Here is a 57,671-nt window from a genome sequence, read left to right as displayed (position 1 = left end):
CGATCAATTTAGCTCAACATCAACAACTCCGTCAGGATTTAATGAATCAAAAACAAATTTTAGAAAATGCTAAAACTGCATGGCAGCTCTTAGAGGAACAATATCAAGCACATTTAAAGCGACAACCCGAGCATGAATTTGAGCTCATTGAGCAAAAGCTGAGTGACATCCATCTTGAAAAAACCACTCAACAAGATGCCTTTAATGAGCTTGATGCCAAACTGCGGATAAATGCCAGTAATCAAGCCACTTATGCGAAATATCAAACTCAAATTGAACAAGTTAAAGCTGAGGAATACCGTTGGGGTCGGATCTATGACTTGATTGGGCATAAAGAAGGCACTAAATTCCAAAAAATCGCGCAAGAGCATCATTTGGATATTCTGGTGGAATATGCCAACCAACAACTACAACCACTTGCACCACGTTATCAATTGCACCGTATTCCGAACAGTTTAAGCTTAGCCATTATTGACCTCGATATGAACAGCGAAATCCGTCCTGTCCTGTCACTCTCAGGCGGTGAAACTTTCCTTGTTTCTTTGGCTTTAGCACTGGCGATTGCCAATATGGCATCGGGTTCAATGAAGCTTGAATCGCTGTTTATTGATGAAGGCTTCGGCACACTCGACCCTGCATCCTTGCATATGGTCATGAATGCACTAGATCATTTGCAAAGCCAAGGGCGTAAAGTCGTGCTCATTTCACATGTTCAAGAAATGCATGAACGGATTCCGGTACAGATTCAGGTCAAGCCTGTAGGTGCAGGTGCAAGTACCATCGAGGTAATAGGTTAAGCTCAAATGGCACATTCCCTCCTTTAATAAAGGAGGGCTAGGGAGGATTTATCTTCTTACTTTGGTGAATAATCTCTTGCCCCAAACAACGCTGTTCCTACACGCACCATGGTTGAGCCTGCGGCAATCGCTGCATCCATATCGCCTGACATCCCCATGCTCAAGGTATCCCAATCTTCAGGATTTTTATGTTGAACTTTCACAGCATCAAATAGTGCTTTGGCATCTTTGAAGGCTTCTGTGTTATTGGGTGCAGGAATCACCATTAATCCGCGTAATTTTAAATTTGGCAGTTGGCTGATTTGCGCAACCAATTCGGCTACTTCCGCTGGCTGGCAACCATCTTTTGTATCTTGCTCATCAATATTCACTTGTAAGCAAATATTGAGTGGCGCTTGTGATGCATCCCTTTGAGTCGATAAACGCTCAGCAATAATCAAACGATCAACTCCATGCACCCATGAAAACTTTTCAGCCAAGTGCTTGGTTTTATTACGCTGTACGTGACCAATAAAATGCCATTCAATCTGTAAATCTTTTAGTTTTTCAATCTTATCTAAGGCTTCTTGCAGGTAGTTTTCTCCAAATGCACGTTGCCCAGTTTGATACATTTCCGACAAAACGTCACTCGGATGAGTTTTAGATACGGCCAAAAGTTGCACCCTGTTTTTATCGCGCTGTGCTTGCTCGCAAGCAGCGTGAATTTGCGCTAAAACTTGATTTCGTGATTGCTGCAACATATTCATTGACGGGGTTCTCATTTCGTTGATCTTTTTTTCCCTTGCCCATCAACAAAGTGTTGGTTAAGCTGTGGGAAAGCCTTATTATTCTATCAAAATAAATAACATTTAAATGATCTCGGGGACTTTATGGATATTACAGAATTATTAGCCTTTTCTGCTAAAAACGGCGCATCAGACTTACATTTATCTGCGGGTATGCCACCGATGATTCGGGTCGATGGTGAAGTTCGTCGTATTAATCTACCGGTATTAGAACACAAAGAAGTCCATAAGCTTGTTTATGACATCATGAATGATAAACAGCGTCGTGACTTCGAAGAACACTTAGAAACTGACTTTTCATTTGAAGTTCCGGGTGTGGCTCGTTTCCGTGTGAACGCATTTAACCAAAATCGTGGCGCAGGTGCTGTATTTCGTACTATTCCATCAAAAGTACTCACCATTGAAGATTTAGGTTTAGGTCAAATCTTTAAAGATATCTGTGAATTCCCGCGTGGCTTAGTTTTAGTGACCGGTCCAACTGGTTCAGGTAAATCAACCACACTGGCGGCTTTGATTGATTACATTAATGACAACCGTTATGACCATATTTTAACGGTCGAAGATCCAATCGAGTTTGTACACCAATCAAAAAAATGTTTGGTCAACCAACGTGAAGTACACCGTGATACGCATGGCTTTAACGAAGCACTGCGTTCAGCACTACGTGAAGACCCTGATATTATTCTTGTCGGTGAGATGCGTGACTTAGAAACCATTCGTTTGGCGCTAACAGCTGCGGAAACGGGTCACTTGGTCTTCGGTACACTACATACCACTTCTGCCGCAAAAACTATTGACCGTGTGATTGACGTGTTCCCTGCTGAAGAAAAAGACATGGTTCGTGCCATGTTGTCTGAATCACTACAAGCCGTCATTTCACAAACCCTGCTCAAGAAAAATGGCGGTGGTCGTGTGGCAGCCCATGAAATCATGATTGGTATTCCTGCAATTCGTAACCTCATCCGTGAAAACAAAGTTGCTCAGATGTATTCTGCAATTCAAACGGGTGCCAACTATGGTATGACCACCCTTGACCAAAGCTTAAAAACCTTGGTGTCTAAGGGCATGATTAGCCCACAAGTGGCACGTACTGCGGCAAAACAGCCAGAATCATTCCTGTAAGCATAAGCGTAGATTTGGGGTCATCACATGGATTTTAATGGCTTACTTGATTATATGATCGAGAAGAAAGCATCGGATTTGTTTGTTACCGCCGATGTTGAACCTTCTATTAAAATTAATGGTCAAATTCATCCAATTGGATCGGTCAAACTTCCGGGTTCTGCGGTAGCACAATTGGTTCATTCAATTATGTCCGATAAGCAGCGCCGTGAATTTGCAGAAACACGCGAGTGTAACTTTGCCATTAGCAATGCCAGTCAAACCGCACGTTTTCGTGTGAGTGCATTTCAGCAACGTGATCAACCGGGCATGGTGTTACGTCGTATTGAAACCACTATTCCGACGATGGATGAACTGAAGTTACCGCCTGTTCTGAAAGAATTGGCGATGACCAAGCGCGGTATTATTATTTTTGTAGGTGCAACGGGTACAGGTAAATCAACCTCATTGGCATCGCTCATTGGCTATCGTAATGAAAATTCCAAAGGTCATATCATTACCATTGAAGATCCAATCGAGTTTGTACACCAACATAAAGGCTGTATTATCACCCAGCGTGAAGTAGGTATAGATACAGATTCATTTGAAATTGCGTTAAAAAATACTTTGCGTCAGGCACCTGATGTGATTTTGATTGGTGAGATTCGTTCACGCGAAACGATGGATTATGCGATTGCCTTTGCAGAAACAGGTCACTTGGTATTTGCAACCCTGCATGCCAACAATGCCAACCAAGCGATTGATCGTATTATTCACTTCTTTGAAGCCGATCGTCATAGCCAGTTGTTTATGGATTTATCCTTAAACTTAAAAGCAATGGTGGCGCAGCAACTGATTCCAACACCAGATGGTACAGGTCGCCGTGCAGCGATTGAAGTGTTGATCAATTCACCTTTAATTTCAGACTTGATCCGTAAAGGTGACGTGCATGAAATTAAAGAAATTATGAAACGTTCACGCGAACTCGGGATGCAAACCTTTGACCAAGCTTTATATGATCTCTATAAAGCCAAGCAAATCACGTACAAAGATGCATTGAAACATGCTGACTCGCCAAACGATTTACGTCTGCAAATCAAACTGTCCGAAGAAGGTGGCACTCATCTCATGAATGCCAATTCAAATATCACCTTTGATGGTCAATCTTAAGAAAAACCCTAAACGTTAAACATAAAAAAAGGCTTCGTTAGAAGCCTTTTTTCATCAGTCTAGCTAGCACTGCATTATTTTTTACGGAATGCTTCTTGGCATTCAGGCGCATCGCAGTAACCATACAAATTTAGTGAGTGACCTGTTAATTCAAAACCAAAGCTTTTAGCAACTGTATGCTGCTCTTGCTCGATTAAATCATTATGGAATTCAACCACTTTGTTGCAGTTTTGACAAACCAAATGATCGTGATGATCATCTTGCATAATTTCAAAAACAGAATGATTATTTTCAAAATGATGACGTTGAATAATACCTGCCGCTTCAAATTGTGTTAACACACGATACACAGTCGCTAAACCGACATCTTCGCCTTGATCGAGTAAGGTCTTGTAAATGTCTTCAGCGCTAAGGTGATGCTGTCTAGAGTTTTCTAATAGTTCTAATATTTTAATTCGAGGTAGTGTAACTTTCAGTCCAGCTTTGCGTAAATCTTGGTTTGAAATTGGCATGTACAAAGGTCTCTCAACAAAATTAAAGTTGGAATATGCAACAAAGTTTAGATGCAGTATGATCTATCCTTGGATCAAATGCATCATAATTAATTTGGGATAGTGTAGCAAAATGCAAAAAATCATGCTGACGTTATTCGTCACTTCATTGCTCACCGGTTGTTCGACCTTGGGCGTATATAAAGTGGATATTCCACAAGGAACACCATTAACTCAAGCACAGGCTGCTAAAATCCAAGTCGGAATGAGCCATCAACAAGTTCGCTTCTTATTGGGTAGTCCAACTGTGACCGATCCAATGAATCCGCTACGTTGGGATTACATCTACAATTATACCCCAGGAACCTACGCTAAAAAAGTCAAGATTCCAGCAGCATCGGGTCAACATTTAAAAGTATTCTTTGATGCAACAGGTACGGTAGAACGTATTGAAGGTTTAGACACTATTCCTGCATCACAACCCGGCCTTCCCGGTTCAAAAGAAGCTATTTTAAATGCGCCACCACTATAAACTTTTTTCCAATAAAAAACCCCTTCAATTCAAGGGGTTTTTTATTATTCGGCATAGATTGATTGAAGCATGCTTAAAATAACGACATGACTTAGTTTTTATCCATGCGTCCTTGCAGGTTCTTGGCACGATTACTCTTACCAAAACGCCCGACAGGATTTTTTTGAGCACGATTACGGCGAATATCGAGTGGATTAATGGTTAATGCCCGATAAATTTCTACACGATCACCCACTGTTAACACCTGGCTCAGCTCCGCACGTACGCCAAAAATGCCCACATTGAGCGGCTCAGGTAAATTAACCTTGGTGGTCAATTCACTTTGCTGAATCGCATCTAAAACAGTCATGCCTTCCACATACGGCACTGCAATATGAAACTGGTGTTCAGGGGTCGCATAAGCAACCCAAATGACAGCAGAACTCGACATTAGATCAATTGTCCCAATACCGCAATGATTGCCACAATAATCGACAGCGGTAATACCACGCGCACTGCAACACGCCATAAGTTATAAAACACTTCTGAACTGAAATTCATCGATTTACGTAAATGGCTGATTTTCATAATCCAACCGGCAAAGACCGCATAAATCAAACTGATAATCAAACCCCATAACAATAATAGTGGATTGAAAACAGTTGCGATATTTGGCACAGCCCACACTAAGGTCGCAATCACGACAATGGCCCATTGAATAACGGTATGCAGCTGACGTTGTTGCAATTGCTCACGCGCCATATTGAACATCAAAGCTGCTGCCGCAACCATTGCAACCACTAAAGCCAATGCAGAAACTTGCGCTTTCACTGCAAAGAAACCGAAGGCAATAACGGCAATAAACTGCGCAATCCAAATTGGTAAAGCAGATTTTGTCGCTTGATCTTGCTGTTGCACTGCTGCAAGGCTTGATTGCCAATACAAGCCCATCCCTAAGCCACTTGCGACTAAAGCAAGCACAGTCGCACTGCCCCACTCAGAGAATTCAATGGCGGTTACGTGCCATGCTGGTAATGCAGTTCCCATCACATTCGCCAATAGCAATGAGGAAATCACCCCCACTGCAGCGATTAACACGAGAATTTGACGTGGAATGAGAGATAAGGCTAATGCCACAACTGCCAATACAACAAATAAAAGATGGGTTGCAATATCAGGTGTCGCGACTGCAAGGACATTGCTGGCATAATTCAGCATTGCACCTGCCAGGAATGGAATAAACACCACGCCCATCCAACCGACAATACGCCATTTTTGTGACGCATCGGCATCACGAGTAAGCATAGACAACGCCTGTACAGCTGTTGTTTTTGAACGTTTCGCAAGCGCAATTTCTAAATAACAAATGGGCAGTGCTAAGATAAACATGGTCACTAACCAGAGGATCCAAAAATCAAGCTGACGGTCGATTTGAATACCTGTTATTGGTGCGAGCGTCGCAATAATAAGAAAGGATAAACAAAATGCCATCAGCGGCGATAACCATTTTGACATAGCTTTGTCCTGCATGATGCGGTCCTATAATAATCTAGCGCTATTTTGCCTTGCGAAGCCCTGAAAATCAAAAATAAAAAAGCAAATCACTGGACCGGTGATTTGCTGCGCAAATTTTCTTGGAGCTTTCGTTATTTTTATGTCTTTGAGTTATGATTATGAGAAGAAACGGGCAAACCAATTTTTTCCTTTTTTGGTTTCTTTTTCTTTAATAATGCCCATCATATTTTCTTTCACAGCACCGACATAATCGGCATCATCGTGTTGAATATGATTAATCAGCCATTTGGACAAGACTTCATGTAACTCCGATTCAATCGACTGCCCCAACTCAAAACGGTCACGATACGATTCAATTTTTTTAATAAAAATATCATGCACACGTTTATGGGGAACACGGTATTTATACCCGGCTTCTTCTTGTAGTGATTCCTCAAAGGTGAAATGCGACTGGGTATAATCAATAATATTTTCAAGGATTTGTTTCACTCGAGCACGATCGGTATGCATATTCACACCTTCGATTTCATTAATATAATCAAGGATGCGTTTATGTTGATCGTCAATCACATCAATACCAGTGTTGTATTCTGGAATCCACTTCATTTTCACTACAACCCCTATAAATTTTAATGATTTATCACATAAAAATAAGCATATAGGGTATTGATGGAAATAAAAATGAAGTAAATTAGTCAACTTTAGATAATTTTCAGCATTAATTTCATAACCAATTGTTATCTATAATAAATAAAATTAAAGCCGACCAAAAACATCAATTATTAATTAACCAAAATTGAATTTTAATCGCGTATTTTTATAAAAGTTTTTAGCGCATTTCAAGCATAAAAAAGCGAGCTAGGCTCGCTTTATATGGGCTTAGTATTGATCTGCTTTAGTCACTCGTTTAAGCGAAGGATCTAAACGTTCACGTTCTAAACGCGCGACATGCGTCATCTCAGCACGGATATTTTGCCCATGTTGGAACAAAATCATCTCGCCGGGTCGAAATGCCGTCCATACTTCATTTTGTGTTAAAGGCTCAGTGGTGATGACCGCCACGCGATCGTCAGGTGTCGTCAGCTCACTAAAATCGACTTCAACATCTAAGTCAATCAATTGGGCGGGCTTAAATGGGTATTCACGAACCAACCAATTCAGTTTGGTAATCGCATAGCTAAACAACGCTTGACCATTGGATAAACAAAAATTAAACGTGCCATGTTCAGCAATAGATGGTGAAATTTCTAATAACAAATCGAAGATTTGATTGAGATTGGGTTCAACATAGCCAAAGCGCTTTACCAATTGTTCCAAGATAAAACAAAACGCCAATTCGCTGTCCGTGTTGCCGACTGGGGTAAAACGCCCTGCTAACTGGGGATTAAAATCATGTAAATCGCCATTGTGCGCAAAAATCCATTGGCGCCCCCACAGCTCACGACTAAAAGGATGCGAATTTTCTAAATTGATTTTGCCTTGAGTCGCTTTACGAATATGCGCAATCACATTGCGAGATTTAATCGGATAGTTACGAACCAGTTCTGCAATCGGGGATTCAACCGCGGATTGATTATCGACAAATAGACGGCAGGCTTTATCTTCAAAAAATGCAATGCCGAAACCATCACAGTGGTCTGAAGTGACTCCTGCGCGTTGCGAAAAACCACGAAATGAAAAGGTAATGTCCGTCGGTGTTGCACAATTCATTCCAAGCAGTTGGCACATAATCTCGATCAAATACAAAAAGGATGCGTGCGTTTATTTTGCATGACTCGAAGGCTACTTTGCAAACAACTCTCTTCAATTTAACGGTTTTTTCGAGACTATTCTATCGTTTAACACTTTCATTCAAAAAATAAGCCCTTTGAATGGCGTAGGTCACATCTAAATGAAGTGATCTTGGCTTTTTATTCTATACACAATAAGATTCAAGCAAACATAAAAAAAGAGCCTCTGATGAGACTCTTATCAATCATAATCACAAATAAATATTATTTTTGATTTGGATTCACACGGTTGGTAATTAACGTTCCCACACCATGATCGGTGAAGATTTCAAGCAAGCTTGCATGCGGTACACGACCATCGACAATATGCGCGCTCACGACCCCACCTTTGACAGCATCGAGTGCACAACCGACTTTAGGAATCATGCCACCATAAATCACACCTGTTTCGATCAAGCGATCGACATCTTGCGTGGTTAAGCCTGTGAGCAGTTGCTTGTTCTCATCAAGCACGCCTGAGATATTAGTGAGTAAGATGAGTTTTTCTGCGCCCAATGCTTCTGCGACTTTACCTGCCACCAAATCTGCATTGATGTTATAGGTATTACCCTCTTCATCAACACCAAGTGGCGCAATAACGGGAATAAAATCGCTATTGGTAAACATCTCTAATACGTCAGTTTTAACACCGACCACTTCACCGACTAAACCTAAATCAATTTTTTGAATTGACCCATCTTCCGCGGTTTTTTCCATGAGCAATTTTTGCGCACGAATGAGGTTGCCATCTTTACCCGTTAAACCAATCGCACGACCACCGTGTTTATTAATCAGATTCACGATAGATTTATTCACGCTACCGCCCAAGACCATTTCCACAATTTCCATGGTCGCAGGATCGGTCACGCGCATACCATCAATACGATCTGACTCACGACCCAATTGTTTCAACATTGCATCGACTTGAGGACCGCCACCGTGGACCACAATCGGATTTAAACCAACGGTTTTGAGCAAAACGATGTCACGTGCAAATGAACTTTCAAGCTCAGGATCCGTCATGGCATTGCCGCCGTATTTCACTACGAGGGTTTTACCCGCAAAGCGTTGAATATACGGCAAAGCTTCTGTCAAAATTTGTGCTTTGTCGATGCCTGTTTGTTGATTTGGCATTCGCCTCTCCTTATTGAGCATCTAAAATATCGCGTGCAATCAGCGGATATTGATCTTGCAACATTGAAACAAACACATGTCGGATTTCATTTAAACGTTCAGCACTATCTGCATCGAAACGTAACGTGAAATACTCGCCTGTATTGGATGCTCGAATAATGCCAAAACCATCATCAAAATCAAGACGTATTCCATCAATTTCACTGATTTGTGCATTTAAATGTTGAGATTGAGATTTCACCCAAGCCAATAATTCATTTGGCAGCGTATGATGAGTTGAAATATAAAGATCTTCGGTACCAAAACGATTGGGATAAACAGACAAAACCTGTTCTAAGTTTTTTTCAATCGAAGATAAATATTCCATAATACGCAGTGCAGCATAAAGACCGTCATCATAACCACCACCGCGCTGATCATTAAAAACGTAATGCCCTGCATATTCACCACCAAAAATGGCATGATGATTCGATTGCGATAAGTAGGTTCGTAAGAATGAACTTCCTGTACGAATCATGACCGGTGTGCCGCCCAAATGGCGTACCGTATTGCGAACTAAGGTCGAACATTTCACATCAAAGACAAATTCATGATTCGGCTGGTCTGATAAGCACATTTCTGCAAATAAACATAACAACTGATCGGCACGAATGATGCGTCCTTTGCCATCAACCATCACCAAACGATCTCCATCACCATCAAGGGCAATGCCTAAATCCGCTTGTTTTTCGACTACGGTTCGACTCAGTAATTGTAAATGTGCATCGACCGAAGGATCAGGTGCATGATCGGGGAACTCCCCATTCGGAGAACAACGCAATTCATCAACTGTACAGCCAGATTTTTTTAATATTCGAGCAGCAATATAGCCAGCCGAACCGTGTAAACCATCAATCACCACATGAAAAGGTTGTTTTAACTGGATGTCATCACAGAGCGCTTGTTCATATAATGCAGCATAGTCATTGTGATATTGATGAGAATCTCGATTATGAATACAAGTTTTGGGATTATACTGAATCGCATTTAAACCAACCTGCTGAATCATCTCAGGGCATGGCGGTAAATCTTGAATAATCCACTTAACACCATTGTCATCTTTAGGATTGTGGCTTGCGGTGACCATGACGCCATTACCGTCAAATGCCTTTGCAATGAAATACAACATTGGACTTGAACAGCAACCAATGATCGTTGCATCTAAAGCATAGGACTGGAAAACATTATGAATCGTGTGTGCATAATCAGGACTGCTTAATCGCGCATCATAACCAATCGCCACACGTGTTTGTCCCGCAGCCAAATATTGCTGTGCAAGTGCATGCGCAATCGAAGTGATCACATTCGGATTTAAAACGGAGACTTTACCGCGAATATCATATGCACGAAAAATATGCATGGGGAAAGCTTGATTCATTACGCCCATCATGTGTTCAGTAAATGTTTATTTGGAATAAATTTTAGACAATTCAATATAATCGTCATGACTTGAAACATGTATTATTGTTTTAAGACCCGCTATATCTATCTGATTTAAAAATAATAATCAATAAACATTAAGTAAAATTATTAAATATCAAAAACTTAAATGAATATAAAGTTGTATAAAAAATAGCAGGCTATTTAAAGTGCCAGAAAAATGAAAAGAGAAAGATTCATTATTTTAAAATATAAGCTGCAACATAAAAACGTGTTTTCTATGCTCATAAAAAAGGCCTATGCATTGCACATAAGCCTTTTGTATGACTTAGTTTGTGCCTGTATGACCAAAACCACCTGCACCACGTTCGGTTGCTTCAAACTCATTCACAATGTCAAATTGTGCTTGCATCACAGGAACAAGTACATATTGTGCGAGACGCTCACCTGGCTCGAGGCTAAACGCTGTTTGGCTACGGTTCCATACCGATACCATCAATTCACCTTGATAATCTGAGTCAATTAAACCAACCAAGTTACCGAGTACGATGCCATATTTATGACCCAGACCTGAACGTGGCAAGATCAAACCGGCAAATGCTGGATCTTCGATGTAAATTGCTAAACCTGTTTTTACAAGTAAAGTTTGACCCGGTTCAATTACAGTTGTTTCTGCGACACATGCACGAAGGTCTAAACCTGCAGAACCTGTGGTGGCATACGTTGGCATTGGCCATTCACCACCAAGACGCGTGTCTAAAACTTTAACTTGGACTTTCATCAATTCATTCCTGTCGAATATATAAACTAAAAATATCTAAAATTAGCGCTTAATTAAGGCACGTAAATTATCTAAATAATGCTGTGCTTGTTGTTTCGGATCGATATTACCGGCAAGCTTTTTCTTACGACCCAGCCATTCGAGTTCATCTTCAGGCAGTTCATCTAAGAAACGGCTTGGGGTCATTTGTTTCATTTGACCACCTGCTTTACGCTGCTCAGCTAAGGTAATGGTCAAACCCTGACGCGCACGCGTAATGCCCACATACATCAGACGGCGTTCTTCCTCAACGGTATCCGCTGCAATCGAGTTTTTATGCGGCAGAATTTCTTCTTCCAAACCAATTAAGTACACATACGGGAACTCAAGCCCTTTTGAAGCATGTAGGGTCAATAAGTTGACTTTATCGGTGTCTTCTTCTTCCTGTTGCTGTTCAAGCATATCGAGCAGTACCATTTTGCGAATGACACTTTCAATATTCTTTTCATCGACATCTTCAGCACGATTAATCAAACTTTGAATACTGCTATACAAGATCTCAATATTGTCGAGCTTGGTTTTTTCCTGTGCCGGTGTCGCTGCTGATTCTTTGATGTAATCGATATAACCCGCTTCTAGCATCATCTGACGAATAATTGGAACAGGTTCATCATCTTCAAGCAAACGACGGGTAAAGTTTTCGATAAAATCAAAAAACTCTGCCAGTTGCGAAGTCGCTTTTTTAGGAATGACCATCGTCAGACGCTGATCGCCTGCTGCCGCGAGCAACGATAAATTATTTTCTTGTGCAAATAAACCCAGTTTCTCTAAGGTGACAGGTCCAATGGCACGTTTTGGCGTATTGATAATCCGCAAGAATGCGCTGTCATCTTCAGGGTTAATGATCAGACGTAAATAACCCATCATGTCTTTAATTTCAGCACGTGCGAAGAAGGACTGACCACCAGAGAGCTTGTACGGAATCTGCATTTGACGCAGTTGGGTTTCCAAAATACGTGCTTGGAAATTACCGCGATATAAAATGGCGTAATCTTTCCAACTCTTACCGTTCATCAGCTTATGCGTAATCAAATCTTTGACCACGCGTTCTGCTTCATCGTCATCGTTTCGGCAGGTAATCACGCGAATAACTTCACCATGCCCTTTGTCTGACCATAATTTTTTTTCAAATAAATGTGGATTATTACCAATAACAGTATTCGCTGCTTTCAAAATACGGCTGGTTGAACGATAGTTTTGTTCAAGTTTAATGACTTTTAAATTACGGAAATCTTCCTGTAATAAGCCCATATTTTCAGGTTTTGCACCACGCCATGCATAAATAGATTGGTCATCATCACCTACTGCCGTGAACTGCCCCATCACACCAACAAGCAGTTTCACTAAAATATACTGTGCGGTATTGGTGTCTTGATACTCATCGACCAATAAATAACGCACACGGTTCTGCCATTTATCGCGGACTTCTGCATTTTCTTGTAAAAGACGCGTTGGCATGACAATCAAGTCATCAAAATCTACCGCGTTATAGGCACGTAAATTACGCTCATATAACTGATACAAATGCGCAAACTGAACGTCTTCGGCAGTTTCACAGGTGGTATGCGCTTGTTCCGGTGGAATCAAATCATTTTTCCAGTCCGAAATCATGCGCATGGCTTTGGCGATGAGTTCTTTGCTTTCTGCACCCGATAAATTATCGCGATGCATTAAATCCATTAAAATACGTTTGCAATCGTCAGCGTCTAGAATCGAGAAATTATTTTTAAGCGGTGTATGTTTCAGCTCTAATCGTAATAAATTTAAGCCAAAGTTATGGAAAGTCGAGACTGATAGCCCTTTTGCTTCTTCACGCGTCATCAGTTTCGTCACACGCTCTTTCATCTCTCGTGCGGCTTTATTGGTGAAGGTCATCGCGGTAATACGATGCGCAGGAATACCACAATGCTTGACTAAGTATGCGATTTTTCTTGTAATTACTGAAGTCTTACCTGAACCCGCGCCTGCAAGTACTAACAAGGGTCCTTGAGTATATTTCATGGCTTCAAGTTGCTTGTCGTTTAATTGACTTGCGAGTGACATAGTGCTTCCTCTTCTAGATTCGGCTGTGATTATAGTCATCTCACGCCCACTTGCCTAATCCAAATTCAGATTTCCTTGTATCATTGTTCAGATACAAAAAAACCACCCGAAGGTGGTCTTTTTAGATATCAAATTCAGGAATTATTGAACTTGGTATACTGAAATTTCAACACGACGGTTTTGTTCTTTGCCCGCAGCAGTTGTGTTATCTGCGATTGGGTTTGCTGAACCAAGACCTTGTGCATTAATACGTGTACGTGCAACACCTTGACCTGCAAGGTAGTTTGCTACTGATTGAGCACGCGCTTGAGACAATGGTAAGTTGATTGAATCATTACCAGTACTGTCAGTGTAACCTGATACCAAGATACCGCTTTGGCTATCTTCAGTCAGTACTTGAGCAACTTTGTTCAATGTTGCATAGAAGTTTGGTTTGATGTTTGATTGGTTTGTATCAAATGTGATCGCACCTGGCATAACAAGGTTGATCGAACCATCTGGATTACGGTTAACGTCTACACCAGTACCCGCTGTTGCTGCGCGTAATTTTTTCTCTTTATTGTCAAGGTAAACGCCAGTCGCGCCACCAAGTACAGCACCGATTGCAGCTGCACGGTTATTTTGACGGCTTGAGTTTGCATTACCTTTAGAAACGCCGTAACCCGCTGCTGCACCAATTAAAGTACCTAAAGCCGCTTTATCATACTCAACACCACCGATGTTGTTGCCTGTTGATTGACAACCAGTGAGTGCTACAGCCCCTGCCGCAATTGCTGAAATTACTAGTGCACGCATCGCATGCCTCCTTAACTTGTGATTGTTGTATGTCAGAATAATGGTCGATAATTCAATGGATAACCATATACGATTTGTTAATAATAAATCTTTTAGTAACATTTTGTAATGTTTATGTGTAACCAAAAGGGTTAACTTCATCACAATTTCTTCATAGTTTAAACTCAGCGCTTTAATATTTGCCAAACAGCTACTATATTGATAAGTCTATAACTAAATTTAGTCGACTGATTGTTTAGGACCATTTTCATTATGTCATCTGAAAGTAAAAAACAGCCTGCTTTAAAAAAAATTACACGCGGACTTGCCGTAACCTCGGTGATGACAGGTAGTACCTTTTTCCATGGTCCACCAGTATTGGCTTTAGGACTCACCAAACTCTTTAAAAAATCAGCCAAAGTGGATCAAACCAATATCAAAATTGCTAACAATTGGCTTACCGTCAATAATTGGTTGATTGACAATGTCTTAAAAAACACCCAATGGGATATTAGTGTTGACGATACGTTGGACTTAAATATGCAAGGTCGTTACTTAATGACCTGTAATCATCAAAGTTGGGTCGATACCACAGTTAATCAATATTTTGGTTTAACTCGTATGCCACTGACCCGTTTCTTTACCAAATGGGAACTAATCTTTATTCCATTCGTGGGACAAGCCTTTAAAATTTTGGGCTTCCCAATGATGAAACGACACAGCAAGGAACAGATTGCCAAGAATCCTGCACTGAAAGATCGTGACATGGAAGAAGCGCGTAAATCTTGCGAACAGCTGCTCAGTCAGCCTTTTACCCTACTCAATTATTTGGAAGGCACGCGCTTTACCCCAGAAAAGCATGCCCAACAAAAGTCTCCGTTTCAGCATTTACTGAAACCTAAAGCAGGTGGACTTGCCTTAGCACTGAATATTTTGGGCGATAAAATTGATGCGTTAGTCGACATGACCATTGTTTATCCAGATGGTGTGCCAGGTTATAGTGAATTTTGGTTGGGTGAGGTACCACGTATTGCGGTAAATTTAAGAAAAATCGAGATTCCAGCATGGGTATTGGGCGGAAATTATGAAGATGACGCAGAATATCGTGGCAAATTCCAAAAATGGGTCGATGAACTGTGGACTGAAAAAGATCAACTCATTGAGCAAATGAAACAAAAGCTCAACGCCCCATCTAAAGCTTAGAGCCTTGATCATGAAAGAAAATAACCCAAGCAGCAGCTCAAGCACCGCTAAGTTTTTTGAAAAAGGCTCTTGGGGCTGGAAAGTCGCTTTGATCTACGACATTTTGATGATGGTGCTGATCATCATCAATTTGGTGTGCTTAAGTGCCAACGGCATTTTACTCAGCGATTTTGGGCATTGGTTATTTGATTTCACCCGTTTACCTGAAGTTTTAGAGTTTTATAAAACAGAACTCCGCCCTTGGGTCATTAAAACTGAGGGCTGGTTTACCACATTTTTAATTATTGAATTATTTGTGCGTTGGATCATTGCGATCAGTATCAAACAACATCAACGCTGGTGGTTCTTCCCTTTTATTCATTGGTATGAAGTGCTTTCCATTTTACCGCAATTGCGTTTCTTGCGTCTGTTACGCGCTGTGGCGATTGGTTACAACCTGCATACGCATGGTTATCAAGTCATTCCCAAAGCTTGGTATGCGCGCGCAGCGTTCTATTACAACTTGGTCATGGAAGAACTCACCAGTCGTATCGTACTCACCGTTTTAGATGGCATTAAACGTGAGATTTCTACCAGTACAACGCATAAACAACTGATTGATGAATTGGTGGAAAGCCATCGTCAATTATTAGCTGTGGCATTGGCGGATATTTTGCAAGAATCCTTAGGCAAAGAATTACAAGCACAGCGTTTTATGATTGCGAAAAATGTAGGTCAAGTGGTGAATCAAGCCATTGAAGATACGCCTGAACTGACCCAACTGTTACGTCTTATTCCTATTGTCGGCAGTCGCATCGAGCAACAGATTCAGAGCATTGGACAACGTTTAGGCGAAAACATTACCCAAGGCTTAATTGATCCATTTACTCAAACCACTTCATCAAAAGAAAACCCGACATTTGCCATGATTTCAGATAAAATCAGCCAAATACAAATTGAACATAATCCACATATTGATAAATTAGTAGAATCGGCTGTTTTTGATACAATTGAAGCGATCCGAAAACAAGTCAAAGTCAAACAGTGGAAACAATTTTTAGAAGAACATGAGCAAAATCAGCGTTCAACAGACTAAGGATTTCTTGGTTTTGAATAGATTCATATTTTTAGCTTCTATTCGCATAAAAAAATAACGACGATCGCTAGAGAATTAACTGAATTTGCTCTAGGATTTGCACTATTTACAACATTGCTTCGACATGAAAATCAATTAGGTCAGAAGTATTTAAGGAAGAACTATGGCTGAAATACGGATTAAAGGCAGAATGGTCAATGCAATTCGCATTAGCCTTGATACAAATGATCATGATGTCATCCGCCAACAGCTTGCACCAAAATTATCAACAGCATTTCCACCCGGCACGCTGGTGGTCATTGAAAGTAGCGTTGAACAAGAACTGATTGCGCTGATTCAACTGTTAATTAGCCTAGACGTTCAACCGATGGCAGTAACAGAAGGTTTGCTCGGCGACCAAGCGCGTTCGATTCAATTCCCGGTGTTACCACCTGATCGTCAGCTGCAAGAAATTAAAGCCACTAAAGAACAAGTGGTTGAGCTGAAAGTCGAACCGAAAGTACAAGCCAATGTTGAGGCGGTTGCAGCCCCTGTCATTGCACATGTGACCTCTTATCACGATGAAATTTTGCGTACTGGTCAATGCATCGTGCAAAACCAAGGTGACATTATTATCAGTGCCGGTATTAATAGCGGTTCAGAAGTCATTGCATCAGGCAATATTCATATTTACGGTAGTGCACGTGGGCGTGTGATTGCAGGTGCAGGTGGCAATACGGCTGCACGTATCTTCTGTCATGCTTTAGAAGCTGAACTGGTCTCTATTTCAGGAACCTATTGTGTTGCAGATGATATTCCGCAAGATGTAGTGAAGAAACCCGTACATATTTATTTGAATGATCAACAAGAGCTTGTATTTGAAGCTCTACAATTTTAATGTATAAATAAACACCAAAAGCCCTATTTAAATCAGGGAATTTGAAACCATAACAGGAGTGGATTCGGTGGCGAAAATTGTTGTCGTAACATCAGGCAAAGGTGGCGTAGGTAAAACTACAACAAGTGCATCTTTTGCAACAGGTTTAGCCCTACGTGGTCACAAAACTGTTGTGATCGACTTTGATGTAGGTTTACGTAACCTTGATTTGATCATGGGTTGTGAACGTCGCGTTGTCTATGATTTTGTAAATGTACTCAACAATGAAGCACGTCTACAACAAGCATTAATCCGTGATAAAGATATTGAAAATCTTTATGTATTACCTGCATCACAAACGCGTGATAAAGATGCCTTAACTGACGAAGGCGTTGCACGTGTGATGGATGAATTATCGCAAGAATTTGACTACATCATCTGTGACTCACCTGCGGGCATTGAACGCGGTGCAATCATGGCGATGTACCATGCAGATGAAGCGATCATTGTGACCAATCCTGAAATTTCTTCAGTACGTGACTCGGATCGTATTATTGGTATGCTCGACAGCAAAACCAAAAAAGTCGAACAAAATGAAGGTCGCATCCGTAAACATTTATGTATCACACGTTTCAACCCTGAACGTGCGGACAAACAAGAAATGTTAACGGTTGACGATATTTCTAAAGATATTTTACGCGTGCCAACTTTGGGCGTGATTCCTGAATGTCCAAGCGTATTACAAGCATCGAACGAAGGTAAGCCAGTGATTAATTTCACTGAAACTGCAGCAGGTCAAGCTTATGATGACCTTGTTGCTCGTTTCCTAGGTGAAGAGCGCCCTTATCGTCATTTAGACGTTAAACCTAAGGGTTGGTTAGCACGACTATTTGGAGCGTAAATCATGGCTGGATTCTGGAGTAAGCTTTTTAGTAACGAAGATAAACCTTCGAGTGCGCAAACAGCGAAAGACCGTCTAAAGGTGATTGTCGCTTCTGAACAAGGTTTAGGTCGTCGTTTAAGCCAAGAAAAAATCGACCAAATGAAAACTGAAATCATGCAAGTGGTCAATCGTTATGTTCGTGGTGTCGATGAACAACACATTCAAATGCAAGTGCGTTCTGAAGCGAACATCGAAATGCTTGAAATGAATATCAATTTACCTGAAGAACGATAATCTGATTTTTGATTGGTCAAGGATCATGATTCAAGGCAAAATATGAGACCAGATCAGCGAAGCACTGCTTCGCCTGGTCGCAAGACGAGAAGCTATGCTTCGAGTGGAGTGGATTAAAGTATGATTTATCCAAGCTCAAAACGGGAAGCTCTGCTTCACGTCAGTTGGATTATATTTCGATCTATCCATAAAACGAAAAGCCTTGCTTTTTAGGCCACGTTTTTTTAAACGTCGTCCCTTGCGTACTCATATTTTGCCTTTTTCATATCTAAAATTATATCAAGGAGATTGCGATGGCATTGTCTCAACCTGCAACGTTTAACGAAGAATGGTCAGATGAGCGTGTATTTGCCTACCTGACTCAGCTTCCTCCTGCCGATGTGAATGCAGATTTCCATGTGTTGTACCATGCGTATAAACACATGCGTCCATTCGATTATGAACGTCTGCTCACTCAATTCGTTGCTGATGGTCGCGATGTCAATGCTACAAATCCGGAAGGTCAGCGTATTCATGATGTGATTGCAACATTCCCACGTCATAGCGCGGAATTTTTAGCAGTTTTAGCCAAATTTGCATAAGTTTTTCAAATAAAAAAGCCTGCATATTGCAGGCTTTTTTATGACTAAAATTTGGCAGTGTTACACTAAAATTTCGCGTTTACCATTGGCACCCATACTGCTCACAATGCCATTTTCTTCCATTTGGTCAATAATTCGTGCAGCACGGTTATAACCCAAACTGAACTTACGCTGTAACGACGACGTCGATGCTTTACGGGTTTCAAGCACGAAAGATACACATTGATCATACAGTGCATCACGGTCAGAGCTGCCATCTCCATCCTCAAAACCACGACTTGTGGGTTCCTCATCGAATGGGGTTAGAATTTCATCGACATAGTTTGGTGCACCACGTTCACGCCATGCGTCACAAATGCGGTTGACTTCATCATCGGCAATAAATGCACCATGGACACGCTCAGGCTCAATTTTACCCGGGCCGAGGAATAACATATCACCATGACCGAGTAAGTCTTCTGCACCTCCTGCATCCAAAATCGTCCGTGAGTCAATTTTAGAGTTAACACGAAGTGCCACACGCGTTGGAATATTGGCTTTAATCAAACCGGTGATGACATCGACCGATGGACGCTGTGTTGCAAGTAACAGATGAATACCAGCCGCACGTGATTTTTGTGCCAAACGGGTAATCATTTCTTCGGCTTTTTTTCCCACTTGCATGATCATGTCGGCAAATTCATCCGCCACAATTACAATGGATGGCAATGATGTTAAGCGCGGTGCACGTTCACCCACCACGGAATCACTCGCCTTCCACGTCGGATCAATCAGGTCTTCACCGTTGGCAATCGCTTCTTCAACTTTACGGTTGTAATCGCTGAGTTTACGAATTTTTAAGAAGGACATGAGTTTATAACGGCGTTCCATTTCATTAACACACCAGTTCAATGCATTGACTGCATCTTTCATGTCGGTCACAACAGGCGTTAACAAATGTGGAATATCGTTATAGTTTGCCAATTCCAATTGTTTTGGATCAATCAGAATTAAACGCAATTCATCAGGGGTGTATTTCAATAACATCGACAGAATCATCGAGTTTACGGCAACCGATTTACCTGAACCTGTGGTACCTGCGACCAACATATGTGGTGCTTTACCTAAGTCTGCAATCACGGGATTACCCGAAATATCTTTACCCATCGCCATCGATAAAATGCTATTTGGATCGGTAAAGGCAGGAATGGTGAGTAGCTCAATCAAACGTACCATCTCACGGGTACTGTTTGGCACTTCAATGCCGATATAAGGTTTACCCGGAATCACTTCGACCACACGTACCGATGCCATCGACATAGAACGAGCAAGGTCACGTGAAATATTAGTCACTTTAGACGCTTTGACACCCGGTGCTAGATCAAGTTCAAAACGTGTCACCACAGGACCCGGCTGCGCCTCGATCACTTTGGCTTTCACATTAAATTCTTGCAATTTAATTTCAAGCAACTCAGATAAGCGTGACAGCTGTTCTTCGGTAAAGTTGACCTTTTTATTCGGATCGACTTTATCGAGCAAATCTAAACCCGGTAAAGGCGATAAATCTTTACGGCGTTCTGCCACTTGCATTGCGCGTGACATTGGTCGACCTGAGGCATCCGTTAAAGGTGCATCGAAGTCAAAATCATCTTCGTCTTTTGGCGCACCTGCGGTTTCATGCCATGCTTCAATAAACGCTTCTTTAGACAATGGTATTTTGCTTTCCGGTTGATTCAAAGATGGCGTAGCTGTAGCCGTATGTTCAGTCGCTTGAGGCTGAATAGGTGTTTTTGATTCAAAATTTTGATGATGAATTGGTGCTTGGACGAAAGCCGAGGATTGTGCATAACTGGATGTCTGAACAGGTTTAATATCTTCCGCTTCCTCAATGAGTAAATCATCAAGATCTTCAAAAGCGCTCTCTAACCCGCTGTTTTTTGGCGACATCGGCTGAGATGTCGCTGCTAAAGGTGCAATCACGGAAGCAGTAGCGGCAACTTGAGGTAAGTCTTCTACAATTCTAAGTGTAGGTTCAGCATTTGCGCCATGATTAAATGGAGTGTGTACATCCGTTGCTGTCTTGCCTTGAGGTACTGCTGCCAATAATTCATCGAAGATTTCATCATCATCCCAGTCGACTGTGGATTTTTTTGTACTTTCAATAGACACAACAGGTGTTTCTTGAACAGGAATCTGAGCATTTGATACGCTGTGTGTATGATTTTGATGCTGTTCTTCTTCAGCAGCTGCAAGCAAAGCATCGATATCTTGTTTATGGCGTAAATCTTCATCTGAATGCAATGCACGCCATACTTCACCCGTCGGCACAACACGATCTGGATTTTGAATCACTTGATGCGCCTTAGCGATCACTTCTTCAATTTCAGCTTCATGTTTAGCATATTCTGCATCTATGTCATCACGTTGTTGTGCTTGATATTCTTTGTCCGCGATATCATCAAATAAACGCTCTGCGACCTGATCACGCACTGATGCATCCACTTCAACAGGAATATGCTCATCTACAGGCGTAATGGTCGCAATTGTTTTTTTAACAGGAATTAAAGGTTCTTTTTTGGGAGCGGCAGCAGTACGATCAAAATCAGATTCACCTTCAGGGATATTGCGATAGAACAAATCTTGCAGATAGGAAGGCGTTGCCTTCATGCTGCTCCAAGTTTTGTTCCATTTCACCCCAAAAGCCAGAGTAAATAACATCACCCACAGCACAACAAGAAATAAAACAGCACCATACACCGTGATTAAAGACTCTAAACTTTGCCCTAGTTCGTAACCAATAATCCCGCCCGATGAGTTATCGAGGGTATCCGCCGGCACTTGCCAGAATAAAAACAATAATGCTGACGTGGTCAACAGCAAGAAGAATTGCGCAGCATAACGGAATGGTCGGTTCAAGAAACTACGCGGCCACCACACCTGAATTGCTTCTAAGAACAAATACACAGGAATGAGTAAGCTTGCCCAGCCTAAAAAGCCAAACAGCAAATCTGCAAGCCACGCCCCTGCCACACCACTGGCATTTGACACAGTTTGCGTATCACTTGAGATATGCATCCAACCCGGGTCAAAAGGTGTATAAGTGACTGTCGCTAGAAACAAATAAATCCCAAATGAGACTAAAAATAATGTCATTACTAAGCGCTGTGCGTAAGCACTCGACACCGTTGTCATATACTGTCCTGTAACCAATTCTTCATGAATGTTCTTTTGTTTTTTGCTGCAAAAAAACGTCGCAATAAAGTGCATATTATGCACGTGTTCCGTGAAAAAAGATGCACTATTGTGTATGCGACATGCCCTGTTATTCTATATAGCTCAAATCGATTTGCTTGATCAATAATATCGTCTTGAATCTCACACAACTGTTATACAGTTTCACGTATAATTCAATAAATTTCTAAATAAAAAAAGGATACGACCGATGAGCGCTCGTCACTCACGATTGATTATTTTAGGTTCTGGCCCTGCAGGTTATAGCGCAGCGGTTTATGCGGCACGTGCAAACTTAAAACCAACGCTGATTGCAGGTTTACAATTGGGTGGTCAATTGACTACGACCACTGAAGTCGACAACTGGCCCGGTGATGCTGAAGGTTTAACAGGTCCTGCATTGATGGAACGTATGCAAGCGCATGCGGAACGTTTTGGTACAGAAATCGTGTATGACCATATCAATGAGGTGGATTTAAGCCAACGTCCATTTGTGCTCAAAGGCGATATGGATGAGTTTACCTGTGATGCACTCATCGTGTGTACAGGTGCCAATGCGCAATACTTAGGTCTTGAATCAGAAGCTGCATTTATGGGTCAAGGCGTGAGTGCATGTGCGACTTGTGATGGTTTCTTCTATAAAAACCAAAAAGTGATGGTTGTAGGTGGTGGTAATACTGCGGTTGAAGAAGCGCTTTATCTATCAAACATTGCATCACATGTGACTTTGGTACACCGTCGTGATTCACTTCGTTCTGAAAAGATCCTTCAAGATCATCTTTTTGCGAAAGAAAAAGAAGGCAAAATCAGTATTATTTGGAATCACCAAGTCGAAGAAGTGTTGGGCGATAACACTGGCGTAACAGCGGTTCGCATTAAGTCAACTCAAGATGGCTCAACTCAAGATGTTGATGTAACAGGCATGTTCGTTGCGATTGGTCACAAACCAAACAGTGCGATGTTCGAAGGTCAACTGAACCTACGTGATGGTTATATCCAAGTCCAAAGCGGTACCGCAGGTAATGCAACAGCAACATCTGTTCCCGGTGTATTCGCTGCCGGTGATATCGCGGATAGTATTTATCGTCAAGCAATCACTTCAGCAGGTTCAGGCTGTATGGCTGCTCTAGACGCTGAGAAATACTTAGATGCATTAGGCGAATAATTTTCATCTGCTTCAACAAAACCGTCCTTAGGGGCGGTTTTTTTATGACTATAAGTCGACCCTTTTTTTCATTATGATAAGACCATTGCCTAGTCGACTCGATGTATATGCAAAATCTGCCACCTTCTCAATTTTTATTTCCCGACCCGATTGAATTTGACCCTGAAGGTGAAGGTCTGATTTGTATTGGGGCTGACCTCTCCCCTGCTACTTTGTATGAAGCCTACAGCAATGGATTATTCCCGTGGTTCAATGAAGGTGAACCGATTTGTTGGTGGAGTCCTGAACCGCGCTGCATTATTCGACCAGCGGAATATCATCCCAGTAAGTCGTTACTGCGTAATATGAAAAAGCGCGATTTAAGAATCACCATCAATCATGAATTTGAAAAAGTCATTCGTTCGTGTTCTCTGCCGCGCAGTTATGCCGATGAAACGTGGATTTCAGAAGATATTATTCAAGGCTATTGTGCGCTATTCAAAGCAGGTTATGCCTATAGCATTGAAGTTTGGGATGAAGATGATGTCGTCGGTGGACTGTATGGTGTAACCATCGGCAAAGGTTGTTTTGGCGAATCGATGTTTAGCACCCAAACCGATGTGTCAAAAATGGCGTTTTATACTTTAATGCTACTGGGACAAGAAAATAATTTGCCATGGATTGACTGTCAATTGGTCAATGAGCACTTACTTAGCCTTGGCGCCTGCACAGTTTCTCGCCAAGAATATCTTAATTCGTTACAAGATGTGATAAAACAACCATCTATCAATTGGCAAAGTTACAAAGAGCGTGTATTTTCAAGTAAAACAATAGCGTTAATCTCGCAATTATGTGAATGAAAATAATAGAGGGAATTTGCCATGAATTCTTATCACCCCAAATCCCTGTTGAATGATTTACAGTATTACATTACGCCACCGCATGATTGCAGCTATTTGCCCAATAAATCTGCACGTATGGTATTTCTTGATCCAGCACACCGTATTGACGTTTTAACTATTTCCGAACTTTCGCGCTCAGGTTTTCGTCGTAGTGGCGATTTTGTCTATCGTCCCGAATGTCATTTATGTCGCCAATGCTTATCTTCACGCGTGCCTGTACGCGAATATGAAATGAATAGCGCACAAAAAAAAGCATGGAAACGCAATCAAGATTTACAAGTTCGGATCAGCAGCCCGCAGCAAGCAGGTGATGTACACTATGATTTGTATGAACGCTATATTAACGAACGACATATTGATGGCGATATGTATCCGCCAAGTCACGATCAATTTGAAAAGTTTTTATTACAAAGTTGTGCGGAAAGTTTCTTTTTAGAATTATGGCAAGATGATAAATTACTGAGTGTATCGACCTGTGATTTACTCGATGATGGTTTATCGGCGGTATATACCTTCTTTGATCCAAGCGAAAAACGTCGTTCACTGGGTGTATTTGCCATTCTCAAGCAAATTGAACATATTCAAAAATTGGGTCTGCAATATATATACTTAGGCTATTGGGTGCCGCATTCGAAAAAAATGAATTATAAATCGCAATATTTACCGCTTGAACTCCTGATTGATGGTCAATGGCGCAGACTCAACCGCACCCTAAACAGCGTAGAAATTCAGCACCTAGGCGAATCCCTCATGACGACATTACCTTCAGGTTGGAATAATCCAATTATTAAATAATATCGCCATGCGTTTCGATCGCGCTTATTTAAACAGCTCGGCAAAATCATCGGTGCAGGTTTTTACCATAATAATGGCATGCTCTTTAGTTCCATTCGGATTTGGATAGTAATTTTTACGCAAATCAATTTGATGGAAACCCGATTTTTGATATAGATTAATCGCGGCAATATTGCTTTCGCGTACTTCTAAAAAAATTTGAATCGGATTGTTTTTTAGCATATTTAGAGATGCGTCTAGAATTTGATAACCCAAACCTTTACCTTGTTGAGTCGGATCAATCGCCATTAACAATAAGTTGGCTTCATCGAGCACGGGCTGCAATATACAAAATCCGACCACTTGACCATTTTGTTCAATGACCGTGCTTTGGTAGCTGCTGACTGCCTCCTCAAACTGCTTTACGCTCCAAGGATGACTTTGTACCAATCTTTCAATCTTTGCCACAACTGACACATCGGAAGCTTGCATCAAACGAATCATCTTCGTTCATCTTATATAGAATTAACTTTGGCATTATAAAAACTTTGCAGCAAAAATCGAGTAAAAAAAAGAGCGATTAACATCGCTCTTTTCTCATATTCAATTTTATAAACCTAATTTTGCTTTCCATTTTTCAAGCAAACTGTTTGTATCTAAATCATTTGGGTGGAATCCAGGTTTGAAATACATCAGCATTTCTTTACCCATGCCAGTAATCACACCTTTTGAAGGACTGTACGCGTAGGTGTAAATTGATTTGAGCGAGTCGAGATTCAACTGATTATCTTGTTTAAGCAAACGTGCAAGGAAATAACTTTGCACAATAAGTAAAGTTACCATCGCAATAACAAGTGATGAAGTGCGCAGCGCATAAGATTTTAAGCCTTTGCCAAACACCCCTTCAAATACATCATAAGCTACGGCTTTATGTTCATTTTCTTCAATCGCATGCCACATCCACATATTTTTCATGGTTTCATCAGTCATAAGTTCTTGAATGTGGGTATTGGTCAAGAGTTGCGAAGCAATCGTTGCGGTAAAGTGCTCAAGTGCTGTGGTTGCCGTTAGATCAACCATTTCCTGAGTAATACCCACAGGCTTACCCAAAATTGCCATAAATTTGCGCGTGCCTTGAATGACTTTATCTGTGTAACAATCTAAAGTATCAACATCGTGACCGTACTTTTGTGCAGATGCATTGAAACCGACATGCTCTTGAGTATGCATCGCTTCTTGCCCAATGAAAGCAGAAATTTCTTTTTGTAATGCTTCATCATTTGCAATAGCAGGATGCTTACGTACCGCACGGACACTATCAATAAAGAATTTTTCACCTGCTGGGAAAAGTGCAGATAAAGCCGTCATAAAATGGGTTAAGCCTGCATCACCTTTCATCCAGTATTCAGGTACTGCATCAAAATCAAAATTCATACGACGCACTGGAAAGCTTGCACCAGCACGATTGGTAATATTCACTTTAGCGTTCATGCGATTACTCCTTACAAGTCAATCCTGACCCGAATGTAATATTTATATTCTGTTAGTTATATTACCGAGTTATCAAATTGACATAATCGCAGTTAAGGTCAGTGAAATATCAGTTAAGGACAGCTTTTAAAATAATTGTCTGACAATTTCTGTTTATTGAGATCAAAAAAAAGCGCCCCAAAGGAGCGCTTTTTTTTCACACAATTAATACTTATGCAGTAACTTTAGCTACAACACCAGCACCAACAGTACGACCACCTTCACGGATTGCGAAGCGTAAGCCTGCGTCCATTGCGATTGGGTGGATTAATTCTACTGACATTTCTACGTTGTCACCAGGCATAACCATTTCAACGCCTTCTTGAAGAGCGATTGCACCAGTTACGTCAGTTGTACGGAAGTAGAACTGTGGACGGTAGCCGTTAAGGAACGGAGTATGACGACCACCTTCTTCTTTAGAAAGTACGTATACTTCTGCATCGAATTTAGTATGCGGTTTGATCGCACCTGGTTTAGTCAATACTTGACCACGTTGAACGTCTTCACGTTTAGTACCACGTAGAAGAACACCACAGTTCTCGCCTGCACGACCTTCGTCAAGCAATTTACGGAACATTTCAACGCCAGTTACAGTTGTTTTAACTGTATCTTTAATACCAACGATTTCTACTTCTTCGCCTACTTTAACGATACCTGATTCAACACGACCAGTTACCACAGTACCACGACCAGAGATCGAGAATACATCTTCGATTGGCATCAAGAATGCTTTATCGATTGCACGTTCTGGTTCTGGAATGTAAGAGTCAAGCGCTTCAACTAGAGCAACTACTGCTGGCTCGCCGTATTGACCTTGGTCACCGTTAAGTGCAGCTAGAGCTGAACCACGGATGATTGGAGTGTCATCACCTGGGAAGTCATAAGTAGAAAGAAGTTCACGAACTTCCATTTCAACTAGTTCAAGAAGCTCTTCGTCGTCTACAAGGTCGCATTTGTTTAAGAATACAACGATGTAAGGTACACCTACCTGACGAGAAAGAAGGATGTGTTCACGAGTCTGTGGCATAGGACCATCAGTCGCAGCACATACAAGGATCGCGCCGTCCATTTGAGCAGCACCAGTAATCATGTTTTTAACATAATCGGCGTGACCCGGGCAGTCTACGTGTGCGTAGTGACGAATAACTGAGTCATACTCAACGTGTGAAGTATTAATTGTAATACCACGTGCTTTTTCTTCAGGTGCAGAGTCAATTGCAGCGTAGTCTTTCGCTTCGCCACCAAAAGTTTTTGCACATACAGTTGCAATTGCAGCTGTTAAAGTTGTTTTACCATGGTCGACGTGACCAATTGTGCCCACGTTAACGTGTGGCTTATTACGTTCAAACTTAGCCTTAGCCATGAGATCTTCCTTTTTAAACTGCTTATGGAGGAAAAACTCCATAAGCGATTTTGGTTTTTAACTATGAATTAGTTTGGCGCTTATAGTAATCGAAAGATTACTCGTCGTCACCTTTTTTACCGCCAGACTGGAACTTAGAAATGATGCCTTCAGCCACGTTACGTGGAGTTTCAGCATATTTAGCAAATTCCATAGAATAAGTCGCACGACCTTGAGACATAGAACGCATTTGAGTCGCGTAACCAAACATCTCAGCAAGTGGAACTTCAGCTTTAATTGCTTTAGTACCGCCAGGAAGATCGTCCATACCTTGAACCATACCACGACGACGGTTTAAGTCACCCATGATATCGCCCATGTAGTCTTCTGGAGTTTCTACTTCAACTTTCATGATTGGTTCAAGAAGGATAGGATCCGCTTTCATGAAACCATCACGGAAGGCATAAGAACCCGCCATTTTGAACGATAATTCGTCAGAATCGACATCATGGTAAGAACCATCAAATAGTGTCGCTTTGATACCCACAACAGGGTAACCAGCCAATACACCATTCTTCATACGTTCTTGAATACCTTTGTCAACTGCGCCGAAGAATTCTTTCGGTACAACACCACCGACAACTTCTTCAACGAATTCGTATTCTTTACCTGATTCGTCAACATCCATAGGTTCTAAACGAACATATACGTGACCGAATTTACCTTTACCACCTGTTTGACGTACGAATTTACCTTCTTGCTCAACAGTCTTTTTGATTGTTTCGCGGTAAGCAACCATTGGTTTACCAATGTTCGCTTCAACGTTAAATTCACGTTTCATACGGTCAACAAGAATGTCAAGGTGAAGCTCACCCATACCTGCAATAATTGTTTGACCAGATTCTTCGTCTGTGCGAACACGGAACGATGGATCTTCTTTTGCCAAACGACCAAGCGCGATAGACATTTTTTCTTGGTCAGCTTTTGTCTTAGGCTCTACAGCTAAAGAAATTACTGGCTCAGGGAATTCCATACGCTCAAGTGTAATGATGTTTTTCTCATCACAAAGTGTATCACCAGTGGTAACGTCTTTAAGACCTACACATGCAGCGATATCACCAGCGCGGATTTCTTCAACGTCTTGACGTTCGTTCGCATGCATTTGCACGATACGGCCGATACGTTCACGTTTAGATTTCACTGGATTGTATACTGGGTCGCCTTGTTTAAGCACACCAGAATAAACACGTACGAATGTTAAGTTACCTACGAATTTATCGTTCATGATTTTGAACGCTAACGCAGAGAACGGAGCTTCGTCAGATGCTTCACGAGTCGCTTTAGTTTCAGCTTTGTCATCAAGGATACCCTCGATCGCTTTAACTTCAGTCGGTGATGGTAGGAAGTCAATCACAGCATCCAACATACGTTGAACACCTTTGTTCTTGAACGCCGAACCACAAAGCATAGGTTGAATTTCACAAGCCAAAGTTTGAGCACGAAGACCAGCAACGATTTGTTCTTTTGTCAAATCGCCATTGTTTAGGTATTCATCCATCAACTCTTCAGATGCTTCAGCCGCAGCTTCAACCATGTTAGTACGCCATTCTTCAGCAGTAGCAACAAGGTCAGCAGGGATATCGCCATATTCGAATTGCATACCTTGAGACGCTTCGTCCCAAATGATTGCTTTCATTTCGATAAGGTCAACAACACCTTGGAAGTTATCTTCAGCACCAACTGGGATAACAACTGGTACAGGGTGAGCACCTAGACGAGTACGCATTTGTTCAACAACGCGGAAGAAGTTTGCACCTGTACGGTCCATCTTGTTCACGAATGCTAAACGAGGCACTTGGTATTTGTTTGCTTGACGCCATACAGTTTCAGACTGAGGTTGAACACCACCTACAGCACAGTAAACCATACATGCACCATCAAGAACACGCATAGAACGTTCAACTTCAATTGTGAAGTCTACGTGTCCCGGGGTATCAATTACGTTGATACGGTGTTCTGGGTACTGTTTAGCCATACCAGACCAGAAACAAGTTGTAGCAGCTGAAGTGATTGTAATACCACGTTCTTGCTCTTGTTCCATCCAGTCCATGGTTGCTGCGCCGTCATGTACTTCACCAAGTTTGTGAGATACACCTGTGTAGAACAGGATACGTTCTGAAGTGGTTGTTTTACCAGCATCAATGTGCGCAGAAATACCAATGTTACGATAACGAGAAATTGGGGTTTGACGAGCCATGATTTCTTGCATTCCTAAATTTTGTTGTTTAAAACAGGACGCTTTAAGTTGCTAGCAACTTAAAGCGCTTTGATGACAGTTGAGTGAAACCCAAACCATCACTGTCCTGATAAGGGCCTGTTTTATTTGCTTAGAAACGGTAGTGAGAGAAGGCTTTGTTGGCTTCAGCCATACGGTGCACATCTTCACGTTTTTTAACCGCTGCGCCTTTACCTTCAGCTGCATCAAGCAACTCGCCAGCAAGACGTAAAGCCATAGTTTTTTCAGAACGCTTAGCAGCAGCATCTACTAACCAACGCATAGCCAAGGCAGTACGACGGGATGGGCGTACTTCCATAGGTACTTGGTATGTAGCACCACCAACACGGCGTGCTTTAACTTCGACCATAGGACGAACTTTTTCAAGAGTAGTCTCGAAGAATTCAACTGGGTCTACTTTAGATTTTTCTTGAACGCGGTCTAAAGCACCGTAAACGATACTTTCAGCAATAGATTTTTTACCATCTTGCATTACGTGGTTCATGAATTTAGCGATTGTTTGGCTACTGAATTTAGGATCCGGAAGGATTTCACGAGCAGCGACTACGCGACGTCTTGGCATTTTAAACTACCTATAAATATGACACTTCAGGTTTATCCAGCATGAGTACAAAGTGTCATGTACCTTTAGCTGGCCTTACTACACGTCGCTTGAATTTCACAAAATTAAATGCAGAAATCAGACAAGCGAGACGATAAAGGATTGCGGTTCTAGACCTTAAAAATAATTCTTAACGAATTATTTCTTAGGACGTTTAGTACCGTATTTAGAACGAGACTGGTTACGATCTTTAACACCAGCGCAGTCTAAAGAACCACGAACGGTATGGTAACGCACACCTGGTAAATCTTTAACACGACCACCACGGATAAGAACAACACTGTGCTCTTGTAGGTTATGGCCTTCACCACCGATGTAGCTAGACACTTCAAAACCTGAAGTTAAGCGAACACGGCAAACTTTACGCATTGCAGAGTTAGGTTTTTTAGGTGTAGTCGTGTAAACACGTGTACAAACACCACGACGTTGTGGACAAGCCTTCAACGCAGGAACTTTAGATTTTTCAACTAAAGTCGTACGACCCTTGCGGATCAACTGATTTGTTGTTGCCATTTGGCAATTCTCCCGTTAATAAAAAGCCCCAAAAAACTACTACTTTTTGAGGGCATGCAATTGTAAGTCAAGATGTAAAATTGGTCAACATGCTCAGGCACGTGAAGTCGCATTAATACTGAAGCCTAAGACCTTGATTCAAATCAAGGTCAGCATATTGTTCAAGTTTTATCACTTATCTTTTGTAACATCTTGATCCTGTTTATTTAAGCTTTTCTTAGAAGAAGACCCATCAAGATCATTTTCAGTATCAGCCTGTGCTTCAGAATCAGTTAGTTCTTGTTCATTTTGAATTTCAGCCTCATCTTCAAGGTCAAAACTTTCGCTTGCAGTTGAGGCAGAAAGTGCAGGTTGTTGAGTTTGCTTATCTGCAACAGGCTCAACCAATTTTTCTGCAAGCGCATCTAAACCTTTCCCGACACTTTTTTCTTTTTCAACATCAGCATCAGTATTTTCATTCACTTCCGCGACAGACTTCTTCACCAATTTGACTTGACTCATGTTGCTATTGCCAGCCATTGGAATATCTTGGTCGAGAATGAGCTCATGAGTTTCATTCGGAGCAGACTGATCCGATGCTTTTTCAGAAGTCTCTAAAAGTTGAGGCGCTGCTTGTTTAAGTAATGAGATCGATTTTTCGTAAGCTGCTAATATAGAAATGCCATCATCACCGTGCTGTAACACATACTGACGCGCATTCGAGAAAATCTCTTGTGCTTTTGCGTTTACATCTTCAACAAAACGACGACTATAGACCACACCTACGCCTGCACTCGCAATTGGCGTGAGTTTGGTCAATTGTTCCAAGATCGAAATCTTAGGAATGCTATTCAGCCACTGCCATTTTTCTTGGAGATCTTCACGACCAAAGAATTTCTTTAATAATTCCGCATCATTACTCGACCCCAAAAGTGACTGCAACTGTGAAATATCATGGGTTTTAACCGTATTGCTGAGCGCCTTTAACCCTAAAATCAAAGCTTGTTTTTCCGCAATTAAGCCCAAATCAATTTGTTTAAAAATATGCTGCACGATGTCTTGATCTTCCTGCTTGGTCAAATCAAAACCATATGATCGTCCCACTTGATAGATCGTTCGTAACGCAAGTATCAATGAAGCAGGAATATCAACTGCTGTACCGACAAGACCCGTCGCACCGCTCACCGCACCTTGAATGGAAGCAATCCATTTATTTTGTTCACCCAATGCCTGTGCGATACGCTGCGAACGATCAACATCTTTCGTGAGCTCTTCTAAGTCACGCACCCCTGCCTCATCTAACACTGCATCAACAGAACTCATGTCGTTACTGAATTGATTGAGATGATCAAAGAAATAGTCTGAAATTTTGTCACTCAATTGAGGTGAGACAAAATGCGCCACATTATTCACTTTATTGTAATGACGACCTAAAAGTTGACGTGTGACACTCGGCAGATGCTCTTTCAACATTTGTTGTGGATCATTGTACTGTTTTGCTGAAAAAGGAGTCTTGGTCTGTGCAGCGCCTTCAATCGCTTCATTGACATTTAACGCACTATTAATTTTGCTCACAGAGTCTGGTGCAACGTGACTCAGCAAGTCCAGACCCGTCGTGCTGAACTTTTTCGCCACTCCAAAAGCACCTGAAATCAAACCCTTCGATTGTTTATTATTGGTGTTCGCCATTTATAACCTCGCGCTTTAGATGCTTGTATTTTGTATAAATACTAGGTGCTAGCCACGTTTAACTCAACATCATTATGTAGCATTTAGTAAAGACTTGTCTTCTTCACTTTGCACAAGGATAAGTCGCTAGGTGGCATAACATTTGCCATAAGATTTGAAAATTCTTTCTGTTATGATGTTTCTCATTGTGAAACGAGCGTCAGCCCCATATTTATTTGTTGTATAAGCAATAAATATCTCCACTGACCACAGAGATAAACTATAAGGATCTGTAGATGAAACGCGTTGTCATCACTGGCATGGGTATTCACTCATGTATTGGTAATACATTAGAAGATGTGACTCATTCTTTACAAAATGGCATTTCAGGCACACGTTTAAATCCAGTGTACCAAGAGCTTAACTTTAAGAGTCATGTCAGCGCTGCTGCAGTTCAAGATTTTGACAAAATTGACCGTCGTGCTAAACGCTTTATGGGTGTGTGTGCGATGTATGCCTATAATGCTGCAATGGATGCGGTTCAAAATGCAGGCTTAACCGTTGAACAACTCGGTGGCAACCCACGTTATGGTATTGCCGGTGGTTCAGGCGGTAATTCAACAGCCTCTGTTGCCGAAGTGGTGAAATTGCTTGAAGAAAAAGGCGCACGTAAAATCGGTCCTTTCTTTGTACCACGCAACATGTCTAACACCATTACTGCAAACGTAGGTGTCGCACTCAAACTTCAAGGTATCGCACATTCAATTACCAGTGCATGTGCAACTTCTGCCGACGCGATTGGTTATGCTTACAACATGATTCAATTGGGCAAACAAGACCTAATGCTAGCCGGTGGTGGTGAAGAAGACCATTGGTCTCAAAGCCTACTCTTTGATGCAATGGGTGCATTGTGCTCAAAATACAACGATACCCCTGAAACAGCGTCTCGCCCATACTCTGCTGACCGTGATGGTTTCGTGATTGCGGGTGGTGGTGGTTTTGTCGTACTTGAATCACTTGAACACGCTCAAGCACGTGGCGCGAATATTTTGGCTGAAGTTGTGGCTTATGCAGCGAACTCTGATGGCGCAGATATGGTTGCGCCAAGCGGTGAAGGTGCAACACGTTGTATCTTAATGGCACTTGAAGAAGCAAAAGCACACGGTGTTGACAAAATTGACTATGTAAATACACATGGTACATCAACCCCTGCGGGCGACATTACTGAACTTAAAGCCATGGGTCGTGCATTTGGTGAAGATCAAGTTCCACCACTCAGCTCAACCAAATCAATGACTGGTCACAGCTTAGGTGCTGCAGGAGTTCAAGAAGCGATTTATTCTGTTCTCATGATGCAAAATGACTTCATCGCACCAAATATTAACGTAACCGAACTGGATGAAGGCGCGAAAGGCTATGATATCGTGCTTGAAAAACGTGACGCAAAATTGAATACTGTCATGAGTAACAGTTTCGGTTTCGGCGGCGTGAATGCATGTCTCATCTTCAAAAAATGGGAAGGCTAAGCCGCCCATTTTAGGGTGACTTAATGGATGCTCCTTCAGATGCTTTCCTTTGGGTAAAAGCATTACATATTATTGCTGTGGTGTGCTGGTTCGCTGCATTATTTTATCTTCCTCGGCTTTTTGTGTACCACGCCATGAGTGACGATACGATCAGCCACCAGCGCTTCCAAATTATGGAACGCAAACTTTACCGCGGTATTATGTGGCCTGCGATGGTGGCAACACTCATCACCGCGCACTTTTTAGTGGATTGGGGCGATGCGACTCGGCATTACCACGAAGCAGTATGGTTTTATCTCAAAGTCGGCTTAGTAGGACTGCTAGTGATTTACCATTTTGTTTGCGGTCATTATCGTAAAAAACTCATGGAAAATGCGCATTACAAATCACATAAGTTTTGGCGTTACTTTAATGAAATGCCAACACTGATTTTATTTGCAGTGGTTATTTTAGTGGTGGTTAAACCTACTTTCTAATTATTTCATCCATGAAAAAAGCCATCAAATGATGGCTTTTTTATTCAGCATATTTATGCAGGAATACGCAACACCTGACCCGGGAAAATATCATCCGCATTTTTCAATAATGGACGATTCGCCTCAAAAATCTTATTGTATTGATTAGCATCGCCATAAAATTCTTTGGAAATTTTAGACAAATTATCCCCTGATTTCACCGTATAGAATTTACTTTCTGGCTCAGGGCTTGAAACAGTCAATTGATCATCGACTTTTGCCACATGATCAATATTACCCACTGCTAAAATAATTTTTTCGCGATCTGCCTGACTTTGCACCTGACCCTTAACGGTCGCTAAATCTGATGCACCGTTATAGCTTACAGAAAGCCCTGTAATCGGCAGCCCTAAGCTTTTAACATGACCGAGTAGCTTATTGGCAACTTCTTGCGCTGAAGGCTCTACAGGCGTTGCTTGTGGTGTGGTTGGTGCTGCTTGTGGCTCTGGTGCTGCTGTATTTTTTTTACCAATACCTTTTACAAAATCAAAAAGACCCATGTGTTACTCCGTTATAATTTTATGATTAAAATTTGTCTTATTTTTATAACCAATAAATACCGTTCTTAAGTTACTGATTGGTGATGAAAAGGTAAAGGAATGTAAAAAGAAGATTTTATAGGCGCAAAAAAACCACCCGAAGGTGGCTCTTTGTTCAGCAAAGCTGAAAATCAACCATTAACCAAGTTTCTTAGAAACATAGTCAATCGCAGATTGAACAGTTGTGATTTCGTTAGAATCTTCATCTGGAATAGTGATGTCGAAGTCGTTTTCGAAAGACATAACAAGCTCAACAAGGTCTAAAGAGTCAGCACCTAAGTCATCCATGAAAGATGCTTCGTTTTTGATTTCTTCGATTTTGATACCAAGTTGTTCTGCAACCGCTTGTTTAACACGTTGTTCGATATCGCTCACAGGAATTCTCCTCATTGCTTGTGGCGTTTTAATGCCGTTAGTTTAATTGAATCTAAAAATTTTGGAAAGTTTATACTTGGGCTGTTTAGCTCATGTATAAACCACCATTTACATGAATTACTGTACCTGTAATGTAACTGGCTTTGTCTGATGCCAAGAAACTTACAGCATTCGCGATATCTTGTGGGTCGCCCAAACGGTTCAACGCCACTTGATCACTCATTTTCTTACGAATGTCTTCACTCAACTGTTCAGTCATTTCCGTTGCGATGAAACCTGGCGCAACGGCATTGACTGTAATTTGGCGGCTGCCCATTTCTTTCGCTAGGCTACGACCAAAGGCTTCGATTCCGGCTTTCGCAGCAGAATAGTTCGCCTGCCCCGGATTGGCAAAATGCGCAACCACAGAACTGATATTAATAATACGTCCAAAACGCGCTCTCGTCATGCCTTTGAGCACACGCTTAGACAAGCGGTAAACCGCTTTCAGATGAATGTTCAGGATATCATCCCAGTCATCTTCTGACATACGCAGCAATAAATTATCTTTGGTGATGCCGGCATTATTGACCAACGCAAGAACCGGACCGAAGTTTTGCTCAATATCTGTCACTAAGGCATCAATTGCCGTTGCATCACGCACATCTAAAACACGACCTGCGCCATTTTCAGCAAACTGTTCAGACAGTTTGGTCGCACCCGCTTCAGATGTCGCAGTACCCACGACAAAATAACCATCTTGAATAAGTTGCGCTGCAATCGCGGCACCAATACCACGACTTGCACCTGTTACTAAGGCAACTTTACGTTCCTGTGTCATGCAATTTTCCCTTCTGCCACCAAGACAACATTCAAGGCATCTTCCATACGAGATTTCGTATCTAAAGGAAGTGCTTTTTCGATATTCGGTAATCGTTTTGCTAAATTACTCAATACATTGCCCGGACCACATTCCACGATGTATTCAACACCTTCATCTTGCAGGAACTGCAAGGTTTTGGTCCATTGCACAGATTGATACAATTGTGCAGTTAAAGCATCACGCAATGTATTTACATCTGCAGCTGCTTCCGCACTCACATTTTGTAATACAGCAACATGGGGGAGCTCAATGGCAGTTTGTGCCAAAGCGCTTGCAAACTGTTCAGCCGCAGGTTTCATAAGTGAACAATGCGAAGGTACAGAGACAGGCAATGCAATGGCTTTACCACCATTTTCTTTTGCAAGTGCCATCACTGCTTCAACACGGTCTTTATTGCCTGCAACCACAACTTGCCCTTTGGCATTGTAATTTGCAGCCTCAACCGAACCTTCGGCGGCTTCGGTTGCTTGGGCACAAAGCTCAATCACCTTGTCATCATCTAAGCCCAAAATCGCTGCCATTGCACCCACACCTTGTGGCACAGCATCTTGCATAAACTTGCCACGCAAGTTTACCAATTTAACAGCATCGCCAAGGCTTAAGCTGCCCGCAGCCACTAATGCACTGTATTCACCCAGTGAATGACCTGCCATATATTTTGGCTTAACACCACCAAGTTCTAACCACACGCGCCATAAGGCGATACTTGCGGTTAGCAACACGGGTTGCGTAAATTCTGTTTGATCTAAACCTTCACCACTTTGTGCAATGTGCCAAAGATCAAAACCGACTGCTTCAGATGCTTCTGCAAATGTTGCACGGATACTGCTAAATTCTTCTGCAAGGTCAGCCAGCATGCCGACTTTTTGCGATCCCTGACCCGGGAACACAAATGCTGTTTTCGTTGCTTGAGCAATTTGTTCAAGTTGTTGAGCAGACATCGTTCATCCTTTTCATCGCGAGTCATTTACTTTTTATTATGCCAAAAAATCAGCATATAAAATTCGCTAACTCAGTATGGGGCGCAATTTAGCATGTAATTTCGGTTTGAGTAATTGCCAAAAAGAACAAATATTGCAAACAAAAAAAGGGAGCTTAACGCTCCCATTTTTTCTACTAAGCTTGACGCTTAATACATCGAAAATTATTCAGCAGATGCTTTAGCGAATAATTGACGACCACGGTAGATACCATCTTTAGATACGTGGTGACGACGGTGAGTCTCGCCAGTAGCTTGGTCTACAGTTAATGCATTCTCGGTTAAAGCGTCATGTGAACGGCGCATGTCACGGCGAGAGCGACTTTTACGGTTTTGCTGAACGGCCATGATGGCTCCTTACAAAGATCGAAAAAATGGATCAGAACAAATTCGATTGTCTTATACGTGTGAGTATAACACAAAAATTAGTTAAGTTTACCCTTTAAACCAGCCAAAACATCAAACGGATTATCCCGTTTTTCTTCAACCAGTTCTTCAGTAGCAGGCTGATGCTTATGTACACAAAACTCATGTTTTGGTGACAACGGCATCAACAATAACAATTCATCTTCTATCAGCGCGAGTAAATCGGCCATCGCAGGTGCATCGAATGAACCTTTGGTGGTGGCTTCACTTTCACCTAAAACGATGAAATCAGCATCCTCATCCAAGCGCTCTATCAGTGACTCATCATCCACAAGAGCCAGATGAAAATCTGAAACAAGCTCAATTTCAACAGGACCCAAACAACGTTGGCATTCCATTGGAACTGTCGTTTCAACATGACCATCTAACCAAACAACGCGATGATAGGCATCCATTGATAGCTTACAGTCTACGTTAATCAATTGATCATCAATTGATCCAATAGCTTCACGAGCAATACGAGCAAAGCGAGATAATGGCAGTTGACCTGACCATACAAAGCCCTGCTCAGCCCATTTAAACGGCTCAATCTGTGCCGGAAAGGTATTTGCTGACATAATTAAGGCGGCAATTCTACAAATTCATGAGTACTCTGTCAAAGATTAAGATACAATTTTGCACTTATTTAGACAGTCCATTTGGGTAAAACAAGATATGCATCTGTTGCAGCCGCAAACAGAAGTGAATGTTTCATCACTCGTTAGCACACTTTCAAGCGCTGATTCTGACAGCTCATCTCGGCAAGTGCAACTCTCACCGTGGCCGAATTTGTTAGCAGAAGCAGCTCAAGTCGATTGGCTCATCTTACACTTTAATCATTGGTTTTCCCATCTGAATGTCACATTAGTCCGTGGCGACTTCGAACCTGAATACTTCCCAGCGACAGATCATGTCCCTGCACGTATACAATTTGCGCATGGTTTCTTTAATAGTGCACTGCATGAAATTAGCCACTGGACCATTGCAGGTGAGCAACGTCGCACCCTTCCCGACCTAGGTTATTGGTATGCGCCTGACGGACGTACAGCCGAACAACAAGCCTTATTTGAGCAAGTTGAAATTAAACCCCAAGCCATTGAATGGTTATTTTCCAAAGCTTTCGGGCATAAATTTCGTGTCTCATTGGACAATTTAACCGGCGATGGCGGTGATGGCTCTATTTTTAAAGACAACGTTTATGCCCAAGTTCAACGGTATTTTAACGGTGAAGCCAAGCTGCCACGCGATGCAAAACGCTTCATTGATTGCATCTGTATATGCCTACGTAATGGCAAAACATTACAACCTGATGAGTTCAATCGAAAAGATTTAGATGCTTAAAATCACTTCGATTAGTTTTAAGCACATTGATCATCTCGCTATCCAGAGCGTTTGAAAGATCTGACTAGATGAGATCAACAGCAATTTCAAACCGAAGATTGAGCATAGCGTTAAATGTGAGTCTTGGTTTTAGCCGAGAAGATGTTGCGTCTTGATTAAGCGTTTCATCTTCTCGTGTATTATTCATTTTAAGTAAGTCGACATTTAATGCGTGACTCTGAACAATACTGATCATTAGATCTAGATTAAAGATGCCCTAAATATTGATCATCGTTTTAGTCCTTATAGATCTACTTTTGCATGAGCGATCAAAACATTTTCTCAACCTTAAAAAATTGCACTAAAGTCACTGTAAATATTCAAAAAATTACAAATAAAGGTGTTTTATCCGTTCTGATTTCAATACCATAAGTCATATCACATGAAAATCAGGAGAATAATAATGCTGCATTTAAGAGTACATCCTGACAATCCTCAACCACGTTTAATCACTCAAGCGGTGGAACGAATCCGCGCTGGCGATGTTGTGGTTTATCCCACCGATGCGGCTTACGCCATAGGCTGTCAAATTGGAAATAAAAGTGCGATGGAACGGATTGCGCAAATTCGAGGACTCGGTCCGAAGCATCAATATGCCATTCTATGTTGTGATTTATCCGATATTGCGACTTATGCCAAAGTCGATAATGCGATGTATCGCCTGTTAAAGAACAATACGCCTGCGGTGACGACTTTTATTTTGCCTGCCACAAGCGAAGTACCAAAACGTTTAATGCATCCGAAAAAGAAAACCATTGGTCTACGTATTCCCAACAACCCCGTGTGTCAAATGCTATTAAAGGAACTCGGTGAACCGCTACTGACGTCCACTTTAATTTTACCCGACCAACATGATCCGCTCGATGACCCTTACGAGATTGAAATGCAACTTGCTAAACGCATTGATGTCTTCATTGATAGTGGCTTGGGTACATTAAATACGACGTCTATTGTCGATTTATCCGGTGATCATCCTGAAGTGATTCGTCGGGGTGTGGGCGATGTCAGTGCGTTTGAATAGCCTATTCAATTCATATCTTTTAAGCCGAGATCAAGATACGTATATGCACGAGCAGGAAACAATTTCTTCAATAAGACGTTTTATTTCATGACTTACTTTTGACTATCATGACTAAATTCAGGGAATTTTCAGCAAATTCCCTACAGAATCTCAGGTTTTTACATATTTCAGTACATAAGCAATTTATTTAAAGTGCGTTTTCATTTACACTTAGATACATTAATTTCCTGCTTGTCTTTTCGATGTGAGATCGAAGATAAAGCCTTTCATGCCTTTGAAAATTCGCGTGGCTTATAACTGCAATGAATCAACTCATCCATAATCCTATGGAAGACATGCCGCAAATCCGTGTTTTGGATGAATGGCAAAATAATATTCCTGAGGATTTATATATTCCTCCGGCCGCGTTTGAAATCTTATTAGAGCATTTCGAAGGTCCACTCGACTTCCTCATTTACCTCATTCAAAAAAATGGCTTTGACTTGCTTCAAGTCGATATTGCCCCGATTGCTTCGCAATATCTGTCGTATATGGATGCGATGAAATCCCTGAATATTGAATTGACCGCAGATTATATGGTGATGGCGGCACTCTTAGCCGATTTAAAATCGCGTTTACTACTTCCAAAACCCAAAAGTATTTCAGCAACTGAAAAAGATCCAAAACAAGATCTAATTGATCGTCTTGAAACTTATTTAAGAATCAAGCAAGCCGCTGAACGTCTTGGGCAAATGCCGATCTTAGAGCGAGATACGTTTGAAACCAATGTGAGTTTAGGTGCACTGCCGCAATCAGAAGAAATTCACAGTGCAAATTTACTCCGCGATGCAATGCTGTGTATTTTTAACCGACCTGAACCCGTTATTCATCAAGTACAGCATGAGCCTGTTTTGCTTGAAGACCGTATTTCTTATATCGAAAGTCGCATTGAATCGGGTGCTGTTTTAAGTTTTGATGCACTACTCAACCCACGCCAAGGTCGCATGGGTGTAGTGGTTACATTTATGGCAGTGTTAGAACTCACGCGCCAGCAAAAAATTCAGATTATTGCTACAGGCATTGAAGCACCGCTCGCAATACGAGGAGCATCTGTATGAATAATGAAAAACCTGATTTGCTTTCACAAACAGAAGATTTACACGAAATCTTGATGCAGCTTGAAGCGATTATTTTCGCTAGTGATTCGGCTGTATCTGTTGCACGTTTAAAAGAAGCGTTTCAGGATCGTTTTAGCAAGCAAGAATTACGTCAGTATTTACAACAATTGTCGATGCTGATGCATGGTCGCTCGATCGAACTGGTTGAAACCGCAGAAGGTTTTCGTTTTCAAGTACGTGCAAAATATCGTAATATTATTGCACAAACATGGCCAGAACGTCCAACGCGTTTGTCGCCATCTTTACTTGAAACGCTTGCCGTGATTGCTTATCACCAGCCTGTCACTCGAGCAGACATTGAACAAATTCGGGGTGTCACGAACAATAGTCAAATTTTGCGTACGCTGTTTGACTCGAACTGGATTAAAGAATCTGGTTTTCGTGAACTCCCAGGAAGACCTGCGTTGTTAGTGACAACGCCTCAGTTTTTAAATGCATTTGGTTTAAATAGTTTAGGCCAATTGCCTCCCCTGCAGGATGCCAAGGAAGCTTTTATGGCGCTCGATGCAAATGCATTGACGTCATAAATAGGTGAACTGTTGATAATTATTTCAAAGGTTATGCTGTCATGAGTGAAAAGTTGCAAAAGGTGCTTGCACGTGTTGGTTTGGGTTCTCGCCGTTATATGGAAGAAGTCATTGCCGCAGGTCGCGTGAGCGTAAACGGGCAAGTTGCCCAAGTGGGTGAGCGTATTGAACCTACCGATGAGCTTCGCATCGATGGTCGTAAAGTCGCATTCCAAATCGAAGACGAAATTCGTCGTCGTGTGATTATTTACTATAAACCTGAAGGTGAAATCTGTTCACGTAGCGACCCTGAAAACCGTCCTACTGTATTTGAACAATTGCCACAAATTCAGGGTGATCGTTGGGTAATGGTCGGGCGTCTTGATATTAACTCAACAGGTTTACTCCTTTTCACAAATGATGGTGAGCTTGCAAACCGCTTGATGCACCCTTCAAACGAAATCGAGCGTGAATACGCGGTTCGTGTCATGGGTGAAGTAACACCACAAATCAAAAATACGATGCTCAAAGGCGTGGTATTAGATGATGGTCCAGCGAAATTCGAATCATTCTCTGAGCTTGGTGGTGATGGTATTAACCGTTGGTTCCAAGTGGTGGTAAAAGAAGGTCGTAACCGTGAAGTACGTCGTATCTTTGAATCACAAGGTCTGAAAGTTAGCCGTTTGCTACGTACCCGTTATGGTACAGTGATTCTGCCACGCGAACTTCGTACTGGTCGTTGGATCGAACTCGATAAGAACGACATTGATAACCTGACCAAAGCTGTGGAACTTAAACCACGTCAAGGTACAGGTCTATATGGTATGGCGAAACGTCGTACTGAACGTATGCAAGACAAACCGCTCATGGCACGTCGTGGCGGTTTCTTACGTCAACAACGCCGCGACAGCGATGATCAACCGCAAGCCGCTTTTGGTCGTGAGCGCGAACGTCGTGATGACAATGCTCAAGCTCGTCGTGAACGTCCTGAGAACCAAAATGGTACGCAGTTTGTCCGCCGTGACAACACTCAAGCACCTCAGTTCAACCGTGGTGGCGCTCGCCCTGAACAAGGCTTCGGTCGTCGTGACGAACGTGATGAGAATGCACCACGTCGCCCATATGGCGTAAACAAAGGCTTCAAAAAGTTCTAATTCCATAGAAGCAATTTGAAATTAAAAAAATCCCGCTCATTGAGCGGGATTTTTTTCTGATTCAATCTTACATTTGCGATTGAATATAGTTTTGTAGACCAATCAATTGAATGAGACGCAATTGTTTCTCTAACCAATAAGTATGGTCTTCTTCGGTGTCTGACATTTGCTGGCGCAACATATCACGGGTGACATAATCGCCTTTTTCTTCGCACAATTTCACGCCCTGCGCTAGTTTTTCGCGTACTGCATATTCAAGTGCTAAATCGGCTTTTAAACAAGAAATAACATCTGTACCAATCTCTAAATCATCTTGCTTCATATTCGGTGTGCCTTCCAAAAACAGCACACGACGAATCAAAGCATCAGCATGCTGTGCTTCTTCTTGCATTTCATGGTCAATACGTTCAAAGATTTTGCTTAGGCCCCAATCTTCATACATACGAGAGTGAATCAAATATTGATCACGTGCAGCAAGTTCTCCACCAATCAACATATTTAAATAAGCCACGACTTCTGGATTACCGCGCATTTGAATCACTCCCTTTACTATATATTGATATTATGGAGAAAATAAAACCGATTTGCAAAGTAAAATATTTGTAAACATATGATTTTTATAAAATTAAAATGAGAAGTACTTTCATTTACACTTCTCTTAATCGCAATTAACATATATAAAAGAACATCTTAAACATCGTGCCTCGCTTCGGATAAAAGGATCAACGTACTTTTATAACGTATTGCTTTTTTGTAACGAGATTCAAAATTATGGCGACGCACATTCATTTAGCTACAAGCGAATCAGATCAAAAATATTTAAGGCATCTGTAGACGCGAATCAATGAGCGAAATTGAGCTTACTGATTCGCATCCACACGTTCAATTCTACTCATGTATCTTCAAACTCAGGATTCTTCAGGCAGCTTAAGCTGAAGTCCAACGCGCATTTTTCCATGCTTGTTGTTGCTTGGAATCAAGGAAAGTCCAAGCAACAAAACGGCTCTCTTTTTGCCCCTGCGTCATTTTAATGGTTTTCACATCCACTGCGCCGCTGTTACGCAAGGTCTTCAACAGCATCGGCAAGGTTGTTTTCTTCGAAACCAGTGTCGTAAACCAAAGACATTGCTCAGCAAACTGTGTACTTTCGTGTACCATTTGGCAAACAAAGCGTTCTTCGCCACCGTCACACCATAATTCGTTTTTTTGCCCGCCAAAGTTTAACACCACCTTGGTTCGATCAACGGGTTTGCCCAACTTTCTTAATTTTTGCGTTGCTGTGGCATTTGCTTCATCTTGCGATGCATGAAATGGTGGATTACATAGGGTCAAATCAAAACGATCTGAAGGTTTAATCACCCCTTTGAAAATATTGCTCGGGGTTTTCTGTAATCGAATCTGAATGCCCTTTCTGAGATTTGGATTGGCTTCCACAATAAATTGAGCACTTTTCACAGATGCGGCATGAATGTCTGAACCGACAAATTTCCAACCATAACTGCGATGACCAATGATCGGATAAATACAGTTCGCACCCACCCCAATATCTAATACCTGAACTGTGCGTCCTGTTGGAATCTGTCCATTATTATTATCACCTAACAAGTCAGCCAAATAGTGAATATAGTCGGCTCGACCCGGAATTGGTGGGCAAAGATAATCTTGGGGAATATCCCAATATTGAATGTCATAAAAATGCTTGAGCAAGGCTTTATTGAGCATTTTTACCGCTTGTGGATCAGAAAAGTTTATCGATAGATCGTTATACTGATTGGGGCGGACAAAAGCTGCAAGTTCCGGACAACTCTGGATGAGTTGAGGAAAATCGTAACGACTGCGATGCAGATTTCGTGCATGTAATTCCGATTTTTGCTGCGGAAAAGATTTCTTTGCTTGCGCCATGGGTATGCCAATCATCAACGGGAGAACAGAATCAATAAGGCAGGATCAATACCTGCAAATGAATCGATATTGTACGTCAATTCAACTCATAATGACGAACCCGTCCTGTTATTTGTCTGTCCTGTACACACTCACCCGCTCTTATTATTTTGAAATCGCGATAAAAAAGACACCAAAAGATTCATCATCCTCGGTGTCTTTTTCATTTAAATCTTTGTAGAAAAATCAGTCTTGAATTTGACCATGTTCTTTCATCAGTGCAATAAACTGTTCTTCATTTAAAACAGGAATGCCCAATTTTTCAGCTCTATCTAACTTAGAACCGGCTTTTTCACCCGCCACCACACGTTTGGTCTTACTTGACACACTACCACTCACGCGCGCACCTAAGGCTTGTAATAGTTGTGTGGCATCATCACGCCCCATACTTGCAAGTGTGCCTGTCACCACCCAACTTTCGCCATTTAATGGCTGACGTGTCGGTGCTGTTGGTGCATCCCAATGAATACCTGCAGCGAGTAAGCGATCTAATACCTCTAAATTATGCGGTGCTTGGAAGAAATCAATAATCCATTCTGCTGTAATATCACCCACATCAGGGGTTTTCTTCAATGCTTCTAAATCCGCTGTACGTAGCGCATCTAAAGTTTGGAAAGTATTGGCGAGCATACGTGCGGTAGTTTCACCGACGCCACGAATGCCGAGTGCAAAGATAAAATTCGAAAAACTGGTTTTCTTACTGTTTTCAATTGAATCCATGAGATTTTGAACTGACTTTTCACCCATTTTTTCAATGGTTAAAAGTTTTTCACGATGTTCATGCAAATGATAAATATCGGCCACATCATTGAGTAAATTTAAATGCAGTAAAGATTCTGCCCAACGATCGCCCAAGCCTTCAATATCCATGGCTTTACGAGAGACAAAGTGACGAATCGCTTCAATACGTTGTGCAGCACAATATAAACCGCCTGAACAACGTGCTAAAGCTTCGCCTTCAGGCATCACAATCGGTGATTCACACACAGGACAGCATTTAGGCAATTGCACTTCAACTGCATCTACTGGGCGGAATTCAGGCCAAACTTTCTCAACTTTAGGAATCACATCGCCGCTACGGTACACGCTGACGGTATCGCCCACACGCACATCTAAACGATGAATTTCACCGATATTATGCAAGGTCACATTTGAAACCGTTACACCACCAACTGCCACAGGATTGAGTCGCGCGACAGGTGTAATTGTGCCTGTCCTTCCGACTTGCCAATCAATGTTATCTACTGTCGTCAATGCTGCAACTGCTGGAAATTTATAGGCTGTTGCCCAGCGCGGTTCACGACTCAAGAAACCTAAGGTTTGCTGCTGTTTCAAGTCGTTGACCTTAATGACCATACCATCAATTTCAACCAACAAACGTGGACGATCAATAATCATTTGTTCATAGATGGCTTGGACATCTTGAATACTGTCGCAAATGAAATGCTTTTCACCAATGGCAAAACCAAACTGGGTCAACCAATCTAAACTTGCTGACATGGTGGTCTGCCCATGATGCGGCTGACATTGCGCAATGCCATAGGCATAAAATGCCAAAGGTCGTGAAGCTGCAATATTAGGGTCTAGCTGACGTAAGCTCCCTGCCGCAGCATTACGTGGATTAGCAAAGGTCTTTTCACCCTTTGCTTCATTCTCGCTATTCAGCTTTTCAAAACCTGCTTTCGGCATGAGCACTTCACCGCGCACTTCAAGCAACGTCGGAACACTGCCTGTCGTCGTCGATAAAACTTTGGGTAAATTACGAATGGTTTTTACGTTTTGAGTAATATCTTCGCCCATTTCACCATCACCACGTGTGACGCCTCGGACAAGTACGCCATTTTCATACCACAGCGAAATAGCAAGTCCATCAAATTTGAGTTCAACGTCGTATTCAATTTTTTGATTCGGCAGACGTTCTTCAATCCGTTTCGCAAAGGCAAATAGGTCTTCTTTGTTAAAGACATTACCCAAAGACAGCATCGGTACTACATGGGTAATGCTATCAAATTTAGAGAGTGGCTGACCACCCACCTTATTGATCGGGCTATCTGCTTGTATAGCCTCAGGATATTTTTGCTCTAATGCTTTTAATTGGTGAAACAGCTGATCATATTCACTGTCTTCAATGGTCGGTTGATCCATCACATAATAAGCATGATTATGCTTGGCAATGAGTTGAATCAATTGGCGCATTTGCGCAATGACAGTGGCGTCGTGGGTCATGAGTTTCACCATAAAAAAGGGCGGAAAATCCGCCCTATAAAATATTCAGCTTTTGGCTATTATAAAAATCAGCATCCGCAGTTTCAACAGCGAAACTTAAACTTCTACTGGTTGTCCAACACGATAATCAATCGCTTGATGACGCCAGAATTCACGCAGCTGTGGGGTAAATTCTTGATGGTTTTGATCATAGACCAGACCATCGACTTCACGGGCAATTAGACGCGAGATACTGTCCATGGTATCGAACGCATTTTGCACATCGCTATGTGGCAATGCCAAGAAGAAAGCCAAACCTTTCACTTCTTCAGTCGATAGCGTTTCAAGGTCAAAGCCTTCCATACCGGTATCGGTCATTTGCAATACTGAGAAAAGTAGTTTTGAGCCATCTTCGCTATAACGATGGAAACATGCCAATTCGCCATAACGCAGACCATATTTCAACAAAACTTTCAGGGTTTTTTCACCTGATAAAACACGACCTTGCGGATAAATATGCAATGAAATAACCGTTTCAGCATTGGCTAAAGCACTTTCTTCATCCACAATTTTTTGTTCATGTAGATGCGCATCTAAAATACTGCTTTCTTCGTTAAAGTCAGAAATTTCAGCTTTTTCGATATTGGCATTTAAACTAAATTCAGCAGCGACCGGCTTATTTTCTTCAACCGCCTCGACTTGAGGCACTATCTCAGCTTTTATTGGCTCTACAGGTGCAGTTTCAATAACAGATTCAGTCTTTTCAACTTCATCTACTTTTAGCGTTGCTGTTGTTTCAGTATCTACCTCTGCTTTTTGTTGAGCATCCGGCGTTAACTGAATAAATGTCGGTTCTTTCTTTTCGGTTTGAGCAGTTTCAGCTGCCGTTGCATCGCTTAAGCTAGGTTCAATGCGCGCTGTGTCTTGCTGTGCCAACTGCGCACGCACATGACGCGGAATGATTGGTGTCTGACTGTCTGGATCAATATGCAAATCAGCATCCAAAGACGGTGCATCCGCAGGTTTCTTAATGATCATTTTAATGCCCAAGAGCATGATCACGACCGCTATAACAATCCCGATCAGTGTTGTGATTTCCATTTTAAGCCTCCGCAGCTTCGCCGTATTCTTTTGCTTGTTCCAAATTGACTGAGACTAATTTCGAAGTACCTGCTTCTGGCATGGTTACTCCGAGCAAATCAGTTGCCATCATCATTGCAAGCTTATTGTGGGTAATGTAAATAAATTGTACGTGTTCAGACAATTCTTTGACCAAATTACAAAAACGTCCAACGTTCGCATCATCAAGCGGTGCATCGACTTCATCAAGGACGCAAAATGGTGCAGGGTTCAGTCTAAAAATTGCAAACACCAACGCCAATGCTGTTAATGCTTTTTCACCACCAGAAAGCAGTGCCAATGAGCTATTGCGCTTGCCCGGTGGTCGTGCCATCAGTTTTACACCCGATTGCCATCCATCTTCAAGGCTTAAACTCGCTTCACCGCCATTAAATACTTTCGGGAATAAGTTTTGAAGCTCTTTATTGACCTGATCAAAGGTACTCATAAACAGTTTGCGGGTTTCTTGGTCAATACTTTTCATTGCAGCTTGTAATTGCTGCACGGTATTTTCCAAGTCTTGCATTTGATGACTGAGTTCATTATAGCGTTTTGAGACTTCTTCGTATTCCTCAGATGCTGCAAGATTCACCGCTCCGAGCTTATCAAACTGTGCTTGTGCTTTTTCTAGCTTGGCTTGGTGCGCTTGAATATCAATCTTCAAGCCTGTGATGATTTCACTATTCATCTCTTTAAGCTGTTCTGAATAGTGCTGTAAATCTGATTGCGCAGATTGCCATGCTAAACGTTTTTGTTCCAAATCCGTTCTAAGCTTTTCGTCTTGCTGTTGGAAACTTTGACGTTTTTCGGTCAGTAATTTTTGCTTGGCTTGAACATCATTCAGTTCCAACTGCCACGCTGACCACGTTTTTTGTAGCTTGGCAGTCAAATCTGCTTGCTGCTGATATTGCGACTGCAAACTAGGCAGTTCAAGCTGTACAGGATCAATTAAGCTCTTCGCTTGTTCCATCTGCGCCAAAATTTGCTGCTGTTGCTGCTTCAAGAAGTTTTGATCTTTCTCTAACAATTCAACTTGTTGTTTGCTCTGCACGGTTTGACGGCGCAGTAATTCAAGCTCTTGTTGCGCTAATTGATACTGTTGTTGAGCATCTTCAAGTTGAAGATTTAATTCATCAAGTTGGAATTGCAAGGTTTTATAGATTGGTAGGCTCTGCTCAAGTTTGATGTTTAAGGCATGCAGATCAATTTCAAGATCATCTTTTTGCATGGCGTCTTCTTCAAGCTGTACATCCAGTTGCTGCAACTGGTTTTGCAATTGTTGCTTTTGGACTGCAAATGCCTGTGTCGCACTTTGAACTTTGGCAATAGTTAAGTCGAGCTGCTGTACTGCCTGTTGCGCTTGTTTCAGCTGCGCTGTCAAACTTTGGTGTTGCGCATTGCATTGATTCAAAGATGTATTACTTTCGAGTAATTGCTGTTCAGCCTGTAATAATGCGGCTTGCAGCTCACTCAACTGCTGCTCAATTTCATCTAGACGAATACGATGACTTAACGCACCCTGACCTGCTTGACTTGACTCATCATAATCTAGCCCAATGATCCAATCTTGCCCGATATGATAGCCGTCCAAACTGAGTAAAGTCTGACCTTGAGCCAACGCTATTTGCAATGACAAAGCTAGGGTTAAGTTTTCAACCACAGCAACATTCTGCCAAAGTGAATAATGCGGCGCTTCAATCCAATCTGCCAAACATGTGCTATTGGCAATGCAAATTTTGTCTTGAATCTCAGTTTGTTTCAGTTGACGCGCTTGCTGAGTGAAGAAATCTTCATCTTTTGCGAGAACTTGAGCTGAAAGCCATTTCGCTAAGAATTTTTCAATTAGCGTCGCATGTGCTTTACCCTGTTCATTCAGCTTTAACACCTGCATGAGTTGTACAGCATTGGGATTATGCTTTGGATTGGCTTTGGTCACGAGCTGATCAAGATGCTTTTGCTCTGAACGCAATACCTGAATTTCTGATTTCAGCTGCATCACTTGTTGTTGTTGCTGATGTTGCTCAGCGTGAAGCTGTGCTTGTTGCGTCTTGCAAATATTCAGTGCGTGTTCAATATCTGTCAGCGTTTTTTCAGCTGTGATTTTGTCTTGTTGCTGCTGTTCCAGTTCATCTTGTTGCGCTTCATGTTGAATTTGTTGAGACTGCTGTTGCAGCACTGCTTTTTGCTGCTCAATACGTGCAATATTTTTGACCAATTGCTCGCTTTGGGCAGACATTTGCAATTGACGTTGTTGCTGCTGCTCAACTTGCGCTTTCATTTGAGTAAATTGCACTGAGAGATTGGCATGTTGGGCTTTTAGATCAATGACACTTTGCTGTTGGTTTTGATTTTTTGCATCTAGTTGCTGCAACTGTGCGGTTTGATCTTCAAGTTGCTCATACAAGGTTTCTAATTGCAGCTCAATCAGTTGTAGGCGTTCTTTGGCTTGAGCGCGTTGTTGTTCAAGTTGCAGTAAATGAGTTGAATTTTGCGCTAACAATGACTGTTTTTGCTGCACAGTCATCTCAAGTTCAGCCAGTTTCTTTTCTGCTTGTTGCCATTCGTTTTGCAATGGGGTCGACTGCTGAATTAAACGCTGGAACAATTCACTGGTATTACTTAAATCATGCTCAAGCGTGGTCAACTCAGAACGAACCAATTTAAAGGTTTCACCCTGCGTGTTCAGTTGCAGGGTATATTCTTCTTGCAAGCGCTGACTTTGCTCACATTGGAATGATAAGGTCTCAATCTTAATCGTGCGAATGTGTGCTTCAAGTTCTTTGTATTGAATCGCTGATTCAGCCTGACGCTTTAAAGTTTTGAGCTGAGATTTGAGTTCTGAAGCAATATCTTCAAGGCGTGATAAATTTTGTGTGGTGTGATCCAAATGCAGCATAGTTTCACGGCGACGCGCTTGATAACGCGAGACGCCTGCTGCTTCTTCAATATACACACGCATTTCTTCAGGTTTGGCATCGACAAGTCGGTTAATCATGCCCTGCTCAATAATCGAATATGAACGTGGACCTAAACCTGTACCTAAGAAAATATCGGTAATATCACGACGGCGACATTTGGTGCCATTCAAAAAATATTCGGACTTACCATCCCGATTGACCTGACGACGTACCGCAAGCTCTGTATAAGCGTTATACATGCCGCCTAATTTGCCATAGGTATTATCAAAACGCAGTTCAACACTGGCCAAACCGACGGGTTTACGCTTTGCAGTGCCTGTGAAGATGACATCTTGCATACTGCCACCACGCAGTTGGCGCGCGTTCGACTCGCCCATGACCCAGCGAATGGCATCAATGACATTGGATTTACCACAACCATTCGGACCGACGACTGCGGTGCGGTTGTCTTTAAAATGTAAAGTCGTGCTATCGGCAAACGATTTGAAGCCTGAAAGTTTTAAACTGCTTAAACGCATAATGTCCTGATGTTATCGTCGTGAACGTCTTGCCCACGCGAGTTCAATTTGTTTCATCCGTGTCAGCGATTCCAACACAAGGTTGCGCAAGTGTCGACAAAAATCTTCCATAAATAAAGTCGCTTGATGTGATTTTCGCGCTAAAACAGCATCTGTAATCGATTTAAACAACTCAAAAGATTCTTGCAGCTCACGCTTAGAAATATTCAAGGTTAAAAAATAGCTACGGCGTAGTGATGGCAACATTTCTTGGTAGTAACGCATCAGGTATGGATTACCGACCATTTCATGCTGATCTGCCAATCCTTGAAAGATCAAATCATAAAACTTTTCGGTGTTACCTTGGCGAGTTTCAGCGTCTAATTGTTCTAATAATAGCTGAACGCGCTCCGCTTCATGGGGACGCCATGTTTCTGCCATCCGATGGACAATCTGCCCAAGCAACAAACAGGTCATTTCAAACAACGCACGGACTTGTAACGCAGACATTTCCGACACGATCGCGCCACGTCTGGGGAAAATCTCAATAAGTTGAGTACGTTCAAGCAATAACAATGCTTCACGCACAGAACCACGACTGACATCAAGCTCAGATGCAATCCGAAGTTCCTGTATGCGCTCACCTTCGACCAATTCGCCACGAATAATCTGTTCACTAATATGTTTGGCGATATGCTCGGATAAACTTTGCGTTTCGACCTGTTGCATAGCATTCCTGTTTTATTTTTTATTGATGCGGTGGCAACTCAAAAGATGCACTGTTTTATATTTAACGTATTTTGCCAGGTCATACTTTGACATTGTCAGACAATCTTCTGTCTATACAGCCAATTTTAAAGATAAACCTCTATTTCAAGTCTTTTACAGCGACCTCATTCCAAGATGATGATCTATAAAAAAGTATCTACTTGGATTAAGCGAATGATGAGAAACCTTGCACGATAAAATAGATCCCCACAATACTCAGCAAGCTCGCAAAACATTTTTTAAGCATTGCAGGTGATAATCTATGTGCGACTTTCGCCCCCACTTTGGCGGTAAAGAAGCTCATCATACTAATACCGATAAATGCATAGATATGGATATAACCGAGTGTATTCGGTACATCGACGTTTGATTGCTGACCAAACCAAATAAAGCCGAGCGCACCTGCGATTGCGATAGGCAAGCCACAGGCAGCTGAGGTCGCTACTGATTTTTGCATCACCACACCACATTTATTTAAAAATGGTACCGTCAGACTACCGCCACCAATACCAAAGATGGCTGAAGCAATACCAATGCCACCGCCTGCTGCCATTTGCATAGGTGTTGATGGTAATTTTTTAGTGGGATCAATTTGAGTATTGGCACCCATGAACATCTTGAAAGCAACCCATAAGGCAAAGAAACCAATCAAGAGTTGTAAACCGTATCCCGACAGATAATCTGCAATTCCTGCACCAATAAATGAACCGACAACCAAACCAGGGGCTAAATGACGAAAGACAGTCCAAAGCACCGCACCTTTTTTATGATGCGCCATCACAGAACTGATTGACGTAACAATAATTGTGGCAAGTGATGTTCCTACCGCCATATGCATAATCACGTCAGGATCGTAATTCATATGAGTAAACACGATATACAGAATCGGCACAATAATCAGCCCACCACCAACCCCAAAGAGTCCTGCGGTAAATCCTGCAATTGCACCAATCAACAGATATATGATTAACTCCATACCGACATTTCCCACGTTTAGATTCAAATGGATGTAGAAACTCGTGAACTGCAACAACTATTGATGGCTGCAGATCAGCTTCCTGAAGTGTTGCTGCTTAAACCAAGCACAGCATCAACCAATGATGATGTGCGAGACATTGCTCAAAAAGGCATTCGCCACGTTCTCGTGAGCAGTCGTGTGCAAACCCAAGGTCGTGGTCAACGACAACGACAATGGATCTCTCCTGAAGGCAACATCTATTTAAGCACATTGCTGAGCACTGATATAGCGATTGATGGTCGTCTTGCACTTGAAATTGCTTTAAATATCTTACAAATACCGAGCCTGCAACAGTTAAACATTCAGGTGAAATGGCCGAATGATTTGTATAGCCCACAGGGAAAATGGGGCGGTATATTGGTTGAACCGCTTAATCAACACCAAGCGATTATTGGCGTTGGGATTAATTTAAGTCCGATTCAAGACCCGAGTATTGATCAAGCCGTGACGTCATTGCATGAGCTTGGGCTTGAAGATCGTCAGCGTATTAAATTAATCAGTGAAATTTATTTAGCGATTCAGCAAGCTGGTCAATGGTTTAGTTATAACAGTCAAAATTTAGCCGCACGTTTTAATTATCATGCAGCATTTATGCAACAAAGCGTTGAATTTACCGATCAACACGGTCAATATCTTGGCACTTTTATTGGTATTCAAGCCGATGGTGCTGTGCAAATTGATACAGCAATGGGTATAAAAGTTTTTTATCAAGGTCAGTTACGCTTAAAATACCCTTGCTGATGGAAGGCAAAGAATGAAAAAATTATGGTTAGATATTGGCAATACCCGACTAAAATATTGGATCACTGACCATGAGCAAATTCTTGAGCATGGTGCAGAATTGCATTTGCAATCCCCCGCGGATTTACTTTTAGGGCTAGTACAACATTTTAAACGCTTATCGATTCACCAAGTAGGCATCTCTTCGGTGCTCGATAAAAAAAATAATGACCGCATTTTTAAAATTCTAAAACGCTTAAATGTGCCTGTCATCATCGCGAAAGTTCAGGCGGAATATGCAGGCTTAATCTGCGGCTATGATGATCCAACACAGCTCGGAATTGACCGTTGGTTACAAGTATTGGCTGTCGCGAAGGACTCAACGCAGAATTACTGTGTGATCAGTTGCGGTACTGCTCTCACCATTGATTTAGCGCAAGGTCAGACTCATCTTGGCGGCTTTATTTTACCGAATCTGTACTTGCAGCGTGATTCACTCATTCAGAACACCAAAGGGATTAAAATTCCTGATGCTGCATTTGAAGCACTTTCACCGGGACGCAATACCATTGATGCTGTGCATCATGGCATTTTATTGGGGTTGCTCAGCACCATCGAAAAAGTGTTACACGACTTCCCAGCCCAACTCATTTTGACAGGCGGTGATGCGCCTTTATTCGCCCAAAATTTAGCCCAATTTAACCCTGTGATTGAGCCTGATTTACTACTTAAAGGCTTACAACATTTTGCTGCGCGTTTATCAGAACCGAATACAAGTTCAGTAAAAGTTTCATCAATTGAATGAAATCGAAAGAAAAGCGTGATTCAAGCTCAATTCATCTCACGCTTTTTCGCATATCGCTAGTAAAGTTGAATTAATTAGGCTCGATCATCTTTATTTATTTGGCTTTAAGTACAAGATTTTTTGCAATCGCCTGCCAAACTTCAGGTAATTCAGTACAGCCTTCTGAATCAATAAAATGTCCTTGATGCTGTGCTGGGATGACATCTGCATCTAAACTTTTGGCTTGCTCTAAACTGAAATGTGCTGCGACACGATCATCTCCTTCGGAATAAATCACCACACGCTGTTCAATCTGACGTTTAAGCAATTCAAAATCAATTTTCGCAGCGTCTATAAATGGGTTGACCTGCTCTAAGCGTCCTAAACGACCATTAAAACCAGCTACCAAGACCAATTGTCGAATCGTCTGCTTTTGTAATACCCGTGATAAATAATGCAGCGTGGCAATACAACCTAGACTATGCGCAATAAAAATGGTGTGTTGATCGATGCTTTCAATTTGCTCATCAATTTGCTGCTCCCAAACCACTAAACTAGGTGTCTCTGTGGGATCGAGTCGCAATACTTTTAAACTTGCACCTGCTTGATTTGCTTGTTGTTGCATCCATGGAAACCAATTCTCTTCAGGACTTGCGGTATAACCATGGATCACGAAAACCTGTGTCATTACTCTTTCTCCTTATTCTAAGCATTAGTGTGCCTGAAGCCATCTTAAAAATGAGTAAGCATCTGTTGTGTTTTCGATAGCGCATAAAAAAGGCGCTTAACGCGCCTTTTCGAACAGGAAATAATGAGATTATTTCTTGTCGTTACCACCGAACAATGGACCCATACCGCCACCACCGCCGAATTGTTTTTGCAAGCCGCCTAATGATTTGAGCATTTTCGCCATACCTGATGGATTGGCAAATTTCTTCATCATTTTCGCCATTTGTGCATGTTGTTTAATCAATTTATTGACTTCAACCACATCCATACCACAACCTGCTGCAATACGCTTTTTACGGCTTGGATTCATCAGATCAGGATTACGGCGTTCTTTAATGGTCATCGATTGGATAATCGCTTCCATTTTTTTCACTTGTTTTTCTGGGTTAGCTTGAGCGAGTGCATCTTGTAGACCTGCATTGCTCATACCGGGCAACTTGTCTAAGAAGCCCATCATGCCGCCCATTTTATTCATTTGCTCAAATTGCATCAGCATATCTTCAAAGTTGAAGCTACCGCCTTTTTGCAATTTTTTCGCCATTTTTTCGGCTTTTTCTTTGTCGACTTTACGTTCAAGTTCCTCGACTAAAGACAGCACGTCACCCATACCCAAAATACGCTGCGCAATACGTTCAGGATGGAATGGCTCTAAGGCATCGAGTTTTTCACCCATACCTAAGAATTTGATTGGCTTGCCTGTGATTGCACGAACAGAAAGTGCTGCACCACCGCGGGCATCACCATCCGTTTTCGTTAAGATCACACCAGTCAGTGGTAACGCATCATTAAAGGCTTTTGCTGTGTTTGCCGCATCTTGACCTGTCATTGCATCGACAACAAACAAGGTTTCAGTTGGGTTAATCGCAGCGTGAAGTTCTTTAATTTCGTCCATCATGTCGTCATCGACATGTAAACGACCTGCGGTGTCGACAATCAAGACATCCGCAAATTGAATTTTTGCTTGCTCAATTGCACGATTGGCAATATCAATTGGGCGTTCATTGGCATTCGAGTCAAAGAAAATCGCGCCAACTTCACCAGCAACCGTTTGCAGCTGTTTAATTGCAGCAGGACGATAAACATCTGCAGAGACCATTGCCACTTTTTTCTTTTGACGTTCTTGTAAAAAACGTGCAAGTTTTGCAGCAGTTGTTGTTTTACCCGCACCTTGTAGACCTGCAAGCAGGACAACAACTGGTGGTTTTGCTGCAAGGTCTAGGCTTTCGTTCGCCGCACCCATCATTTTGGTCAATTCGTCGTGAACGATTTTGACGAAAGCTTGCCCCGGTGATAACTGAGTCATCACTTCTTGGCCTAATGCCTCTTCCTTAACTTTCGCGATGAATTCACGAGTGACAGGTAAAGCAACATCG

56 protein-coding genes (2 of these 56 cut by a window edge) are annotated in these 57,671 nt (G+C 41.8%); 22 read left to right on the top strand and 34 right to left on the bottom strand.

The genetic code is table 11. The annotated features are described in order from the left end of the window. Positions 1–797 carry the final stretch of an AAA family ATPase gene (locus GFH30_RS03180; RefSeq protein ID WP_153370867.1) on the top strand. It extends 2,803 nt beyond the left edge of the window, so only the last 797 of its 3,600 coding nucleotides appear in the window; the start codon falls outside the window, past its left edge; the stop codon is at positions 795–797. Between the two features lie 56 nt (positions 798–853). On the opposite strand, the gene GFH30_RS03175 is transcribed toward GFH30_RS03180, so the two are convergent. Next, positions 854–1,543, bottom strand: coding sequence for a YggS family pyridoxal phosphate-dependent enzyme (locus GFH30_RS03175; RefSeq protein ID WP_153370866.1), 690 nt, complete (start codon positions 1,541–1,543; stop codon positions 854–856). A 123-nt stretch (positions 1,544–1,666) separates the two neighbouring features. On the opposite strand from GFH30_RS03175, the gene GFH30_RS03170 reads away from it, so the two are divergent. Continuing rightward, positions 1,667–2,704 carry a type IV pilus twitching motility protein PilT gene (locus tag GFH30_RS03170; protein ID WP_153370865.1) on the top strand — a complete coding sequence of 346 codons (1,038 nt, stop codon included), beginning with the start codon at positions 1,667–1,669 and terminating at the stop codon, positions 2,702–2,704. Positions 2,705–2,731: 27 nt separating this feature from the next. After that, positions 2,732–3,853, top strand: coding sequence for a PilT/PilU family type 4a pilus ATPase (locus GFH30_RS03165; RefSeq protein ID WP_153370864.1), 1,122 nt, complete (start codon positions 2,732–2,734; stop codon positions 3,851–3,853). A gap of 74 nt (positions 3,854–3,927) precedes the next feature. Here the strand turns inward: GFH30_RS03165 and fur are convergent, their stop codons facing one another. Further along, on the bottom strand, positions 3,928–4,365 hold the full coding sequence (fur, locus tag GFH30_RS03160; protein ID WP_153370863.1) for a ferric iron uptake transcriptional regulator: 438 nt from the start codon (positions 4,363–4,365) through the stop codon (positions 3,928–3,930). A gap of 112 nt (positions 4,366–4,477) precedes the next feature. On the opposite strand from fur, the gene GFH30_RS03155 reads away from it, so the two are divergent. Continuing rightward, positions 4,478–4,876, top strand: coding sequence for an outer membrane protein assembly factor BamE (locus GFH30_RS03155; RefSeq protein ID WP_153370862.1), 399 nt, complete (start codon positions 4,478–4,480; stop codon positions 4,874–4,876). Between the two features lie 91 nt (positions 4,877–4,967). On the opposite strand, the gene GFH30_RS03150 is transcribed toward GFH30_RS03155, so the two are convergent. The 9 genes from GFH30_RS03150 to GFH30_RS03110 all read right to left on the bottom strand — a co-directional run bounded on the left by GFH30_RS03150 (position 4,968) and on the right by GFH30_RS03110 (position 14,350). Beyond that, entirely contained in the window at positions 4,968–5,306 is a 339-nt protein-coding gene (locus GFH30_RS03150) for an RnfH family protein (protein ID WP_153370861.1), read from the bottom strand. Further along, positions 5,306–6,385, bottom strand: a complete 1,080-nt coding sequence (locus GFH30_RS03145; protein ID WP_153370860.1) for a hypothetical protein — start codon at positions 6,383–6,385, stop codon at positions 5,306–5,308. The genes GFH30_RS03150 and GFH30_RS03145 overlap by 1 nt, the downstream gene beginning before the upstream one ends. 141 nt (positions 6,386–6,526) lie before the next feature. Next, on the bottom strand, positions 6,527–6,982 hold the full coding sequence (locus tag GFH30_RS03140) for a bacteriohemerythrin (RefSeq protein ID WP_153370859.1): 456 nt from the start codon (positions 6,980–6,982) through the stop codon (positions 6,527–6,529). A 267-nt stretch (positions 6,983–7,249) separates the two neighbouring features. Further along, entirely contained in the window at positions 7,250–8,098 is an 849-nt protein-coding gene (locus GFH30_RS03135; RefSeq protein ID WP_153370858.1) for a class II glutamine amidotransferase, read from the bottom strand. 266 nt (positions 8,099–8,364) lie between these two features. Further along, positions 8,365–9,273 (bottom strand): acetylglutamate kinase, encoded by a 909-nt coding sequence (gene argB / locus GFH30_RS03130; RefSeq protein WP_153370857.1) that lies wholly within the window; start codon positions 9,271–9,273, stop codon positions 8,365–8,367. 10 nt (positions 9,274–9,283) lie between these two features. Beyond that, the gene (locus tag GFH30_RS03125) at positions 9,284–10,699 is read right to left on the bottom strand and encodes a phosphomannomutase/phosphoglucomutase (RefSeq protein ID WP_153370856.1); all 1,416 of its coding nucleotides are present in this window, start codon (positions 10,697–10,699) and stop codon (positions 9,284–9,286) included. Positions 10,700–11,020: 321 nt separating this feature from the next. Next, positions 11,021–11,473: a dUTP diphosphatase gene (dut, locus tag GFH30_RS03120; RefSeq protein WP_153370855.1), complete on the bottom strand. Its 453-nt coding sequence runs from the start codon at positions 11,471–11,473 to the stop codon at positions 11,021–11,023. 42 nt (positions 11,474–11,515) lie between these two features. Continuing rightward, positions 11,516–13,555, bottom strand: coding sequence for a UvrD-helicase domain-containing protein (locus GFH30_RS03115; RefSeq protein ID WP_153370854.1), 2,040 nt, complete (start codon positions 13,553–13,555; stop codon positions 11,516–11,518). Positions 13,556–13,696: 141 nt separating this feature from the next. After that, entirely contained in the window at positions 13,697–14,350 is a 654-nt protein-coding gene (locus GFH30_RS03110) for an OmpA family protein (protein ID WP_153370853.1), read from the bottom strand. A gap of 252 nt (positions 14,351–14,602) precedes the next feature. Here GFH30_RS03110 and GFH30_RS03105 point away from each other — a divergent pair, with 252 nt between their 5' ends. From GFH30_RS03105 to GFH30_RS03080, 6 genes are all read left to right on the top strand, one after another. Then, the gene (locus GFH30_RS03105) at positions 14,603–15,532 is read left to right on the top strand and encodes an acyltransferase (RefSeq protein WP_153370852.1); all 930 of its coding nucleotides are present in this window, start codon (positions 14,603–14,605) and stop codon (positions 15,530–15,532) included. A gap of 10 nt (positions 15,533–15,542) precedes the next feature. Then, entirely contained in the window at positions 15,543–16,607 is a 1,065-nt protein-coding gene (locus tag GFH30_RS03100) for a preprotein translocase subunit SecA (RefSeq protein WP_153370851.1), read from the top strand. Positions 16,608–16,770: 163 nt separating this feature from the next. Then, positions 16,771–17,484 carry a septum site-determining protein MinC gene (gene minC, locus GFH30_RS03095; RefSeq protein ID WP_153370850.1) on the top strand — a complete coding sequence of 238 codons (714 nt, stop codon included), beginning with the start codon at positions 16,771–16,773 and terminating at the stop codon, positions 17,482–17,484. A 67-nt stretch (positions 17,485–17,551) separates the two neighbouring features. Further along, a complete protein-coding gene (gene minD, locus GFH30_RS03090; protein ID WP_153370849.1) occupies positions 17,552–18,364 on the top strand; it encodes a septum site-determining protein MinD in 813 nt (270 codons plus the stop codon). 3 nt (positions 18,365–18,367) lie between these two features. Then, positions 18,368–18,640: a cell division topological specificity factor MinE gene (minE, locus tag GFH30_RS03085; protein WP_153370848.1), complete on the top strand. Its 273-nt coding sequence runs from the start codon at positions 18,368–18,370 to the stop codon at positions 18,638–18,640. A gap of 293 nt (positions 18,641–18,933) precedes the next feature. Next, positions 18,934–19,221: a PA4642 family protein gene (locus tag GFH30_RS03080; RefSeq protein WP_153370847.1), complete on the top strand. Its 288-nt coding sequence runs from the start codon at positions 18,934–18,936 to the stop codon at positions 19,219–19,221. Positions 19,222–19,281: 60 nt separating this feature from the next. On the opposite strand, the gene GFH30_RS03075 is transcribed toward GFH30_RS03080, so the two are convergent. Continuing rightward, positions 19,282–22,392: a DNA translocase FtsK gene (locus GFH30_RS03075; protein WP_153370846.1), complete on the bottom strand. Its 3,111-nt coding sequence runs from the start codon at positions 22,390–22,392 to the stop codon at positions 19,282–19,284. A gap of 250 nt (positions 22,393–22,642) precedes the next feature. Here GFH30_RS03075 and trxB point away from each other — a divergent pair, with 250 nt between their 5' ends. From trxB to GFH30_RS03060, 3 genes are all read left to right on the top strand, one after another. After that, positions 22,643–23,596, top strand: coding sequence for a thioredoxin-disulfide reductase (trxB, locus tag GFH30_RS03070; protein WP_153370845.1), 954 nt, complete (start codon positions 22,643–22,645; stop codon positions 23,594–23,596). 107 nt (positions 23,597–23,703) lie between these two features. Continuing rightward, positions 23,704–24,435 carry a leucyl/phenylalanyl-tRNA--protein transferase gene (gene aat, locus GFH30_RS03065; protein ID WP_153370844.1) on the top strand — a complete coding sequence of 244 codons (732 nt, stop codon included), beginning with the start codon at positions 23,704–23,706 and terminating at the stop codon, positions 24,433–24,435. 21 nt (positions 24,436–24,456) lie between these two features. Further along, positions 24,457–25,272, top strand: a complete 816-nt coding sequence (locus GFH30_RS03060) for an arginyltransferase (protein ID WP_153370843.1) — start codon at positions 24,457–24,459, stop codon at positions 25,270–25,272. Between the two features lie 24 nt (positions 25,273–25,296). Here GFH30_RS03060 and rimI read toward each other — a convergent pair whose 3' ends face one another. The 7 genes from rimI to GFH30_RS03025 form a co-directional block, all read right to left on the bottom strand. Next, positions 25,297–25,755 carry a ribosomal protein S18-alanine N-acetyltransferase gene (gene rimI / locus GFH30_RS03055; RefSeq protein WP_153370842.1) on the bottom strand — a complete coding sequence of 153 codons (459 nt, stop codon included), beginning with the start codon at positions 25,753–25,755 and terminating at the stop codon, positions 25,297–25,299. Positions 25,756–25,860: 105 nt separating this feature from the next. Next, positions 25,861–26,742, bottom strand: a complete 882-nt coding sequence (locus GFH30_RS03050) for a metal-dependent hydrolase (RefSeq protein ID WP_153370841.1) — start codon at positions 26,740–26,742, stop codon at positions 25,861–25,863. Positions 26,743–26,953: 211 nt separating this feature from the next. Continuing rightward, complete coding sequence (gene tuf / locus GFH30_RS03045; protein WP_153370840.1) at positions 26,954–28,144, bottom strand: elongation factor Tu; 1,191 nt, start codon at positions 28,142–28,144, stop codon at positions 26,954–26,956. Between the two features lie 97 nt (positions 28,145–28,241). Next, positions 28,242–30,380 (bottom strand): elongation factor G, encoded by a 2,139-nt coding sequence (gene fusA, locus GFH30_RS03040; protein ID WP_153370839.1) that lies wholly within the window; start codon positions 30,378–30,380, stop codon positions 28,242–28,244. 130 nt (positions 30,381–30,510) lie between these two features. Then, positions 30,511–30,981 (bottom strand): 30S ribosomal protein S7, encoded by a 471-nt coding sequence (gene rpsG / locus GFH30_RS03035; RefSeq protein ID WP_004783282.1) that lies wholly within the window; start codon positions 30,979–30,981, stop codon positions 30,511–30,513. Between the two features lie 177 nt (positions 30,982–31,158). Continuing rightward, a complete protein-coding gene (rpsL, locus tag GFH30_RS03030; protein ID WP_002050319.1) occupies positions 31,159–31,533 on the bottom strand; it encodes a 30S ribosomal protein S12 in 375 nt (124 codons plus the stop codon). A 171-nt stretch (positions 31,534–31,704) separates the two neighbouring features. Further along, on the bottom strand, positions 31,705–33,201 hold the full coding sequence (locus GFH30_RS03025) for an EcsC family protein (protein WP_153370838.1): 1,497 nt from the start codon (positions 33,199–33,201) through the stop codon (positions 31,705–31,707). 275 nt (positions 33,202–33,476) lie between these two features. Here GFH30_RS03025 and GFH30_RS03020 point away from each other — a divergent pair, with 275 nt between their 5' ends. Both GFH30_RS03020 and hemJ read left to right on the top strand, forming a co-directional pair. Beyond that, positions 33,477–34,706 carry a beta-ketoacyl synthase N-terminal-like domain-containing protein gene (locus tag GFH30_RS03020; protein ID WP_153370837.1) on the top strand — a complete coding sequence of 410 codons (1,230 nt, stop codon included), beginning with the start codon at positions 33,477–33,479 and terminating at the stop codon, positions 34,704–34,706. Positions 34,707–34,729: 23 nt separating this feature from the next. Next, positions 34,730–35,182, top strand: coding sequence for a protoporphyrinogen oxidase HemJ (gene hemJ / locus GFH30_RS03015; RefSeq protein ID WP_153370836.1), 453 nt, complete (start codon positions 34,730–34,732; stop codon positions 35,180–35,182). 53 nt (positions 35,183–35,235) lie between these two features. On the opposite strand, the gene lysM is transcribed toward hemJ, so the two are convergent. The 6 genes from lysM to GFH30_RS02985 form a co-directional block, all read right to left on the bottom strand. After that, the gene (lysM, locus tag GFH30_RS03010; RefSeq protein ID WP_153370835.1) at positions 35,236–35,721 is read right to left on the bottom strand and encodes a peptidoglycan-binding protein LysM; all 486 of its coding nucleotides are present in this window, start codon (positions 35,719–35,721) and stop codon (positions 35,236–35,238) included. A 177-nt stretch (positions 35,722–35,898) separates the two neighbouring features. Continuing rightward, positions 35,899–36,135, bottom strand: coding sequence for an acyl carrier protein (acpP, locus tag GFH30_RS03005; RefSeq protein WP_004646101.1), 237 nt, complete (start codon positions 36,133–36,135; stop codon positions 35,899–35,901). Positions 36,136–36,220: 85 nt separating this feature from the next. Next, positions 36,221–36,955 carry a 3-oxoacyl-ACP reductase FabG gene (fabG, locus tag GFH30_RS03000; protein WP_153370834.1) on the bottom strand — a complete coding sequence of 245 codons (735 nt, stop codon included), beginning with the start codon at positions 36,953–36,955 and terminating at the stop codon, positions 36,221–36,223. Next, positions 36,952–37,938, bottom strand: coding sequence for an ACP S-malonyltransferase (gene fabD, locus GFH30_RS02995; RefSeq protein WP_153370833.1), 987 nt, complete (start codon positions 37,936–37,938; stop codon positions 36,952–36,954). Before fabD ends, fabG begins: the two co-directional genes overlap by 4 nt. Positions 37,939–38,141: 203 nt before the next feature. Further along, positions 38,142–38,324, bottom strand: a complete 183-nt coding sequence (rpmF, locus tag GFH30_RS02990; protein WP_004279227.1) for a 50S ribosomal protein L32 — start codon at positions 38,322–38,324, stop codon at positions 38,142–38,144. Between the two features lie 77 nt (positions 38,325–38,401). After that, a complete protein-coding gene (locus GFH30_RS02985; protein ID WP_153370832.1) occupies positions 38,402–38,959 on the bottom strand; it encodes a YceD family protein in 558 nt (185 codons plus the stop codon). Positions 38,960–39,056: 97 nt separating this feature from the next. Between GFH30_RS02985 and GFH30_RS02980 the strand changes: the two genes are divergently transcribed. From GFH30_RS02980 to rluB, 5 genes are all read left to right on the top strand, one after another. After that, positions 39,057–39,722 carry an elongation factor P hydroxylase gene (locus GFH30_RS02980; RefSeq protein WP_153370831.1) on the top strand — a complete coding sequence of 222 codons (666 nt, stop codon included), beginning with the start codon at positions 39,057–39,059 and terminating at the stop codon, positions 39,720–39,722. A 442-nt stretch (positions 39,723–40,164) separates the two neighbouring features. After that, positions 40,165–40,782: an L-threonylcarbamoyladenylate synthase gene (locus GFH30_RS02975; RefSeq protein WP_153370830.1), complete on the top strand. Its 618-nt coding sequence runs from the start codon at positions 40,165–40,167 to the stop codon at positions 40,780–40,782. 302 nt (positions 40,783–41,084) lie between these two features. Then, complete coding sequence (locus GFH30_RS02970) at positions 41,085–41,879, top strand: segregation and condensation protein A (protein WP_153370829.1); 795 nt, start codon at positions 41,085–41,087, stop codon at positions 41,877–41,879. Then, positions 41,876–42,466, top strand: a complete 591-nt coding sequence (scpB, locus tag GFH30_RS02965; protein ID WP_153370828.1) for an SMC-Scp complex subunit ScpB — start codon at positions 41,876–41,878, stop codon at positions 42,464–42,466. The genes GFH30_RS02970 and scpB overlap by 4 nt, the downstream gene beginning before the upstream one ends. Positions 42,467–42,507: 41 nt before the next feature. Then, positions 42,508–43,599 (top strand): 23S rRNA pseudouridine(2605) synthase RluB, encoded by a 1,092-nt coding sequence (gene rluB, locus GFH30_RS02960; RefSeq protein WP_153370827.1) that lies wholly within the window; start codon positions 42,508–42,510, stop codon positions 43,597–43,599. Between the two features lie 67 nt (positions 43,600–43,666). On the opposite strand, the gene ftn is transcribed toward rluB, so the two are convergent. From ftn to GFH30_RS02925, 7 genes are all read right to left on the bottom strand, one after another. Continuing rightward, entirely contained in the window at positions 43,667–44,131 is a 465-nt protein-coding gene (ftn, locus tag GFH30_RS02955) for a heteropolymeric bacterioferritin subunit Ftn (protein WP_153370826.1), read from the bottom strand. 395 nt (positions 44,132–44,526) lie between these two features. Next, entirely contained in the window at positions 44,527–45,501 is a 975-nt protein-coding gene (gene rlmF, locus GFH30_RS02950) for a 23S rRNA (adenine(1618)-N(6))-methyltransferase RlmF (RefSeq protein ID WP_153370825.1), read from the bottom strand. 225 nt (positions 45,502–45,726) lie between these two features. After that, on the bottom strand, positions 45,727–47,766 hold the full coding sequence (ligA, locus tag GFH30_RS02945) for an NAD-dependent DNA ligase LigA (RefSeq protein ID WP_153370824.1): 2,040 nt from the start codon (positions 47,764–47,766) through the stop codon (positions 45,727–45,729). A 96-nt stretch (positions 47,767–47,862) separates the two neighbouring features. Further along, entirely contained in the window at positions 47,863–48,846 is a 984-nt protein-coding gene (locus GFH30_RS02940) for a cell division protein ZipA C-terminal FtsZ-binding domain-containing protein (RefSeq protein WP_153370823.1), read from the bottom strand. Between the two features lies 1 nt (position 48,847). Then, complete coding sequence (gene smc, locus GFH30_RS02935; RefSeq protein WP_153370822.1) at positions 48,848–52,300, bottom strand: chromosome segregation protein SMC; 3,453 nt, start codon at positions 52,298–52,300, stop codon at positions 48,848–48,850. A 12-nt stretch (positions 52,301–52,312) separates the two neighbouring features. Continuing rightward, positions 52,313–53,008 (bottom strand): GntR family transcriptional regulator, encoded by a 696-nt coding sequence (locus GFH30_RS02930; protein WP_153370821.1) that lies wholly within the window; start codon positions 53,006–53,008, stop codon positions 52,313–52,315. A 205-nt stretch (positions 53,009–53,213) separates the two neighbouring features. Beyond that, positions 53,214–54,023, bottom strand: a complete 810-nt coding sequence (locus GFH30_RS02925; protein ID WP_153370820.1) for a sulfite exporter TauE/SafE family protein — start codon at positions 54,021–54,023, stop codon at positions 53,214–53,216. A 27-nt stretch (positions 54,024–54,050) separates the two neighbouring features. Between GFH30_RS02925 and GFH30_RS02920 the strand changes: the two genes are divergently transcribed. Together GFH30_RS02920 and GFH30_RS02915 are read left to right on the top strand one after the other, a co-directional pair. Continuing rightward, positions 54,051–54,806, top strand: coding sequence for a biotin--[acetyl-CoA-carboxylase] ligase (locus tag GFH30_RS02920; protein ID WP_153370819.1), 756 nt, complete (start codon positions 54,051–54,053; stop codon positions 54,804–54,806). A gap of 13 nt (positions 54,807–54,819) precedes the next feature. Next, positions 54,820–55,590, top strand: a complete 771-nt coding sequence (locus tag GFH30_RS02915) for a type III pantothenate kinase (RefSeq protein ID WP_153370818.1) — start codon at positions 54,820–54,822, stop codon at positions 55,588–55,590. A 94-nt stretch (positions 55,591–55,684) separates the two neighbouring features. On the opposite strand, the gene GFH30_RS02910 is transcribed toward GFH30_RS02915, so the two are convergent. Next, a complete protein-coding gene (locus GFH30_RS02910) occupies positions 55,685–56,257 on the bottom strand; it encodes an RBBP9/YdeN family alpha/beta hydrolase (protein ID WP_153370817.1) in 573 nt (190 codons plus the stop codon). Positions 56,258–56,386: 129 nt separating this feature from the next. Next, positions 56,387–57,671, bottom strand: the 3' portion of a protein-coding gene (gene ffh / locus GFH30_RS02905; RefSeq protein WP_153370816.1) for a signal recognition particle protein. It continues 122 nt past the right edge of the window; the window shows 1,285 of its 1,407 coding nt (coding positions 123–1,407); the start codon falls outside the window, past its right edge — the gene reads right to left on this strand; its stop codon occupies positions 56,387–56,389.

Origin of the sequence: Acinetobacter wanghuae (assembly GCF_009557235.1) — a bacterium.
GTDB lineage: Bacteria > Pseudomonadota > Gammaproteobacteria > Pseudomonadales > Moraxellaceae > Acinetobacter > Acinetobacter wanghuae.
Note: the sequence above shows the minus strand (reverse complement) of the source record. Positions and strands in the feature narration are given on the sequence as shown.

Bases quoted from the DNA above. Each gene is read 5' to 3' on its own strand.
- dut (WP_153370855.1), bottom strand. From the start codon at position 11,473: ATGAAAGTCCAAGTTAAAGTTTTAGACACGCGTCTTGGTGGTGAATGG.
- GFH30_RS02920 (WP_153370819.1), top strand. From the start codon at position 54,051: ATGGATGTAGAAACTCGTGAACTGCAACAACTATTGATGGCTGCAGAT.
- GFH30_RS02975 (WP_153370830.1), top strand. From the start codon at position 40,165: ATGCTGCATTTAAGAGTACATCCTGACAATCCTCAACCACGTTTAATC.
- GFH30_RS03165 (WP_153370864.1), top strand. From the start codon at position 2,732: ATGGATTTTAATGGCTTACTTGATTATATGATCGAGAAGAAAGCATCG.
- GFH30_RS03150 (WP_153370861.1), bottom strand. From the start codon at position 5,306: ATGTCGAGTTCTGCTGTCATTTGGGTTGCTTATGCGACCCCTGAACAC.
- GFH30_RS03050 (WP_153370841.1), bottom strand. From the start codon at position 26,742: ATGAACGCTAAAGTGAATATTACCAATCGTGCTGGTGCAAGCTTTCCA.
- rluB (WP_153370827.1), top strand. From the start codon at position 42,508: ATGAGTGAAAAGTTGCAAAAGGTGCTTGCACGTGTTGGTTTGGGTTCT.
- tuf (WP_153370840.1), bottom strand. From the start codon at position 28,144: ATGGCTAAGGCTAAGTTTGAACGTAATAAGCCACACGTTAACGTGGGC.
- GFH30_RS02915 (WP_153370818.1), top strand. From the start codon at position 54,820: ATGAAAAAATTATGGTTAGATATTGGCAATACCCGACTAAAATATTGG.
- GFH30_RS03080 (WP_153370847.1), top strand. From the start codon at position 18,934: ATGGCATTGTCTCAACCTGCAACGTTTAACGAAGAATGGTCAGATGAG.
- GFH30_RS02940 (WP_153370823.1), bottom strand. From the start codon at position 48,846: ATGGAAATCACAACACTGATCGGGATTGTTATAGCGGTCGTGATCATG.
- GFH30_RS03115 (WP_153370854.1), bottom strand. From the start codon at position 13,555: ATGTCACTCGCAAGTCAATTAAACGACAAGCAACTTGAAGCCATGAAA.
- fabD (WP_153370833.1), bottom strand. From the start codon at position 37,938: ATGTCTGCTCAACAACTTGAACAAATTGCTCAAGCAACGAAAACAGCA.
- GFH30_RS03020 (WP_153370837.1), top strand. From the start codon at position 33,477: ATGAAACGCGTTGTCATCACTGGCATGGGTATTCACTCATGTATTGGT.
- aat (WP_153370844.1), top strand. From the start codon at position 23,704: ATGCAAAATCTGCCACCTTCTCAATTTTTATTTCCCGACCCGATTGAA.
- trxB (WP_153370845.1), top strand. From the start codon at position 22,643: ATGAGCGCTCGTCACTCACGATTGATTATTTTAGGTTCTGGCCCTGCA.
- GFH30_RS03175 (WP_153370866.1), bottom strand. From the start codon at position 1,543: ATGAATATGTTGCAGCAATCACGAAATCAAGTTTTAGCGCAAATTCAC.
- lysM (WP_153370835.1), bottom strand. From the start codon at position 35,721: ATGGGTCTTTTTGATTTTGTAAAAGGTATTGGTAAAAAAAATACAGCA.
- GFH30_RS03170 (WP_153370865.1), top strand. From the start codon at position 1,667: ATGGATATTACAGAATTATTAGCCTTTTCTGCTAAAAACGGCGCATCA.
- GFH30_RS03075 (WP_153370846.1), bottom strand. From the start codon at position 22,392: ATGACAACGGTGTCGAGTGCTTACGCACAGCGCTTAGTAATGACATTA.
- rpsL (WP_002050319.1), bottom strand. From the start codon at position 31,533: ATGGCAACAACAAATCAGTTGATCCGCAAGGGTCGTACGACTTTAGTT.
- GFH30_RS02970 (WP_153370829.1), top strand. From the start codon at position 41,085: ATGAATCAACTCATCCATAATCCTATGGAAGACATGCCGCAAATCCGT.
- GFH30_RS02985 (WP_153370832.1), bottom strand. From the start codon at position 38,959: ATGTCAGCAAATACCTTTCCGGCACAGATTGAGCCGTTTAAATGGGCT.
- fabG (WP_153370834.1), bottom strand. From the start codon at position 36,955: ATGACACAGGAACGTAAAGTTGCCTTAGTAACAGGTGCAAGTCGTGGT.
- smc (WP_153370822.1), bottom strand. From the start codon at position 52,300: ATGCGTTTAAGCAGTTTAAAACTTTCAGGCTTCAAATCGTTTGCCGAT.
- minE (WP_153370848.1), top strand. From the start codon at position 18,368: ATGGCTGGATTCTGGAGTAAGCTTTTTAGTAACGAAGATAAACCTTCG.
- rimI (WP_153370842.1), bottom strand. From the start codon at position 25,755: ATGATTCGTTTGATGCAAGCTTCCGATGTGTCAGTTGTGGCAAAGATT.
- rpsG (WP_004783282.1), bottom strand. From the start codon at position 30,981: ATGCCAAGACGTCGCGTAGTCGCTGCTCGTGAAATCCTTCCGGATCCT.
- minC (WP_153370850.1), top strand. From the start codon at position 16,771: ATGGCTGAAATACGGATTAAAGGCAGAATGGTCAATGCAATTCGCATT.
- GFH30_RS03105 (WP_153370852.1), top strand. From the start codon at position 14,603: ATGTCATCTGAAAGTAAAAAACAGCCTGCTTTAAAAAAAATTACACGC.
- ligA (WP_153370824.1), bottom strand. From the start codon at position 47,766: ATGACCCACGACGCCACTGTCATTGCGCAAATGCGCCAATTGATTCAA.
- GFH30_RS02910 (WP_153370817.1), bottom strand. From the start codon at position 56,257: ATGACACAGGTTTTCGTGATCCATGGTTATACCGCAAGTCCTGAAGAG.
- GFH30_RS03100 (WP_153370851.1), top strand. From the start codon at position 15,543: ATGAAAGAAAATAACCCAAGCAGCAGCTCAAGCACCGCTAAGTTTTTT.
- GFH30_RS03110 (WP_153370853.1), bottom strand. From the start codon at position 14,350: ATGCGTGCACTAGTAATTTCAGCAATTGCGGCAGGGGCTGTAGCACTC.
- GFH30_RS02930 (WP_153370821.1), bottom strand. From the start codon at position 53,008: ATGCAACAGGTCGAAACGCAAAGTTTATCCGAGCATATCGCCAAACAT.
- fur (WP_153370863.1), bottom strand. From the start codon at position 4,365: ATGCCAATTTCAAACCAAGATTTACGCAAAGCTGGACTGAAAGTTACA.
- GFH30_RS03155 (WP_153370862.1), top strand. From the start codon at position 4,478: ATGCAAAAAATCATGCTGACGTTATTCGTCACTTCATTGCTCACCGGT.
- GFH30_RS03060 (WP_153370843.1), top strand. From the start codon at position 24,457: ATGAATTCTTATCACCCCAAATCCCTGTTGAATGATTTACAGTATTAC.
- hemJ (WP_153370836.1), top strand. From the start codon at position 34,730: ATGGATGCTCCTTCAGATGCTTTCCTTTGGGTAAAAGCATTACATATT.
- GFH30_RS03025 (WP_153370838.1), bottom strand. From the start codon at position 33,201: ATGGCGAACACCAATAATAAACAATCGAAGGGTTTGATTTCAGGTGCT.
- GFH30_RS03135 (WP_153370858.1), bottom strand. From the start codon at position 8,098: ATGTGCCAACTGCTTGGAATGAATTGTGCAACACCGACGGACATTACC.
- fusA (WP_153370839.1), bottom strand. From the start codon at position 30,380: ATGGCTCGTCAAACCCCAATTTCTCGTTATCGTAACATTGGTATTTCT.
- GFH30_RS03145 (WP_153370860.1), bottom strand. From the start codon at position 6,385: ATGCAGGACAAAGCTATGTCAAAATGGTTATCGCCGCTGATGGCATTT.
- GFH30_RS02925 (WP_153370820.1), bottom strand. From the start codon at position 54,023: ATGGAGTTAATCATATATCTGTTGATTGGTGCAATTGCAGGATTTACC.
- argB (WP_153370857.1), bottom strand. From the start codon at position 9,273: ATGCCAAATCAACAAACAGGCATCGACAAAGCACAAATTTTGACAGAA.
- scpB (WP_153370828.1), top strand. From the start codon at position 41,876: ATGAATAATGAAAAACCTGATTTGCTTTCACAAACAGAAGATTTACAC.
- ftn (WP_153370826.1), bottom strand. From the start codon at position 44,131: ATGCGCGGTAATCCAGAAGTCGTGGCTTATTTAAATATGTTGATTGGT.
- rlmF (WP_153370825.1), bottom strand. From the start codon at position 45,501: ATGGCGCAAGCAAAGAAATCTTTTCCGCAGCAAAAATCGGAATTACAT.
- rpmF (WP_004279227.1), bottom strand. From the start codon at position 38,324: ATGGCCGTTCAGCAAAACCGTAAAAGTCGCTCTCGCCGTGACATGCGC.
- GFH30_RS02980 (WP_153370831.1), top strand. From the start codon at position 39,057: ATGCATCTGTTGCAGCCGCAAACAGAAGTGAATGTTTCATCACTCGTT.
- GFH30_RS03125 (WP_153370856.1), bottom strand. From the start codon at position 10,699: ATGGGCGTAATGAATCAAGCTTTCCCCATGCATATTTTTCGTGCATAT.